General features: G+C 61.5%; 51 protein-coding genes, 1 tRNA gene and 5 pseudogenes (2 of these 57 running past the window's edge). 25 read left to right on the forward strand and 32 right to left on the reverse strand.

The window, feature by feature from the left end:
- The 4 genes from pheT to K8374_RS09970 form a co-directional block, all read left to right on the forward strand.
- Positions 1-1,715, forward strand: the 3' portion of a protein-coding gene (pheT, locus tag K8374_RS09955) for a phenylalanine--tRNA ligase subunit beta (RefSeq protein ID WP_224458880.1). The gene continues 667 nt to the left of window position 1, outside the view; the window shows 1,715 of its 2,382 coding nt (coding positions 668-2,382); its start codon lies off the left edge, out of view; the stop codon is at positions 1,713-1,715.
- 3 nt (positions 1,716-1,718) lie between these two features.
- Positions 1,719-2,021 carry an integration host factor subunit alpha gene (ihfA, locus tag K8374_RS09960; protein WP_003250679.1) on the forward strand — a complete coding sequence of 101 codons (303 nt, stop codon included), beginning with the start codon at positions 1,719-1,721 and terminating at the stop codon, positions 2,019-2,021.
- Positions 2,002-2,358, forward strand: coding sequence for a MerR family transcriptional regulator (locus K8374_RS09965; RefSeq protein WP_043213594.1), 357 nt, complete (start codon positions 2,002-2,004; stop codon positions 2,356-2,358). The genes ihfA and K8374_RS09965 overlap by 20 nt, the downstream gene beginning before the upstream one ends.
- A gap of 99 nt (positions 2,359-2,457) precedes the next feature.
- A tRNA-Pro gene (locus tag K8374_RS09970) sits at positions 2,458-2,534 on the forward strand.
- Positions 2,535-2,614: 80 nt separating this feature from the next.
- Here K8374_RS09970 and K8374_RS09975 read toward each other — a convergent pair.
- Together K8374_RS09975 and K8374_RS09980 are read right to left on the reverse strand one after the other, a co-directional pair.
- On the reverse strand, positions 2,615-3,793 hold the full coding sequence (locus K8374_RS09975; RefSeq protein WP_411969620.1) for a tyrosine-type recombinase/integrase: 1,179 nt from the start codon (positions 3,791-3,793) through the stop codon (positions 2,615-2,617).
- A gap of 38 nt (positions 3,794-3,831) precedes the next feature.
- Positions 3,832-5,172: pseudogene (locus K8374_RS09980) on the reverse strand (DNA cytosine methyltransferase); the annotation flags it as partial.
- A gap of 87 nt (positions 5,173-5,259) precedes the next feature.
- Here K8374_RS09980 and K8374_RS09985 point away from each other — a divergent pair.
- Positions 5,260-5,508 (forward strand): hypothetical protein, encoded by a 249-nt coding sequence (locus tag K8374_RS09985; protein WP_224458882.1) that lies wholly within the window; start codon positions 5,260-5,262, stop codon positions 5,506-5,508.
- Positions 5,509-5,822: 314 nt separating this feature from the next.
- Here the strand turns inward: K8374_RS09985 and K8374_RS09990 are convergent, their stop codons facing one another.
- On the reverse strand, positions 5,823-6,452 hold the full coding sequence (locus tag K8374_RS09990) for a hypothetical protein (protein WP_224458883.1): 630 nt from the start codon (positions 6,450-6,452) through the stop codon (positions 5,823-5,825).
- Positions 6,453-6,565: 113 nt separating this feature from the next.
- Between K8374_RS09990 and K8374_RS09995 the strand changes: the two genes are divergently transcribed.
- A complete protein-coding gene (locus tag K8374_RS09995) occupies positions 6,566-6,811 on the forward strand; it encodes a hypothetical protein (RefSeq protein ID WP_224458884.1) in 246 nt (81 codons plus the stop codon).
- On the opposite strand, the gene K8374_RS10000 is transcribed toward K8374_RS09995, so the two are convergent.
- The 5 genes and pseudogenes from K8374_RS10000 to K8374_RS10020 all read right to left on the reverse strand — a co-directional run bounded on the left by K8374_RS10000 (position 6,801) and on the right by K8374_RS10020 (position 8,442).
- Positions 6,801-7,379, reverse strand: coding sequence for a hypothetical protein (locus tag K8374_RS10000; RefSeq protein ID WP_224458885.1), 579 nt, complete (start codon positions 7,377-7,379; stop codon positions 6,801-6,803). The genes K8374_RS09995 and K8374_RS10000 overlap by 11 nt on opposite strands.
- 20 nt (positions 7,380-7,399) lie before the next feature.
- Positions 7,400-7,693: pseudogene (gene ssb, locus K8374_RS10005) on the reverse strand (single-stranded DNA-binding protein); the annotation flags it as partial.
- Positions 7,694-7,724: 31 nt separating this feature from the next.
- Positions 7,725-7,976: a hypothetical protein gene (locus tag K8374_RS10010; protein ID WP_224458886.1), complete on the reverse strand. Its 252-nt coding sequence runs from the start codon at positions 7,974-7,976 to the stop codon at positions 7,725-7,727.
- Positions 7,973-8,221 carry a hypothetical protein gene (locus K8374_RS10015; RefSeq protein WP_224458887.1) on the reverse strand — a complete coding sequence of 83 codons (249 nt, stop codon included), beginning with the start codon at positions 8,219-8,221 and terminating at the stop codon, positions 7,973-7,975. The genes K8374_RS10010 and K8374_RS10015 overlap by 4 nt, the downstream gene beginning before the upstream one ends.
- Entirely contained in the window at positions 8,218-8,442 is a 225-nt protein-coding gene (locus tag K8374_RS10020; protein ID WP_224458888.1) for a hypothetical protein, read from the reverse strand. Before K8374_RS10020 ends, K8374_RS10015 begins: the two co-directional genes overlap by 4 nt.
- A 52-nt stretch (positions 8,443-8,494) precedes the next feature.
- Between K8374_RS10020 and K8374_RS10025 the strand changes: the two are divergent.
- Positions 8,495-8,851, forward strand: a pseudogene (locus K8374_RS10025) (phage tail protein); the annotation flags it as partial.
- Positions 8,852-9,066: 215 nt separating this feature from the next.
- On the opposite strand, the gene K8374_RS10030 reads toward K8374_RS10025, so the two are convergent.
- The gene (locus tag K8374_RS10030) at positions 9,067-9,564 is read right to left on the reverse strand and encodes a hypothetical protein (RefSeq protein ID WP_224458889.1); all 498 of its coding nucleotides are present in this window, start codon (positions 9,562-9,564) and stop codon (positions 9,067-9,069) included.
- Positions 9,565-10,008: 444 nt separating this feature from the next.
- On the opposite strand from K8374_RS10030, the gene K8374_RS10035 reads away from it, so the two are divergent.
- Positions 10,009-10,437 carry a GIY-YIG nuclease family protein gene (locus K8374_RS10035; RefSeq protein ID WP_224458890.1) on the forward strand — a complete coding sequence of 143 codons (429 nt, stop codon included), beginning with the start codon at positions 10,009-10,011 and terminating at the stop codon, positions 10,435-10,437.
- Between the two features lie 78 nt (positions 10,438-10,515).
- Here K8374_RS10035 and K8374_RS10040 read toward each other — a convergent pair whose 3' ends face one another.
- Entirely contained in the window at positions 10,516-10,797 is a 282-nt protein-coding gene (locus tag K8374_RS10040) for a hypothetical protein (protein ID WP_224458891.1), read from the reverse strand.
- Between the two features lie 103 nt (positions 10,798-10,900).
- Between K8374_RS10040 and K8374_RS10045 the strand changes: the two genes are divergently transcribed.
- Both K8374_RS10045 and K8374_RS10050 read left to right on the forward strand, forming a co-directional pair.
- Positions 10,901-11,275, forward strand: a complete 375-nt coding sequence (locus K8374_RS10045) for a DUF2513 domain-containing protein (protein ID WP_224458892.1) — start codon at positions 10,901-10,903, stop codon at positions 11,273-11,275.
- A 154-nt stretch (positions 11,276-11,429) separates the two neighbouring features.
- A pseudogene (locus K8374_RS10050) lies at positions 11,430-12,283 on the forward strand (IS5 family transposase).
- Between the two features lie 614 nt (positions 12,284-12,897).
- On the opposite strand, the gene K8374_RS10055 reads toward K8374_RS10050, so the two are convergent.
- The 4 genes from K8374_RS10055 to tnpA all read right to left on the reverse strand — a co-directional run bounded on the left by K8374_RS10055 (position 12,898) and on the right by tnpA (position 15,572).
- Positions 12,898-13,224 carry a hypothetical protein gene (locus tag K8374_RS10055; RefSeq protein WP_224458893.1) on the reverse strand — a complete coding sequence of 109 codons (327 nt, stop codon included), beginning with the start codon at positions 13,222-13,224 and terminating at the stop codon, positions 12,898-12,900.
- Between the two features lie 95 nt (positions 13,225-13,319).
- Entirely contained in the window at positions 13,320-14,855 is a 1,536-nt protein-coding gene (gene tnpC, locus K8374_RS10060) for an IS66 family transposase (RefSeq protein WP_224458894.1), read from the reverse strand.
- Positions 14,856-14,916: 61 nt separating this feature from the next.
- Positions 14,917-15,252 (reverse strand): IS66 family insertion sequence element accessory protein TnpB, encoded by a 336-nt coding sequence (gene tnpB / locus K8374_RS10065; protein WP_224457468.1) that lies wholly within the window; start codon positions 15,250-15,252, stop codon positions 14,917-14,919.
- The gene (gene tnpA, locus K8374_RS10070; RefSeq protein ID WP_224457469.1) at positions 15,249-15,572 is read right to left on the reverse strand and encodes an IS66-like element accessory protein TnpA; all 324 of its coding nucleotides are present in this window, start codon (positions 15,570-15,572) and stop codon (positions 15,249-15,251) included. Before tnpA ends, tnpB begins: the two co-directional genes overlap by 4 nt.
- Positions 15,573-16,623: 1,051 nt before the next feature.
- Between tnpA and K8374_RS10075 the strand changes: the two are divergent.
- From K8374_RS10075 to glsB, 6 genes and pseudogenes are all read left to right on the forward strand, one after another.
- Positions 16,624-16,740: pseudogene (locus tag K8374_RS10075) on the forward strand (IS5/IS1182 family transposase); the annotation flags it as partial.
- 323 nt (positions 16,741-17,063) lie between these two features.
- Complete coding sequence (locus K8374_RS10080; protein WP_224458895.1) at positions 17,064-17,726, forward strand: HD domain-containing protein; 663 nt, start codon at positions 17,064-17,066, stop codon at positions 17,724-17,726.
- Positions 17,727-17,868: 142 nt separating this feature from the next.
- Positions 17,869-18,225 (forward strand): hypothetical protein, encoded by a 357-nt coding sequence (locus K8374_RS10085; protein WP_224458896.1) that lies wholly within the window; start codon positions 17,869-17,871, stop codon positions 18,223-18,225.
- Positions 18,226-18,273: 48 nt separating this feature from the next.
- Complete coding sequence (locus K8374_RS10090; protein WP_224458897.1) at positions 18,274-18,483, forward strand: hypothetical protein; 210 nt, start codon at positions 18,274-18,276, stop codon at positions 18,481-18,483.
- Between the two features lie 552 nt (positions 18,484-19,035).
- Positions 19,036-24,165, forward strand: coding sequence for a RecQ family ATP-dependent DNA helicase (locus tag K8374_RS10095; protein WP_224458898.1), 5,130 nt, complete (start codon positions 19,036-19,038; stop codon positions 24,163-24,165).
- Between the two features lie 244 nt (positions 24,166-24,409).
- The gene (gene glsB, locus K8374_RS10100) at positions 24,410-25,318 is read left to right on the forward strand and encodes a glutaminase B (RefSeq protein ID WP_224458899.1); all 909 of its coding nucleotides are present in this window, start codon (positions 24,410-24,412) and stop codon (positions 25,316-25,318) included.
- Here the strand turns inward: glsB and K8374_RS10105 are convergent, their stop codons facing one another.
- From K8374_RS10105 to K8374_RS10150, 10 genes are all read right to left on the reverse strand, one after another.
- The gene (locus tag K8374_RS10105; RefSeq protein ID WP_224458900.1) at positions 25,319-26,086 is read right to left on the reverse strand and encodes a hypothetical protein; all 768 of its coding nucleotides are present in this window, start codon (positions 26,084-26,086) and stop codon (positions 25,319-25,321) included. It abuts the gene before it with no gap.
- Positions 26,087-26,289: 203 nt separating this feature from the next.
- On the reverse strand, positions 26,290-26,427 hold the full coding sequence (locus tag K8374_RS10110) for a hypothetical protein (protein WP_224458901.1): 138 nt from the start codon (positions 26,425-26,427) through the stop codon (positions 26,290-26,292).
- A complete protein-coding gene (locus tag K8374_RS10115; protein ID WP_224458902.1) occupies positions 26,427-26,603 on the reverse strand; it encodes a hypothetical protein in 177 nt (58 codons plus the stop codon). Before K8374_RS10115 ends, K8374_RS10110 begins: the two co-directional genes overlap by 1 nt.
- Positions 26,593-26,934, reverse strand: coding sequence for a hypothetical protein (locus K8374_RS10120; protein ID WP_224458903.1), 342 nt, complete (start codon positions 26,932-26,934; stop codon positions 26,593-26,595). The genes K8374_RS10115 and K8374_RS10120 overlap by 11 nt, the downstream gene beginning before the upstream one ends.
- On the reverse strand, positions 26,925-28,025 hold the full coding sequence (locus K8374_RS10125) for a hypothetical protein (RefSeq protein WP_224458904.1): 1,101 nt from the start codon (positions 28,023-28,025) through the stop codon (positions 26,925-26,927). Before K8374_RS10125 ends, K8374_RS10120 begins: the two co-directional genes overlap by 10 nt.
- A gap of 109 nt (positions 28,026-28,134) precedes the next feature.
- On the reverse strand, positions 28,135-29,043 hold the full coding sequence (locus tag K8374_RS10130) for a hypothetical protein (protein ID WP_224458905.1): 909 nt from the start codon (positions 29,041-29,043) through the stop codon (positions 28,135-28,137).
- A gap of 299 nt (positions 29,044-29,342) precedes the next feature.
- Entirely contained in the window at positions 29,343-30,491 is a 1,149-nt protein-coding gene (locus K8374_RS10135) for a helix-turn-helix transcriptional regulator (protein ID WP_224458906.1), read from the reverse strand.
- 166 nt (positions 30,492-30,657) lie between these two features.
- Positions 30,658-32,550, reverse strand: a complete 1,893-nt coding sequence (gene cysN / locus K8374_RS10140; RefSeq protein WP_224458907.1) for a sulfate adenylyltransferase subunit CysN — start codon at positions 32,548-32,550, stop codon at positions 30,658-30,660.
- Positions 32,550-33,446 (reverse strand): sulfate adenylyltransferase subunit CysD, encoded by an 897-nt coding sequence (gene cysD, locus K8374_RS10145; RefSeq protein ID WP_263498526.1) that lies wholly within the window; start codon positions 33,444-33,446, stop codon positions 32,550-32,552. The genes cysN and cysD overlap by 1 nt, the downstream gene beginning before the upstream one ends.
- A gap of 111 nt (positions 33,447-33,557) precedes the next feature.
- Positions 33,558-34,028: an SRPBCC domain-containing protein gene (locus K8374_RS10150; RefSeq protein WP_224458908.1), complete on the reverse strand. Its 471-nt coding sequence runs from the start codon at positions 34,026-34,028 to the stop codon at positions 33,558-33,560.
- A gap of 341 nt (positions 34,029-34,369) precedes the next feature.
- Between K8374_RS10150 and K8374_RS10155 the strand changes: the two genes are divergently transcribed.
- The 5 genes from K8374_RS10155 (at position 34,370) to K8374_RS10175 (ending at position 41,325) form a co-directional block, all read left to right on the forward strand.
- On the forward strand, positions 34,370-37,165 hold the full coding sequence (locus K8374_RS10155; protein ID WP_224458909.1) for an RHS repeat protein: 2,796 nt from the start codon (positions 34,370-34,372) through the stop codon (positions 37,163-37,165).
- Positions 37,166-37,254: 89 nt separating this feature from the next.
- Positions 37,255-38,364, forward strand: coding sequence for a DUF1214 domain-containing protein (locus K8374_RS10160; protein WP_224458910.1), 1,110 nt, complete (start codon positions 37,255-37,257; stop codon positions 38,362-38,364).
- On the forward strand, positions 38,364-39,536 hold the full coding sequence (locus tag K8374_RS10165; RefSeq protein ID WP_224458911.1) for a sulfotransferase family protein: 1,173 nt from the start codon (positions 38,364-38,366) through the stop codon (positions 39,534-39,536). The genes K8374_RS10160 and K8374_RS10165 overlap by 1 nt, the downstream gene beginning before the upstream one ends.
- Before the next feature lie 24 nt (positions 39,537-39,560).
- On the forward strand, positions 39,561-40,349 hold the full coding sequence (locus K8374_RS10170; RefSeq protein ID WP_224458912.1) for an SDR family oxidoreductase: 789 nt from the start codon (positions 39,561-39,563) through the stop codon (positions 40,347-40,349).
- A gap of 10 nt (positions 40,350-40,359) precedes the next feature.
- A complete protein-coding gene (locus tag K8374_RS10175) occupies positions 40,360-41,325 on the forward strand; it encodes an acetyltransferase (protein WP_224458913.1) in 966 nt (321 codons plus the stop codon).
- Positions 41,326-41,500: 175 nt separating this feature from the next.
- On the opposite strand, the gene K8374_RS10180 is transcribed toward K8374_RS10175, so the two are convergent.
- Both K8374_RS10180 and K8374_RS10185 read right to left on the reverse strand, forming a co-directional pair.
- Positions 41,501-42,883, reverse strand: coding sequence for a DUF1329 domain-containing protein (locus K8374_RS10180; protein WP_224458914.1), 1,383 nt, complete (start codon positions 42,881-42,883; stop codon positions 41,501-41,503).
- A gap of 24 nt (positions 42,884-42,907) precedes the next feature.
- A complete protein-coding gene (locus tag K8374_RS10185) occupies positions 42,908-44,485 on the reverse strand; it encodes a DUF1302 domain-containing protein (RefSeq protein ID WP_224458915.1) in 1,578 nt (525 codons plus the stop codon).
- A gap of 246 nt (positions 44,486-44,731) precedes the next feature.
- Between K8374_RS10185 and K8374_RS10190 the strand changes: the two genes are divergently transcribed.
- Positions 44,732-46,465 carry an FAD-binding protein gene (locus K8374_RS10190; RefSeq protein WP_224458916.1) on the forward strand — a complete coding sequence of 578 codons (1,734 nt, stop codon included), beginning with the start codon at positions 44,732-44,734 and terminating at the stop codon, positions 46,463-46,465.
- Positions 46,466-46,467: 2 nt separating this feature from the next.
- Positions 46,468-47,346: an SDR family NAD(P)-dependent oxidoreductase gene (locus K8374_RS10195; RefSeq protein WP_224458917.1), complete on the forward strand. Its 879-nt coding sequence runs from the start codon at positions 46,468-46,470 to the stop codon at positions 47,344-47,346.
- A 127-nt stretch (positions 47,347-47,473) separates the two neighbouring features.
- Here the strand turns inward: K8374_RS10195 and K8374_RS10200 are convergent, their stop codons facing one another.
- From K8374_RS10200 to K8374_RS10225, 6 genes are all read right to left on the reverse strand, one after another.
- Positions 47,474-49,057 carry a FadD3 family acyl-CoA ligase gene (locus K8374_RS10200; RefSeq protein ID WP_224458918.1) on the reverse strand — a complete coding sequence of 528 codons (1,584 nt, stop codon included), beginning with the start codon at positions 49,055-49,057 and terminating at the stop codon, positions 47,474-47,476.
- A 67-nt stretch (positions 49,058-49,124) separates the two neighbouring features.
- On the reverse strand, positions 49,125-49,871 hold the full coding sequence (locus K8374_RS10205; RefSeq protein WP_224458919.1) for an SDR family NAD(P)-dependent oxidoreductase: 747 nt from the start codon (positions 49,869-49,871) through the stop codon (positions 49,125-49,127).
- A gap of 198 nt (positions 49,872-50,069) precedes the next feature.
- Entirely contained in the window at positions 50,070-51,155 is a 1,086-nt protein-coding gene (locus K8374_RS10210) for a ferredoxin--NADP reductase (protein WP_224458920.1), read from the reverse strand.
- 1 nt (position 51,156) lies between these two features.
- Positions 51,157-51,912, reverse strand: a complete 756-nt coding sequence (locus K8374_RS10215; RefSeq protein ID WP_224458921.1) for a glucose 1-dehydrogenase — start codon at positions 51,910-51,912, stop codon at positions 51,157-51,159.
- Positions 51,900-53,579, reverse strand: coding sequence for an FAD-binding protein (locus tag K8374_RS10220; RefSeq protein ID WP_224458922.1), 1,680 nt, complete (start codon positions 53,577-53,579; stop codon positions 51,900-51,902). Before K8374_RS10220 ends, K8374_RS10215 begins: the two co-directional genes overlap by 13 nt.
- Before the next feature lie 9 nt (positions 53,580-53,588).
- Complete coding sequence (locus tag K8374_RS10225; RefSeq protein WP_224458923.1) at positions 53,589-54,107, reverse strand: flavin reductase family protein; 519 nt, start codon at positions 54,105-54,107, stop codon at positions 53,589-53,591.
- Positions 54,108-54,318: 211 nt separating this feature from the next.
- Between K8374_RS10225 and K8374_RS10230 the strand changes: the two genes are divergently transcribed.
- The gene (locus K8374_RS10230) at positions 54,319-55,500 is read left to right on the forward strand and encodes a flavin-dependent monooxygenase (RefSeq protein WP_224458924.1); all 1,182 of its coding nucleotides are present in this window, start codon (positions 54,319-54,321) and stop codon (positions 55,498-55,500) included.
- A gap of 124 nt (positions 55,501-55,624) precedes the next feature.
- On the forward strand, positions 55,625-55,748 hold the 5' end (the start) of the coding sequence (locus K8374_RS10235) for an LLM class flavin-dependent oxidoreductase (RefSeq protein ID WP_084857938.1). The gene runs 1,001 nt beyond the window's last position; the window shows 124 of its 1,125 coding nt (coding positions 1-124); it begins with the start codon at positions 55,625-55,627; the stop codon falls past the right edge of the window.

Consider the following 55,748-nt stretch of genomic DNA (forward strand, 5'->3'; position numbering starts at 1 on the left):
TCGACCTGAGCAAGCCGACCCCGCTGTGGATGGTCGAGCGCTTGCGCCGCAGCGACGTGCGCAGCATCGACGCCGCCGTCGACATCACCAACTACGTGATGCTCGAGCTCGGCCAACCGATGCACGCCTTTGACCTTGCCGAAATCAACGGCGGCATCCGCGTGCGCATGGCCGAGGAGGGCGAGAAGCTCGTCCTGCTGGATGGCCAGGAAGTCGCCCTGCGTGCCGACACCCTGGTCATCGCCGACCACACCCGTGCCCTGGCCATCGCCGGCGTCATGGGGGGCGAGCACAGCGGTGTGAACACCGAGAAGACCCGCGACCTGTTCCTGGAAAGCGCCTTCTTCGAGCCGATTTCCGTGGCTGGCAAGGCCCGTTCCTACGGCCTGCACACCGATGCCTCGCACCGCTACGAGCGCGGCGTCGACTCGCAGCTGGCCCGTGAAGCCATGGAGCGCGCCACCGCGCTGGTACTGGAAATCGTCGGCGGCGAAGCCGGCCCCATCGTCGAGGCCGTGAGCGAGCAGCACCTGCCCAAGGTCGCGCCGGTCACTCTGCGCGCCGAACGCATCAACCAGATGCTCGGCATGGATATGGACGCTGCCCAGGTCGAGCAGCTGCTCAACGCCCTGGAGCTGAAAACCAGCGCCAGCGGAGCAGGGCAGTGGACCGTCGAAGTCCCCAGCCACCGCTTCGACATCAGCCTGGAAGTCGACCTGATCGAAGAACTGGCCCGCCTGTACGGCTACAACAACCTGCCGGTACGCTACCCGCAGGCCCGCCTGGCTCCCCAGGCCCGCCCGGAGTCCCGTGGCGAGCTGCCGACTCTGCGCCGCCTGCTGGTCGCCCGTGGTTACCAGGAAGCCATCACCTACAGCTTCATCGACCCGAAACTGTTCGAGCTGTTCACCCCAGGCGTCGAGCCGCTGCTGCTGGCCAACCCCATCTCCAGCGACATGGCCGCCATGCGCGCGTCCCTGTGGCCGGGCCTGGTCAAGGCGCTGCAGCACAACCTCAACCGCCAGCAAGACCGCGTGCGCCTGTTCGAAAGCGGCCTGCGCTTCGTCGGCCAGCTGGGCGACCTCAAGCAGCAGCCGATGATCGCTGGCGTCGCCACCGGCAGCCGCCTGCCGGAAGGCTGGGCCAACGGCCGTGACAGCATCGATTTCTTCGATGTGAAGGCCGATGTCGAAGCCCTGCTGGGCTACTCCGGCGCCCTGGGTGACTTCACCTTCGTCGCCGGCAAGCACCCAGCCCTGCACCCCGGCCAGACCGCCCGCATCGAGCGCGACGGTAAGGAAGTCGGCTACCTCGGCGCCATCCACCCAGAGCTGGCCAAGACCCTGGGCCTGGAGCGCCCAGTGTTCGTCTTCGAGCTGGTACTGGGCGACGTGGTCGAAGGCCGACTGCCGAAATTCAGCGAACTGTCCAAGTTCCCGGAAGTGAGGCGTGACCTGGCGTTGATCGCAGGACGTGATGTAGCTTCTAGCTCGGTGCTTGAAGTAATTCGTGACAATGCGGGCGAATGGCTCACAGACCTCAGGCTGTTTGACGTCTACCAGGGTAAAGGCATTGATCCTGATAGAAAAAGCCTGGCCGTCGGCTTGACCTGGCAGCATCCATCGCGCACTCTTAACGACGATGAGGTGAACACTACCCTGCAAAACATCCTCACCTCGCTCGAACAAAGGTTGAACACCACGTTAAGGAAATAGCGTATGGGTGCTCTGACGAAAGCTGAGATGGCCGAAAGGCTGTACGAGGAGCTGGGGCTCAACAAGAGAGAGGCCAAGGAGCTGGTCGAGCTGTTTTTCGAAGAAATTCGGCACGCACTTGAAGAGAACGAGCAGGTCAAGCTGTCCGGTTTCGGCAACTTCGACCTTCGCGACAAACGCCAGCGGCCGGGCCGCAACCCCAAGACAGGGGAAGAGATCCCGATCACCGCTCGCCGTGTCGTCACCTTTCGTCCAGGGCAGAAACTGAAAGCCCGGGTTGAGGCCTATGCTGGAACCAAGCCATAACGACGAGCTGCCCCCCATTCCGGGCAAGCGCTACTTCACCATCGGTGAGGTCAGTGAGCTCTGTGCGGTAAAACCGCACGTGCTGCGTTATTGGGAACAGGAGTTCCCGCAACTCAACCCGGTCAAGCGCCGCGGCAACCGGCGGTATTACCAGCGCCAAGACGTGCTGATGATCCGCCAGATCCGCGCGCTGCTGTATGACCAGGGCTTCACCATCGGCGGGGCGCGATTGCGCCTCTCCAGTGATGAAGCCAAGGATGACACTACCCAGTACAAGCAACTGATTCGGCAGATGATTGCGGAGTTGGAGGATGTGCTGGTGGTGTTGAAGAAGTGACCTGAAGCCTGATGGGTGGATTTTTTTGAAAAAAAGCTTCCATTATTCAAAAGGTTAGGGTAAATTCTTCACCATTCTCAGCAACATCGAGAATGATGTCGGGGCGTAGCGCAGCCCGGTAGCGCACTTGCATGGGGTGCAAGGGGTCGAGTGTTCGAATCACTCCGTCCCGACCATATACCTCAATGACTTAGGCCATTTCCGAAAGGGGTGGCCTTTTTCATTTGCGTGACTTTTTGCGTGACTTCTCAGGTTTTTACGCCTGCCTCCTCTTCAGAATTGTCAGCACCGGCCCACGCGAGTCCGTCGCTGAAACTTTGTTTGTCGCCTCTATCAACTGTCCCAGCTCCGCGCCAGAATAGTGGCTGGTCACGCTGCCGTTCTTGTGACCAAGAAGCGACTTCCGATCTTCCTCTGTTACACCAGCTGCTTTCAGGCGCCTGCCGAAAGTGTGCTTCAAGTCGTGAACCCTGATAGAAGCGAACCCAGGGTGTGCCGGCCGTAAGTGTTGCTCCTGCCAGAGCTTTGCCGCGCGCACCCTCGCTTTCTTCCAGGCCGAGTCGTTCATCCTGTGCATGCCGGTGCCGTTGTATGGGAAAACCCATTCCCGGCTTATCCCCCGCTGCCCGTCTATGATCGACTTGGCCACGCTGTTCAGCACTACCAGGCGCTCGTCCCGGTTCTTCACTCCAGAGTTCTCGTGCCGGCCGCCGAAGTCCGCAGGTATCAGGAACACGCTAGTGCCCAACTCGGGTACCGAGATCTCCCAGTCCCACCTCAGTTTGCAAACCTCCTGCTCGCGGCAGCCTGTGTTCACCTTGAACAGGGCCATTCGCTGCAGGTGGTCCGGCAACTCCCCGAAGAGAATCGACTGCTCATCCCAAGACATCGGGTAGGGCTTTCGACTGGATCTCTTCTCCTCCAGCTTGGTCAGCAGCGGAACGCTGTCGAGCCAAGGCCTGCGCTCCTCATCCCGCCATTTCCGGCAAGCCAGCGACAGCACGCGAATCACTCGCTCGATCGCGATGTTCACCGTCCGGTTGCTGACCGCCTTCCTCACTTTCCCATTCGGCAAATCTTCGTCCGTCTGCCGATCCCGAATGAACGGGGCCAGTGCCTGGTCGTCGATGTGCGTGAGCGGCAGGTCGCCCAGGTATGGATCAAGTTGCTGGAGGCACAGGGCAGTCAGCTTGATTGACGGCTGATCCTTGTGCTCGAGCAGGTACCTGGTAGCCGCTTCCCGGAACGTCCGAACCTGCCGAACACCATATACTTTGCGTTGGCGGATCTGCTCAAGGCGGTGGATCAGGTACTTTTCTGCTTCCGCCCGGTCACAAGTTCCAGTGCTTTCGTAAAGTCTCTCGCCGTTGATCCTCTTGTCGATGTGCCAGATGCCGTTCCTTTGGGAAAGGCCTGTGATTGTCTTTCGCGCCATCCCTTATCTCCTGATGGGCGCTCGCTGCCAGGTGATTGTCGTCCCTGAGCGCCTTCTTTCGCAATTGCCATGGCCTGGATGTAGTCGTTCATGCCGCGGGCCGTGGTGGTGTTGAACCCGCCGTTGGCCTGCTCGATGAAGGCTGTGCACATGCCCATGGCATGGGCAGCACCCGCCGGCCGCTTGTAGTTGCCGCCGCTGGTGATGGTCGGTACCGGTTCGGTGACGGGTGATCCCTCGCTGTTGAACCTGAACTTGACCAGGTGGGCCACTGCCAGCGCGTGCTTCACCCCGCCGGCGACGACGGTACCTAATGGCTGATCCAGGCCAGGCACACGAGGCTGTTGGCCTTCGCGCTCACCGTAACTGGTTTGGACTAGGGTTGGACTGGCCATGGCGAAGGATCCACCGCGCGGCCAAGAGGTAACGGTACGTAGCGGCTCGTCGGCAGACTGGGCGAGCTCGCCCGACCAATTCGCGATCGGCACGATGAAGGGCTGCGGGTTGTCCAGCACGAACTTCTTCATGCCCTTGGCCACCCGGCGCAGAGTTGCGGCTGCAAGCTCCTTCTTGCGCCCGAAGATGCTCTTGCTGATGCAGTCAGCAGCGGTGCGCCACTTCTGCTGACCCTTGGCTGGGTTCTTTGCGTGGGTCGGCTCGGGCCACACGATTGGCTGGCCGTCGCAACGGGCGATCATGAACAGACGTTCCCGGCTGGTCGGCGCGCCAAAGTCGCAGGCCTTGATGATTCGCCATTCCACCTGGTAGCCCATGCCTTCGAGCAACTGCACGAACCGCCGCCAGGTAATGCCGCGGCGTTTTGGATCGGGAACCAGGAACTGCTGCTGCACCGGCACGTGCTCGCCGATGGCAGCTACTGTGCCGTCCAGCTTCATCACCCGGCCGGTGGCCTTGTCGCGCTTGGCGATCAGCTGCCCCCACTGCAGGATCTGTTTCACGTTCTCCAGGCTGATCACACGCGGCTTCTTCTTGCCGGCCCACTTCAGGCCAATCCACGACAGGTTGCGGATCTCGCGTTTTCGCGGCTGGCCGCCGGCGGCCTGGCTGTGGTGGGTGCAGTCGGGGCTCATGTGGAACCAGCCCACGGCGCGGCCCTGGCATTCTTCGTCCGGGTCGCCCTCGAAAACGTCGGTGGTGAAGTGGCGAGCCGCCGAGTGGTTGGCGGTATGCATGCTGATGGCCGCTGGACTGTGGTTCTTGGCCACTGTCACCGGCCGACCCAGGCCCATCTCCAGACCGGTACCGGCACCGCCGCCACCGCAGAAAAAGTCGACTACGATCTCATCGTCCTGAGGTTCGAAGCCAAGGCCGTACTGGGTTTTGAAGTCGAGATGGTTCTTTTTCTGAAATGCAGACATGGGCGATCCTCGCCTGGGTGGCGTGATTGGTTGAAGTGGGGTATCAATTCAAGGGGGGAGACCGACAGATTTCGGAGGGAAATATCCGTGAGCAACTATGAATCATTGGATATTGAGATCTTCTTCGATCCTCGGCGAGGCGAGAACAGAGTTCGACCCCTACCGGGGCAAAAGTACCCGCCTTCTATGGTGGTTGAATGTGCCAAGGACTTCAGGAAATCAAACCCTGTTGGTTCAAAGTTTCGTCTTTTCGTTAAGCAGAAAGAGAAAAAATCTGATGACTGCCGGGTGCACCTCTACTCCTACTACGACTGGCCTGTAGAGCCACTTGATTGAGTCTGTTTTTTTGGCGCTGGCGGGCAGCGCCGTGAAGTGTTCGTGGTGATATGCTTCGCCGCTTGCCAAACAAGGAGAGTGGAATGGGATTGCGGGAGAGGCATAAGGCGTTTAAGGAGTGGTTCACGCCGAAGCGTAAGCGGCGAGCGGGGTTAACCTTGCTCGTGATATGGGGTGTCGGTATTTGTGTCTATCCAGGTCAGTATTGGGTCTACGTGTTGATCCCCGGAATCATCTGGTTCATGAGCGCTTGGCCGCCTGGGCTGTACGAAAATAATTGATGTGCTGGCGGGCAGCGCAGGAGGGTCAGGCGGCTATGGACGGTTGTCCTGCCCGCAGTTACGGCAGTTGTGTTCGAAGCGCTGGCGATCGCTGACGAACCGGCCGCAGCCGGCACAGTTAAACATCATCATCCGCGGCTTCTGTTGCTTGGGTAGCACGATGCTGGTGCCGCGCAGGGCCTCCTTGATATCGACGTCGTCGCGCTCGACCAGGCGGCGACTGTGCGCGTCGATGTAGGCGCAGGGCCAGGCGATGCCACCGGTTTGGCCGCAACGTCCGATCATGTTGATGGTGTCTGCCCGGGCGACGCGTACCGCCTTGCTGAGGTCACTCGTGAAGCCACCGTCGGCCTTCAGCCAGATCAAGTTGTTGCCGTTCCAGGCCTTCGGCTTCTGCATGTAGAACTCAGCAGCTTCGGGGTGCTGGTCCAGCGCCTCGCGGATCTCGACATACTGGCAATCGACGCCGATCCGCGCCCTGGCGTCGATGTAGCTCTTCGGCCATGGGATGTCGGTTTCGCGATGATCCAGGGCTTCGTCCCGTGTGAACAGCTGGGCCTTTGCCAGGTCGGTGACATACCCTGAGCCACCGAGACCCCAAAATGACAGACCGTCGCCGACGTAGGCGTGTGGGCGGCTGTCCTGCAGGTAGAACTGGGTCATGGCTTTCTCCATACGCGCGCCGCCCTCCGTGGCCGGATGCGGCATGGTGGCAATTTGGTTTGGGATGGGGTATTACGGGTGACCGGCATGGAGCCGGACACAAGGAGCAAAACATGCGCTACCAGGTGGGCACGCACGGTGTCGGCGGCCGCAATGAATCGTGGTATTACGCTGAGTATGACAAGGCCACTGGCAAGGCCTATTGGGTTCACGAATGGAGCAACATGAACTCGGGTCTTCAAGTCACCGATGGAGAGAAAAAGATTCCGCTGGAGGAGGCGGGAAGCCAGAGTTTCTACGAGAAAGCCGTGGAGGTGATCCAGGCCAATCACCCAGAGTGGCAGCCTCTTAAGGGTTGACGATTTCGTCGCCTGGGTTTCGCTTCAATTCAGTCATGGTAGCCACTTCGAACTGGCGCGCTAGTTTCGGCGAGATGTAAAAAGCTGGCGCGCCAGGCCGTTCAAGCCTGCGCGCCCGCTCTTCAGGATCCTGCGCGATCCATGAAAGGGCCAGGTCCTGCCAGAGTTCTTGCACCTGCTCGTAACCATGCGCCTCGATCTCTGCAGCTATGGCCTTCTTGATCCCAGCAGGCATGTTGAAGAACATCTTCTCGATGCCCAGGCGCTGGGCTTCTGCCTTCTTCCTGTCGCGGTAGTTCGCCGAATGCTTGGCGGCTCCCGTCTTCTGTTCGGCCATCGCCGATACCTCCCAAGCCGCTGGGCGGCAGATTGATGTGTTGCTGGCGACGGCCGTGCCGGGCGCGGGCGTTGATGCGTTTCTTGGCCGGCATATCTCCACCAAATCTGTCTTTCTGCCGCGGTAGGGATTGGCCACCAGCTTCTTGCCGTTCTGCATGTAGACTGCCCAGGGCTGCTTACTGCAGGCGGCCATCATCGCGGCATACTTGATGACGGTCAGTGGGTTCATCGACTCTCGGCGGTGCACGGTCACGCCCCCGCGATGTGGTGGAGCGGCGCGAACGGTATATCGTCGTCGAATGCGTCAGGCGGCACGCCTTGTTGGCTTGGCTGCGGGGCAGGGCGCTGCTGGCGATGTTGCTGCCCATCGTGCTGACCTTGCGGGCGCCCACCCAGGAGCTGCAAGGGGCCCTGCATGTCGACGATGACTTCGGTGGAGTAGCGCTTAATGCCGTCCTTCTCCCACTCGCGGGTCTGCAGCTTGCCCTCAATGTAGATCTGTGAGCCCTTGCTGGCATACTCCCCGGCTATCTCGGCGATCCGTCAAGGTTCTGCTTTACATCGATAGGTGAGCTCATGGCTCTTCTCCACGGCGGCGGCGCTCTGTTGCCATTTCCATATCCAAATCGTGCCGCTCCTCGCTGATGATCTCGGCTACGGCCTTTTCGATTTGGTCCATTGCCTGCTGCTCGTCAGCTGCGCGGCGAATCATCACGCGCAGCAGCTGAATGGCCGCATCAAGGCGTGTCGGGTAGACCTGTGCCGAGAATCCGCCGGCTTCAAGTTCTTGAATCATGATCTGGCCGGAAACGCTCATTCCGCTCATGGCTTCACCCGGGCGGCGAGCATTGACTCGGCGTAGGCGTAACGCCAGCGCGTCATGCGCTGGACAAGATCGGTTTCGCCGAACGCCCAGCCAAAGTCATCTGGTACGCAAGGTGCGTGGGCCGCGAAGTAGTAGCGGAGGGTCATGCCTGACATGAGACGCTTGGCCTCGTCGACATGAGATGGCTGGAATGTGTCGTGGTCATACGAAACCGGGAACGCTGGTCCGCCTGTGTTTTTGCTCATGCTGCCTCCGGGTGCTTTTCGCCGCAGAACATGCAGTAGTTGCCAAGCACGTTGATGGTTGCCTTGGCCTTGATCTCTTTGCCCTTGGCGGTAGTGCGGGTTCCGACGACCTCGCATTTCGTATACTGGCGCCCAGCCGGAATGAGCATGTAGCCCTGCAATGTAGCCTTGGCGCCGGTGATTCGCCGGTCGCCGGTAGAGGCAAGTGCGGTTTTGTTCATCGGTTTACTGACCTCCCACCGATGTAGCCGGGAGTGACCTATCGACTGGGCATACCAGCGCGAGTGGGGGCTTGAGTTCCCGGCCTATGCCCGGGAGGACGGGTGGTGGGAGAAGGCCGATGGCCTGAGCCTGTACGAGCAGGCCTATGAGGCCGCTGGCTTCTACCAGGTCAGCCAGCCGGAGCGCGGCGACATGATCGTCATGGCCGTGGGACGCACTATGCACCCCGAACATGCCGGCATCTTCCTGGGTAGTGACGCCCGGCTGCCTGGTGAGCAGTCCCAGGTGTTCGGCCCTGGCCCGTTCCTGCTGCACCACCTGTACGGTAGGCCATCAGAAATCATCGTATTCGGCGGGCCCTGGCTCGACCGGACGCGCCTTGTATTGCGTCATCGGGACGCGAAGTGACGCATAGAGATCGCGGAGAGAAACATGCAGAACTGCTACACGCTCTCGCTCGCCGCTGCCTATGTCTTGGATAAGACGAGATACTCTGTCCAAGCAAGTCGATGCGGCGACGAGGAGCACAAGCGCGGTTTACTTTCGGAGCAAGTGGAGCATGAATGCAGTAGTAGGGATTTAAACTCATCCGTTATGGATTCTGCGCTTGCGCAGAGGATAGGTTAATCATTGAATTCGAATAGGTACTCATGTGTCTTTGAGTCCATGATTAGTCGACCCTTCTGCATGAACGACATGCCAAGTAGGACCTGATATTTGCGTCCCGTGTCGGTCAAAGAGGGCGCCGCAAAGTTGCCATTAAGATACTTGGTGTCTCCATTGGTTTTTACTCTGTAGTTAAGGTTGTAGTAGTTAATGTCTTTTGCAAATCCGCCTATGCCAGAACTGGTTGTGATGCCACTAGATTCAAAGCCTAAATTCTCAGCGAAATACTTGTCGATAGCCCGGTGATCAGCTCCAGTGTCCATAAGGGCTAGGGCTTTAGAAGCTCTGATTCCACCACTTGTATGTTGCTCAACCTCTATTTCGATGACGGGGATTACATCTAGTTCTTTAGGGGCTTCTGATAGCGATCCATCCTTATTAAGGAACTTGATTTGGACCGCGTTCTCGTCAATTACTGCTCTAGGGCGCATTGCCTCGTCCTTGTTGGTGGCCATTGGTTTTTTGGCGTAACGCTACTACGCAGCTGCTATTCCATGGTATTGGCATTTCATCCACGCTGGATGCCTGGCCAGGGCAGCGTGAAGGCCTGTTGTCTAAGGCGCTCAAACGGTGATAGCGTGTTGCCTCCATGCATCGATGAGGTTTTTATGGCTACGCGATTCAAATCCAACAGTGAGCTTGAAGCTTGGGACCGTTATTTCGCAGCCGCACTGAGCACCTCAGTTGCCCCAGGCGCTCTGAAAAACACCTCATCCAGTGCTCTGACTGAGGCTCTTGAGCATGCGGCGGCAACCGCAGATGCGATGATGGTCATTCGGGCGCGAAGAGAGCCGAAGCTTTGAAACTGTAAGCCCAGCCCCGCGCTGGGCTTTTTGTATCTGACACCGCGCGGTTGGTGCTTGTGATATCGTTTTGCCTCTAAGCAGTGGAGGCGTTCGATGAAAGTCAAAAATTGGGATGGCTGGGAGCCCGAGTGGCTGAAGCTCGTAGATCATTATCGAAGCGCACCGGCAGTGCCTGGCGTGTACATCATTTGTGCAGACCGTTCTATCGCGCGAGCGGTGGGCATTGACGATAACGGTATTTTGACTGTCGGAGAGTCGGATAACCTCAAGCGCCGTCTTGCGGCATTTATTCGATGCGCGCGTACGAAAGGTGCTACCGGCCACATGGCAGGATGGCGGTTCAGCTTCGCGTCGTTCGAAAAGATGTTCCCACTGGACACGCTTTGGGTGAGCTGGTATCCCACCGCCGATAAAGCAGCGGCATACGCGAAGGAAGGCGAGATGCTGGGCCTGTATCTGGCAGAGCACTACGAACTACCTCCGTTGAACTACAAGTTCAACTGGTCTCCCCAAGAGCTGTGATCGGTTAGCCAGCCCCGCGCTGGGCTTTTTGCGTCTAACTCCGGTCTGCGCCTAGCTGTCGCCGCGCCACGAGATGGCTTAGTCGAGGCTGTTCTCTTCTCGCTCTGCTTCAGCGTCCTGCGCAACGAACATCGCAGCTATGGTCTCGGTGTGCTTCTTCTGAGTGGTCGAGTAGAACATGCATCGGTTTAAGAGAAATCTTTTCATGCTTCGGGCCGAGATGAGGTGATTGGGCTCTACCTCCAGTACCTCAACTCGACCATTACTCGAGCTGGTCACCTCAATTGAGTAGTTTGCGATCGTGCCGTCGACGCGTTCAGTGTGGCCGAGGCATTTGAAGGAGAGGGTGGGTTCGGGCACGTCGGGCTCCAGTGGTTGTCGTAGGGCTGACCGTGTATACACATAGACCCCATTCTATAAGTTATAGAATGGGGTCTATGTGTATGGACAGGTGGAGGGAATAATGAGGTTGGACAAAGAGCTTGTACGGGACATTCTCCTTGCCGTCGAGGCCCACGATGACCCGCAAGGATGGATGGAGCTGAGTATCGAGGGGCGCTCAAGCGAAGAGGTATCCTATCACGTCATGCTGCTCGACGAAGCTGGTTTGGTTTCAGGTATCGATCTCGGATCTATTGGCCATTTTGAATGGCAGCCAAGACGGCTGACCTACAAGGGCCATGAGTTCCTTGACTCGGTTCGAGATCCAGAGATCTGGCGCAGAACAAAGGAAGGGGCGGAGACGGCTGGTGTCGCGGGCCTGGGCTTCCTGGTTGAGCTTGGGAAGGCGTATTGCAAGCAGATGCTCCAAGACAAGCTTGGTTTGAGCTTGTCCTGATCTGGCGTCTAACAACCTGCTATGTGCCTATGACTTCCTCACATTCCGAATCTCTCCCTAGGCTCTGTCTGAAATGCCAAGAAACTGAAAATGTGGCGCCGGAACGGCCTTGGTTTTGTACAGTCACCGACCATCTACGGAAAGGAATTCTGTGATGGCAAAGCGTTATGAACTCTCGGACGAAGCGTGGGCAGTGGTCGCTGATCTGTTTACAGCAGCGCACGTCAGGGGCAGGCCCCGCAATAGTGATCGCTTGATGCTCGATGGTGTGCTCTGGGTTCTCTGCTCTGGAGCAGCCTGGCGAGATATGCCTGAGCGCTTCGGGTCTTGGGCTACGGTCTATCACCGCTTCCGAGTCTGGCGAAACAGCGGAATATTCGATCAGATGCTAAGACGATTGCACCTCAAACTCAATGACAAAGGCTTGATCGACCCCACACCTGGATGATCGACTCCACTGCTGTTCGAGCAACCCGTGCTTCATCTGGAGCGCGAAAAAAAGGGGGCCTGACGAGCCTGCCGATCACGCTATAGGCCGCAGTCGCGGCGGTCTGACAACCAAATCCATATGCTATGCGACGCCAACGGGATACCGTTGCGCTTCCTTCTCTCTGGTGGCCAAGCCAGTGACATTAGCTACGCCCAGCCACTGCTGGACGACGTCAGCATTCCATCAAGCCAACGAGGTCGTCCGCGCAGCGCTGCAAATGGCTGCTTGCCGACAAGGGCTACGACGCCGAGGCCTTGCGCCATTACTGCGACCGATATCGGATGCAGCCGGTCATACCGCTGCGCTCAATGAAGCGCAAGCCCAAGCCCGGCTTGCCGAGGCTGTTTGATCGCCCCAAATATCGACAGCGCAGCATCATCGAGCGCATGTTCGGCTGGCTAAAAGAGAACCGCCGAATCGTCACGCGCTTCGACAAGCTCGCAAAAAGTTATGCCGCAATGGTCTCGCTGGCCTGTGTCATGCGGTGTATGCGACGGTATTTTTCAGACAGAGCCTAGCAAACCATACACCCACCGCAATCACCATCAGGCATATGAACACAACATCCCATGCTCTATGCTCAACGGCCGCCAGGATTGCGAAAAATTGAAGGGCACCAGCCCACCATAGAAACGGTTTGATTTTCGAGTAGCGCATAGCTCACCTCGCCACACCCAACTATCAGAACGTTAGTCTAGTCTCGACTCCGATGCGGAGCTTGATCAACTGACCAAGGCGGCAAACAAGGCTTCGCCAGCCGATTAGCGTGGACCGGTGCTGGCGATTTTGAAGAGGAGGCAGGCGTGAAAATGGGAGAAGTCACGCAAAAGTCACGCAAATGAAAAAGGCCACTCCTTTCGGAAATGGCCTAAGTCATTGAGGTATATGGTCGGGACGGAGTGATTCGAACACTCGACCCCTTGCACCATGGCGAGAACTCTACGAAAAATCAGGCTTTCAGCGGCTCTGATGGCGTTTCAAAGGTTTTCATACAGAACCTAGGGATGCACAGCGTTTAGAGCTTCATAAGCAACCAAGTACGAAATAGACAGCACCTGAACGATGCCGCGTTCCCTGGTGTGCACGGCATACCCTACGCAAGAATGCCTCGACTGCTGACGTCTATGCAGCCTCACAGCTCTTTGGCCAGACATGAGCGTTCGAACGTCTGCCGTTGCTCCACGGAAAGGCCGGCCACCTTGTCCGAAGCCATCATTCGGGCACAGACAGTCTCCCATTGCAACTCCAGCTTGATCATGGATGGCTGCCAAACATTGAACGTAAAAGCCAGTTGTGTGACAAGCAAGACAGCCACGAAAGAAACGAAGCCGTTCTTGCTGGGCGCCCAGAATCGCTTCATCGGTAAGAGGCAACAGTGCAGGTACAACGCCAGAGGCGGCACTATGAAATAAAGCGCATGGATAGGTTCGGCTCGGAAGTATTCGTCTATCGTGAGCATTCTTTGTAGCAACCGATCGACCAGGAAAAGCAGCAGGGGAACTATCAGCAACAGTAACAGGGAAGTAAGCGAGCCGCGAACACACCTTGCGCTCGTTAAGCAGGCGTCCACTGATGCGGCAACAAGGCCTCGATCTCGCTCGCCCGTTGAGTAGGCAGTCGTGTCAGCACGTCCTTGAGGTAGGCATACGGATCATGTCCATTCATACGCGCCGACTGGATCAAGCTCATGATCGCAGCCGCGCGTTTGCCACTGCGCAGTGATCCAGCAAACAACCAATTGGCACGTCCAAGTGCCCACGGTCGTATTTGGTTCTCGACGTGGTTGTTATCGATGGGCAACGCGCCGTCGTCCAGGTAGCGCGTCAGCGCTACCCAACGTTTCAAGCTGTAATCGAGAGCCTTGGCGATGGCCGAGCCTTCTGGCACCAGCTCGCGCTGGGTCAGCATCCAGTCATGCAGTTTTTCAGCGATGGGAACCGCATCCTGCTGACGTATTCGTCGGCGGTCTTCTTCGCTCATGTCCTTGGCCTGTCGTTCGACCTCGTAGAGCGCACCAATCGTTAGAAGCGCCTGCTCGGCCAACTGACTCTTGTTCGCCGCATGCAAGTCAAAGAACTTGCGGCGCGCATGGGCCATGCAGCCAACCTCGACGATGCCTTGTTCGAAACTGGCCTTGTAGCCGGCAAAGTCATCGCACACCAACTTGCCGCGCCAGTCGTCCAGGAAGTTACGCGCATGCTCGCCGGCACGGCTCGGGCTGAAGTCGTAGACCACGGATTTCAGCTCTGCGTAAGCAGTGCTGCTGTAGGCCCACACATAACTTCGATGGGTTTTCTTTTCACCTGGTGCCAGCATCTGAACCGGTGTTTCATCGGCATGGATGACCGGTTGCGCCAGCACCGCTTCACGCAGTGCATCGACCAATGGTTGAAGCTGAACACCTGTTTGCCCAACCCAGCGGGCCAGTGTCGAACGGGGAATGGCCAAGCCGGCGCGGCCAAAGATCTTTTCCTGCCGGTACAGCGGCAGATGGTCAGCGAACTTGGCCACCATCACATGGGCCAACAGGCCTGCGGTGGGGATGCCTTTGTCGATGACTTGTGCCGGAACCGGCGCCTGGATCAGGGTTTCGCAAGCTCGGCAGGCCCATTTGCCACGTACATGCTGCTCGACCGTGAACACACCTGGCGTGTAATCGAGCTTTTCGCTGACATCTTCACCGATGCGTTGAAGCTCGCAGCCACACGCGCATTGGGTGTTGTCGGGTTCATGGCGGATAACCGTACGCGGAAGCTGTGCTGGCAGTGGTGCGCGCTTGGGCTTCTGGCTTGGCTCTTTTGGGGCCGGGTCGGGATGAAGTGCGTTCAGCTCAGCTTCGATGGCCTCAAGGTCGACGTTGAGCAAATCATCGAGCAGACGGCCTTGCTCTGGGCTGATTTGTTCGCTGCGCTTGGCGTACTTATGGCGTTTGAGAACGGCAATCTCGTGCGTGAGTTGCTCGATGATGATTTTGTCGTTTTGGATCTTGCGACTCATCGCCTCGACTTGAGACTGCAATGTCAGCGTCTGCGCGAGCAGCGCACGCAGCTCTGCTGGAGTCAGTTGGTCGAGGTCGGGTAAGGAAGTCATGCCGCCAATTGTGCCAGAGCACCGCACTGGCGGCGATTGGCGGTTATGCCAATGGCAAGCACTAAAGCCGTGTGATGGTGCTGTTGGCCCCCATGCGCTGCCAAGGTAACCCCATGATGAGCGCCTGAAGTTGCTCGCTGTCCAGTTCCACTTGAGCGCCGTGACGAATACCCGGCCAGTGGAATTTACCCTGGTTGAGTCGGCGTGCTGCCAGCCACACGCCAACGCCGTCATGTACCAGCACCTTTATCCGGTTGGCGCGACGGTTGGCGAAGAGATAAGCGCAGTGCGGCTTCGCCGCACCGAAGACCGCGACAACACGGGCCAAGGCCGTTTCGGTGCCGGCGCGCATGTCCATGGGCTCGGTGGCCAGCCAGATGGTATCGATACGGATCATTTGACGAGGCCGCGAATGAAGCGGGCGCAGCCATCGGGATCGACAGTGGGCCAGATCACTGTGAGTGTGTGTTGTTTGAACGGAATTTCGATACGCGCCAACGTTGGTTGCGCAGGCGCAGATTCAGTCTTCATCGTCAGCGGCACGAATGCAGGTAACGCGTCAGGTTGGCGGTCACGATAGAGCGGAATCCATTTGCGCACTAGGTTGGCATTGATGCCATGGCGCAGCGCGATGCTGGCTATCGACACGTCAGGTTGAAGACATTCCTGGACGACTTGGGCTTTGAACGGTTTTGGATAAGAGGTGCGCTGGCGCATGGTGATCCTTGCGATAAGGGCGATGGTGTCCACGTATTTTTAGGTGGACACCATCGCCCTTAATGCTGGGATTCTGAAGGTGTGTTGGCTGGCCGCTTACACAGGGAATAGCAGCGCGCATAATGCAAGGTCAGCAGGTACGCTCCCTGAATACACGTGTGGCCTGCAGGCCTGCGAAAGGCCATGCATGTAAGGACCAGCAGAAAGAAGCAGCCCGTCGAAAAATAGGCATAGTAGGCAAATCCCAGGAACAGGGCCTGGATGTTCGAAAACACTGATGCGGCGCTGGACAGGTCCACCCCTACCACGAAAGCGGAACTGTAGGCGACGATAAGCGCCACCACAGACAGGCTTAGAAGTATGTCATACAAGGCATACCTCATCTGGCCTTGCCCCAACTCTGCCAGTGTTTCCACTCTGGGGCGAAGCAAGAGTCCAGCTACTCTACACACATACTCTACGAAGGGTACCTTCTCCCTCATTATCCTGAACGGTTCAAGCAGCAAGTAACGACCCAAGATTTTTCTCCCATTGCTTACAGCGGTGTACTACCTTAGCGGAATGGCCAAGACGTTGGTCCAGGATATTTCCTATGGCGTGATGCTTTATTCCCAGGGTAGCTAGGCGTTTGAAGCCAATTCCAGTGGTGGTAGGCCATAGCGCTAAGGCGAAATCATGAAAGTGGCGTGCGGCTTTTCTTCTGCGTGCGTAGGACGTTTCCGAAAGGCGGTATTTCCTTCGAATCGGTATTGAGGTGGGCTGAACGGCCTTCTAGGCTCCATCTGGTTCGTCGTTCTTCATCGATGAGGGCTGGCCAGGCTACGGGCAGAGATCTGCGTAGGGTTGCGTAGGTCGGTTTGGTTGCCCTGGTTGGTGTTGAACGGCGAACACTTAGGTTTTCAAGCGCCTCCGGCTGATGCTGGGACGTTCGTTTTTGTAGTGAAGGTATTTCGGGGGCAGGCTGGATGGCCGGGATGGGGTATGCATCGCGAGGCCGCTTTGCGGCCTTTTCGCGGCACGAGGGAGATGTGCTTGGGGGCGTGAGGGTGTTATCGGGCGACTGTTCGGCTAGCTGAAGGAGCATCGCCGCTTGGCGACACGCTATTGCAAGCTCGCGAAAAGTTATGCCGCCATGGTCACGTTGGCCTGCTGGCGGCAGTGTCTATGACAGTACTTTCCGCACACTGCCTAGTGTGGTGTTTCATAAATAACGACCATGCTCATGCGGCGTTGTCGCTCCTCGCCGTAGCTGGGCTACGACTCGTCGCGACGCCTTGCCTGAGCGCAAAAATCGCTCGCGAGTTATTGGTCGTATTTGCAAAACACCACACTAGAATTCACGTTGACCATGTGCAACGAAAAACAGGCACAGGGAGTATCTTTGGGAAATGGCCTACATGGAAGAGCCTTTTTCTGATTTCTCGCACGTTATCCTTCACAGCTTGTAGCGCTTGCTGCAGCGCATTCAAGCCGAAATGGAACGCACCACCGATGACCAGCGAAGCTTTTGCCCCTTTTCAACACCTCGCCGCTCAACTGCTGAAACATCTACCACCAGACCACCACGATGGTTCCCACGACCTAGCTCACATCCATCGCGTATGGGTAAACGCGCAGCGCATCCAGCGGGCAGAGGGTGGCGATCTGGAAGTGCTGCTCGCGGCAACAGTGCTGCACGACTGTGTCGCGGTCGAGAAGAACTCTCCGTTGCGTGGCCAGGCGTCGAGCTTGTCGGCGGACAAGGCCGCATCCGTCCTCACTGTCATGGGCTGGCCAGAGCCACGTGTTGCGCAGGTGGCACACGCGGTGAAAACCCACAGCTATTCCGCTGGCTTCGAACCACTGAGCCTTGAAGCCCGGATACTTCAAGACAGCGATCGCCTGGACGCTATCGGTGCGCTGGGTATCGCCCGATGTTTCTACGTGTCCGGGCGGATGGGATCGGCGCTCTATGACTTCGCGAATCCTGTGGCGCGGGGGAGGGAATACCAGGACGCGCGATATGCCATCGAACACTTTCATACCAAGCTGCTCAGGCTTGCGTCGGGCTTCAAAACACCTGAAGGGGCTCGCCTCGCCGCCATACGCCACGCCCGGCTCGAAGCGTACCTGGCGGATTTCATGGACGAGATCGGGGCTGTCAGCGCTGATTGATGTCAGGGCAACCACGAATTGCCAGCCTACTCAACCGCCGCGCCAGCCTTTTGCGCCACCGGTCGCACCCAAGGCACTACCGCCAGCCGTTCCCGTCCGACGTTCAAGCGCACCTTCATTGCACCAACCGAGGAGAACGCCCATGGCAATCGAGCAGAACGGCCCCGAAGCACCGTCCCCAGGCCCTGCGCCAACCCCGCCCGGCACAGGCCATGGCTCTGGCCTTGAGCAGACCGAATCCGAGCCCAAGCAAGGTATCGACGAGGCATGGTCCAAAAATCGCCCCGTCGATTGGGCCCCGCCGCCTGGCAAACCCGGCTCGGACCAGGACGGGCAGCTGGAGCGGGACAATGGCAGCGCAACGACCAAAGACGAGCAGGTCGGCAGTGGTGATGGGGAAGCCTCGCTACCTACGGATGACGAGGGCCCTATCAAGGAAGAGATGCAGGACGTGGAGGCCAACAATTCGGTTTCTGCCGAGCATCCACAACCGCGCTGATGGACGGCCCGAAAATGGTTCACACAGTTTCTTGAGAGGTATGCAGCGATGAGCCTCGATCCGAGTGCACAAGGCGGTACGAACCCTTCACCCGATCCGGCAGTTGACCCCGACCGTCCGACCATCCCCGACCCTGACGACGACCCACTGATGAACGAAGAGGAAGGCGGTGATTGGCAGGAGGATGACAGCCTGGCTGATGATGGCAGGCAGAGCGTGGAGCAGCCTGCGGTAGATCTCGATCAGCGCCGGAAGTAATCATTGCCAAAGCAGGCCAGGCGCCACAGAGCTTGCCCGTGGACGCGGGTAAGCCTGCTTTCATGAGCGGCACATCGGCGGGGACCTGTGGGAGATAACCCAGCCCTTTGGGCTGCGCTGTCGAGCAGAGAACAAGCGGCTAGTGCTGCCCCTGTGGGGGCTTAATCCGCGATCAAGGGCGACGGTGATATCGGGCCGGGCCTAATCGCGGGACAAGCCCGTACACATTGGATTGCAAAATCAAATGGACCATGTATAGAAGAGTGAACATTTCGTCGCCATTGCCCCCGCGCACCTGTTTTTTCTTTCAGGAAAAACAGTGAGTTACCTTTTGTTTGATAAAAGCGGCTTCAACCGCGAACACTGGCGCAGCTAGCGCCATGCCCCGCGTTGGATTCTTCGCGGGCGAGCGAGATCTCATGAGTTCTTCGATAACGTGAAGTAGGAACAATGACTGCCGCGATCTTGTAAGTACGGCGTCACGCTTTCGTTGCTGTCGTTTTGCCTTTAGAATGCGACCAGGTATTTGCAGTAGCAGGGATCGCATCAGGGATGTCGTCACCTCCCCAACCCAAGAGTTTGGTTATCGACCTAGAAGTTGCTCCAAGTAAGGCCGGGCAGCCAGATCATATCTTTAAGGTTGGAGCGACGCGACCTGACCTGGGGGTGGAGCTTGATCGTAAGGTCTCGAAAAATCTCCCTGAGATTCTCGCTGAAGTCGATGCATTGTCCGATGGGGCAGGCTTCCTTCTGGGGCATAACGTCATCGAGCATGACTTGCCGATCCTCAAGCAGCAGGCGCCGGAGCTAGCGCTGCATTCACTGCCAGTCATCGACACCTTAAGGCTGTCTCCGCTGGCTTTTCCGCAGAACCCGTATCACCGGCTGGTCAAGGATTACAAACTAATTCGGGACAGCCTCAACTCGCCGCTTGCAGACTGTCGTTCAACGCTGGTGCTGTTCAGAGATCAGCAAGATGCATTCGCGCAGTTGAATGAGACCAATCGTGCTGAGCTGCTCTGCTACCAAGCATTGCTTGCCCCAAGCATAAAGAGCGATCTGGGATCATTTTTCGCTTCGCTAACGGGGCAGACTGCAATTTCGATTCCGGATCTTCAGCGGCTCATTCCGAGTCTATTGGCGGAAGCCGATCCATCACTGGATCGTGATCTTAAGGTATGTAGAACTCGACTGGACGCTCTCCTGGCTGAGGACCTTGCGCAGAAGGATTTACATCTGCCCTTGGCCTATGCCCTTGCGTGGTTAAGGGTGTCGGGGGGCAATTCAGTCCTTGCTCCTTGGGTGCGGCATCAGTTCTCTGCTGTTGGGCGATTGATTGCTGAGCTCCGGGACGTTCCCTGCGGCCGTTCAGACTGCCGCTACTGCTGCACGACCCATGATCCGCGCCATGAGTTGAAGCGCTACTTCGGCTTTGCTGATTTCCGCTACGAACGACCCGGTGAGAGCCTGCAACACGATGTAGTGCTTGCTGGCATGCAGGGCAGGCATGTGCTCGCGATCCTGGCAACCGGTGGTGGCAAATCACTGTGCTATCAGCTGCCGGCGCTGAATCGCTTTTATCGAAATGGCAGCCTGACCATCATTATTTCTCCCTTGCAGTCGCTGATGAAGGACCAGGTCGACGGGCTTCTTGAGCGAAATGTGCAGTGTGCCGCGACGCTCAATGGCTTATTGACCATGCCTGAGCGTGCTGACGTGCTGGAGAAGATCCAGATGGGCGACGTCGGCATTTTGCTGGTGTCGCCTGAACAGTTTCGAAACAAGGCTTTCCGGCGTGCGATACGCCAGCGCCAGATCGGAGCTTGGATTTTTGATGAGGCCCACTGCTTGTCGAAATGGGGAAATGATTTCCGCCCGGATTACATGTACGCCTCGCGCTTCATTCGCGAGCATACAGGCGACCACCCCCTGGCCCCCATTGGCTGCTTCACTGCAACGGCTAAGCCGGATGTGTTGGCTGACATCCGTGCGCATTTCAAGGAAAGTCTCGGGATTGAGTTTGATCAGTTCCTGGGGACCCATGAGCGAACGAATCTTAGCTTTGAAGTACTGCCCTGCAGTCGAGGCGAGAAATGGCCAAGAACCCATCAGCTGCTTGAGGATCACCTCGGAAGCCAGGACGGTGGTGCGGTTGTTTTCGTTGCAAGCCGCAAGGGTGCTGAAGAGCTTTCAGCGTTTCTGGTCGGGCAAGGATGGCCGTGCCGCCATTTTCACGCCGGGCTTGAGCCCAATGACAAGAAAGATATTCAGGACGACTTCAAGGCCGGGCGGCTCCGCATCATCGTCGCCACCAATGCCTTTGGCATGGGCGTCGACAAATCCGATATCCGCTTGGTAGTTCACGCAGACATTCCTGGTTCGCTGGAAAACTACCTTCAAGAGGCAGGCAGGGCAGGGCGCGACCAGGATGCAGCACGCTGTGTGCTGCTTTATGACTCGCAGGATATTGAGACCCAGTTTGGGTTATGCGAGCGCTCTAAGCTCAGCCTCCGTGACATCCAACAAATTCTCCGCAAGCTGCGTTTCGAGTATGCCAGGCGTAAGGGCGGCGAGCTGGTCATCACCGCCGGCGAGATTCTCATGGATGAGACCGTCGAGACCTCGTTCGACGCTGCTGACAGTGATGCCGAAACCAAAGTGGTCACCGCAGTTGCTTGGCTGGAACGAGGGCAATACCTCAAACGGGAGGAAAACAGCACACAGATTTTTCCGGCACGTCTGAGCCTGAGCGAATCGGAGGCCGAGCAGCGTTTGCTCAAGGCCAATCTCTCGGAGCGGCGCCGTGAGGAGTTTGGCGCAATTTTGAAATATCTCTACCAAGCCGACGCAGATGAGCGGGTGAATACAGACAACCTGATGTCGCTCACCAGCCTAACGTCTGAGGAAGTCATTAGTACCCTAAAGCAGATGGAAGAACTGGGGTTGCTCGTCAACGACACACAATTGACCGTATTGCTGCGTCACGGCGTGGTGGGGGCTTCCATTCAGCGCTTGGAGCAGACCTTGGCATTAGAGGAGGCGCTGTTCGAAGTACTCAGCGAACTGGCGCCGGATGCCGAGGATGGTACTTGGCAGGATCTCAACCTCGCCGCTCTCACGGCGGGACTTAAAGCCAGACTAGAGCAGGAGGAAGTCATTCCGTTGCAGGTGCTTCGCCTGCTGCGTAGCCTCTCTCAAGATCGTGAAAGCAACAGCCAGCCGCGTAGCAGTTTTGAGCTCAAACAGGTCAATCACGATTACATCAAGCTGAAGATTCAAGGTAAGTACAGCTGGTCACAGATTGAGCGTTTTGGTGAAAAGCGCCGAATCATTGCCAGCAAGCTGCTTCAGTTCTTGATTGGAAAGCTGGCGCCGGCCTCCAAGGGCAAGGATCTGATGGTGCAGTCCACCTTCGGTGAGTTGGTCGGTGTGATCGAGTCGGACCTGGAGCTATCACAGGTCATCCCCCCGAACCAACGTCACAGAGCAATTGAGCATGTGCTGTTGTACCTGCACAAGCAGGATGTGTTGACGCTCAATCACGGGATGACGGTGATGCGTCGGGCAATGACCATTGAGGTAAACGCAGACAAGAAGGGCAGCTACCTCAAAGACGATTATCTGCGTCTCGATGAGCATTACAGCGAGAAGCGTATCCAGGTCCATGTGATGCGTGAGTATGCCGAGGTCGCACTCGGCGCCATGGCGAGTGCGCTGGAGCTGGTGCTGCACTATTTCACGGACTCAAAAGATGCCTTTTTGCAGCGCTATTTCGCTGGCCGCGAAGAGGTGCTTAAGCATGCCACCAGTGAAGAGTCCTGGAGATCCATTGTTGAGGATCTAAGCACTCAACAGCGACTCATTGTGATCGATGACGACGACGTTAATCGCTTGGTGTTGGCAGGGCCAGGATCTGGCAAAACTCGCGTAATCGTTCACCGTATCGCTTATTTGCTGCGTGTCCGGCGGATTCCAGCCAATGCCATTGTGGCGTTGACCTTCAATCGGCATGCGGCCAATGAAATTCGTAAGCGTCTTTTGAGTCTGGTTGGAGCTGATGCCTACGGTGTCAGCGTCATGACCTATCACAGTATGGCCATGCGCCTGACGGGCACTCGCTTTGAGCGTAGGGATGTTGTTGACGAAAGGGCTCTGAAACAGGTCCTGGAGGACGCTGTTGAGCTTTTGGAGGGTAAGGGAACTGCCGATGGCGAGGATGACCTGCGTGAGCAGTTGTTACGTGGCTACCGCTACATCCTGGTTGATGAATACCAAGACATCGATGCCCTGCAATACCGTTTGGTGAGTGCGCTTGCAGGTAGGCAGTCCAGTGAGGAAGGGCGTTTGTGCATTTTGGCGGTGGGGGACGATGATCAGAATATCTACGCTTGGCGCGACACCAACAACCGATACATCGAACGCTTTCGCGAGGATTACTCCGCCGCTACCAGCTATCTTGTCGAGAACTATCGCTCGACTCAACGCATTATTGCCGCCGCAAATCAGCTGGTCGGCAACAACCCTGGGCGCCTGAAAGCGTCCTATCCCATCCGAATCAACCGGGAGCGCCAGTCGAATCCTCTCGGTGGTCAGTGGCAGACGCTCGATTCAGGTCGATCTGGGCGGGTTACGCGACTGGCCGTTGAATCCAGCGATAGAGCTGTTGGCAACCTTCAGGCGCAGGCTGCTATACGCGAACTCAAGCGACTGCTGGCACTGGAAGAGGGTAGCTGGAGTGGATGCGCTATTCTTGCCCGTACCCATCAGTATCTGTGGCCAGTCCAGGCGCTTTGCGAGCTTGCCGGAGTTCCGTACTTTCTGGCCTCGGATAAAGACAGTGCGCTGCCCATCACTCGGCAGCGTGATTTCGTGGCGGTTGTTGATCGACTTCGAGAAGTCAACGAGGCGCTTTCGGCTGCTATGGCATGGCAGCAGGTGTCTGCTGGGGTGAGTGAGAGCTGGCGTAGCTTTTTCCAGGAGGCTTTCACCCAATTGCAGGTCGAGCTGGGTGAGTGCCAGCTCAACAGTGCTGCAATCGTGGACTGGCTCTATGACTACGCTCGGGAGATGCGGCAGCAGGCCAGGAGTGGCCTGTATCTGGGCACGGTACATTCAGCGAAAGGCCTAGAGTTCAGGCATGTCGTTCTGCTTGATGGTGGCTGGAATGTTCAGACTGAGGGGCTTAACGATGAACGCCGGTTGTACTACGTGGGTATGACGCGCGCAGAGCAGACGCTGACGCTGTGTGAGTTCAGTGCAGCGAATCCTTTCAGTGGGAGTCTGTCGGCTGACATCGCGCAGCAGACCTTTACCGGCGATTACAGTGCAGCCTTGGAGCGGCGTTACCTGCAGCTCAGTCTGAAAGACATCGATATCGGCTTTGCCGGACGTAGCTCTGCAACAGACCCCATCCATGAGGCACTGAGGTGCTTGGAGCCGGGAGCGGAGCTGAAGCTTGAAAAACAGGGCGACCGCTACCTGATATGGGATGGTCAGGGGCGAGTTGTCGGGCGGACTTCTCAGTCTTTTAAGCTGGATCTTGAGGTTGAGCGATGCGAGGTTGCGGGTGTGGTAGTTCGGTTCCTGGAGGACAGCGAGGAACAGTATCGGTCTCTGCAGAAATGCGAGCGCTGGGCGATCGTTGTTCCAAGGGTTTGTGGACTGCCCCTGCCTGCGCTGTAGTGCCAGGGAATGTGCCGCCTATCTGCATAATGAGCGTCCGTCTAATTTCATGATGTAGCGTCGTCCAAAATGATCGTCAAACCAAACACAGCATAGGTTATGGTTTCCAGACTACGACAGTACGGGCACGTCCCTGAACGCCCCGTCAGCCATTTCTTCGCAAACATGTGATTTCTCCCCCACAGCCTGCGTCAAGAATGCCACCCCTTGCTGTCGTCTGGGGGACTGATACATAAGGCCTTCCATGCAAACGCTGTTGAACGAAATTCTCGACGAAGTGCGTCCCTTGATCGGCAAGGGCAAAGTGGCTGACTACATCCCCGCGCTGGCCGATGTCCCGGCGAACCGGCTGGGCATCGCGGTCTATGGCAACGATGGCAGCTATTACTGCGCAGGCGACGCGCGGGTGTCGTTTTCGGTGCAGAGCATTTCCAAGGTGTTCAGCCTGGTTCAGGCGATTGGCCACTCGGGGGAGGCGATCTGGGAACGGTTGGGTCATGAGCCCTCGGGCCAGCCGTTCAACTCACTGGTGCAGCTGGAATTCGAGCGCGGGCGTCCGCGTAATCCCTTCATCAACGCGGGGGCACTGGTGATTTGCGATATCAACCAATCGCGCTTCGCGGCACCTACGTTGTCGATGCGCGATTTCGTACGTCGGTTGTCGGGCAACCCGCATATTTCAATCGATACCCGTGTGGCTGAATCGGAGTATCAGTTCCGCGCACGCAACGCGGCCATGGCCTATCTGATGCAATCGTTCGGTAACTTCCATAACGAAGTCGAGGCGGTGCTGCGCAGTTATTTCAGCTATTGCGCGCTGCAGATGAATTGCCTGGATCTAGCCCGGGCATTCTGTTTCCTGGCCAATGATGGGTACTGCAAGCACAGTGGTAACCAGATCTTGACCCAACGCCAAACTCAGCAGGTGAATTCGATCATGGCCACCAGCGGGCTCTATGACGAAGCCGGCAACTTCGCTTATCGGGTAGGGTTGCCTGGCAAGAGTGGTGTAGGTGGCGGGATCGTGGCGATCGTACCGGGCCAATTCACCGTTTGCGTGTGGTCGCCGGAGTTGAATGCTGCTGGTAACTCCCTTGCCGGGATGGCCGCGCTCGAGTTGCTCAGCTCACGGATTGGGTGGTCGGTGTTCTGATCATCTACGTGAACGCAATGCCGCCGCCAGGCCTACGGTCAGTACCACCGCCAACACAACCGCAAGGGCAAACGTCGCCGCGATCCCCAGCGTTTCAAGCAAACCCGCCACCGCCAAGTAGAACGCAATAACCCCCACGGCCCCGATGGCATTCCCGCGCACCATCGCTGCCATCCCTGCGCGCCCGCTCTGCACATGGGCGAACACCACCAATGGCCAGGCAATCACCGGAATCGGCGCCAGCATGCCGCTGGCCGCTGGCCCCAGCCAGCTGGCGAAGCCGGTGGTGACCATCAGCAGGGTAGTGGCGGCCACCATGCGCAGGGGGATTTCCCAGTAGCGGTGGCGAGGTTTGGCGAGAATGTCGGGTTTGGGCTCGTGGGCGGTGGCGCGGATCAACCAGGCGATCAGTGCCAGGGAGGCGGCAATCGACAGGTACAGGCTGCCCCCATGGGTGAAGGCGTAGGCGGCCAGGGCGTAGAACACCAGTGCCAGCAGTACGGCCAGGCCGATTTCGACGCGTCGGGTGGCGTACAGGTAGCAGGTGTAGGTGGCCTGTACCGCGGCCAGGCCGCCCAGGGCGCCGGGGACTGCGTTCAGGGTGAACGCGGTGCCTTGTTCCAGGCTCAGGAAAGTCATCACCAGCGCCGAGGTGATCGGCAGGCCTGAAAGCAGGCCGCCCAGCAGCCCGCCCCAGCGCCGGGAGGCGAGCGAGACGGCCCACATCAGCAGCGGTGTGACGATGAGTTTGAGGTAGAAGAGGGTCATTATGGTTGGGGGCCGTCCTTGGTTACCGATGGCCTCTATTGAGCTGGGCTGCCACTGACACCGCCAGTAGGAGCCCCAGAATGACGAACAGTCGTTTCCATAGCGTGTTCAGCGCAGCTTGGCGGTTCATGGGCCTTCTCGTGTTTGTCGGGACCCCCTTCACTGACTGACGATAGACCATTGGACAGGCACTGGGCGGTGCCCTAGGTACCTTTTTTGAACACCTTCGACTTGGCCTGTTTCATCTTCCGATGCCTGGCGGCACGCCGGCTTTCAAAAAGGCTGAACGACAGCACGAAGAAGAGAATTGCCAGCACCACCAGCCCAATCAGAATCGCCATTATTGATTTCGCCCTTTCAGTTTTTTCTCGAGCATTGCATGTTCCTCGTCCAACTTTTTCTGCCGCTTCCTTTCCTGTCGGTCGGAAGCGAACTTGCCTGCCAATGTGCCACCGAGTGACGCGGCGATAACGCCGGTCACCACCGCGAAGGCTTTGATGATCTTGTCAGCCGACATAGCCGTACGCCTGGTTCAATGCTTTATAAAAGGCCTTTTCGACCGCTCCGTTATCGAAGGGCTCCCGTCCATGTGCCTGGATCAAAGTATTCCTGATCGCCTGGATCTGTTGGCCATGGGCCTTGAGGTCGGCATCGCCTGTGGCGAATGCGTACCGCAGTTTTTCCAGCTCGACGATCGCCTGCAGTTGGGCCTGGCCCGCGGCATCCAGGCGGATGGTCGTGGCGACAGCCTTTGCTGCGCGCTCGACCAGCGCGGGGGCACAGTACTCGTCGGAGGACTCGAAGTGATATTCATTGCCGGGGGCAAGTGCATGGTCGGTCAGGCGCATTGGCATTTCACCCAGTCATCGAAAGTAATGGATTCGTTTTCAAGCAATGCGAGCGACCGGTCGTAGCTCTGGACGATCTCGCGGTGCTGGCGGTTGCAGATCAACACGACCTTGCCGGCGTTCCACAGGAACGGGCCGGCAATCAGGTAGTTGAGTTTTCCAGTACGCCCGGCCGTGCCGGAGGCCAGCAGCATCATCTGGATGACCACGGCGGTGCCATAGGCAATGGTGCTCATCTGCGCAAGGTGCAGCGCCTTCTCATCATCACTGGCGCAAACCTTGTAGAAGGCGATGCCATGGTGTCCTTTCAACAGCATCTTGATGATGGCGTACGAGGCGATGTCTGCGGCGTTGATGGTTCCGTACTCTTTACCCAGCGCATCCATCAACGGGTTTTCAGCGCTGTAGCCAGAGACCTTGGTTTCGTCTTTCACCCATTGGGTGAACAGCGAGCTGAAGGGCAGGGGCAGCCCATCGGTGGTGGGAAGATCGCTCAGGTAATGGGTCAGGATGTGCAGGATGGCCTTGACATGCCCGCCAATGAAACCTGCATCGGGAAAGCCAAGCTGCATCTGCTCCAGGATCAGGCTGTAGAGCGTTCTGCCGCCGACCGAGGCGCCCCCGATCGTGTAGTCCTCGGGTAGCTTCTGCCATAGGTTGAAGTCGTGTCCGAAGATATAACGATGCTTGGCGCCGGTCCTGTAGTCGATGGGGCTGGGCCCGCTTCCCGCTTTGTAGGGTTCATGCAGCCGCTTGAAGAACGCCTCGAGGGCCTCGCCATTGCTGTTGGTGAAATGAGCAAGGAGTACGCCGATGATGCCCATCCCGACAGCGGTACCCATCTGCGTTTTCGTCAGTGCAGGGTAGGAGGTATCGATTTCGAGCTGCTCGAGCAGGCCCTCGAACGTGATTGAGCCGACCACCGCGGCTGCTCTTTCGGACAACGTCAGTGGCTCAAGGGCAGGGGAGGGATCGGCTGTGCCTGTTTGCAGGGCGCTGAGGTAGGTGACTTCGGTTGCCTTTTCGTTCCAGTAGGCATCGTCGGAGGAGGTGCTGAGGTAAGACCTCAATCCCCTGAGCAGCGTACGCATGTGGTTTCCCTGCCAATCAAATGCTTGTGTCGATGGAAAGAGCGTATCAGGGGTAATGTCTTAATGCCATTATCTATGGCTGGGACGTGTCAGTGATCGGGCGGTGGCTTCATTCCCGCAACAACGCGATCACCGCTGCCTGGCTTTTCTTCTGCGGCGTACAGGCGATCGTCTCGAAACGGTACCCCAATACCTCGTCGGGAATGGCAATGGCCGCCGTGTCGTTGGATAGTGGCGCCACCGTAACGCCCTCAAGGTCCGAAAGGCCACAGTACGATGCCGGCAAGTTGAACGTGGCAAACGCGATCGCCTGGCGTGCCCAGGTTTCGTAGTTCTTGCGGGTGAACAGCTCCTCCATCATCGGGCCGAAGATGAACACGCACATGAACATGGCGACGATGGCGGTCATGTCCGGCTTGACGTCGTATTTGCGTTTTTCCTTCATGCTGAAGTAGTCACGGACCATGCTGCGCAGCATCAGGAAGCCAGAGAGGAACATCACCGAGAAGCTCAACAGCAGCGTCAGGCCTGCGAACCACAGGGCAGGGTTCATGGCGGCACTCAACAATACCTGGGCGTTGGGCAGATCGCGGGCGGGCAGGTGGGTCAGCTCGGCGATCAGTTGGTCGGTATAGACTTTCGAAAGCGTCGCCACCGCCACCGCCGCAACTGCCAGCACTGGTTTCCATGGTAGCTTCTCCTGTAGCCACTTGATCCGAGGTTCGAAATAACAACGCAGGTACCACAGCCCGGACACGCCGGTAAGCAGCAGAAGGGTAAGCCCTATCGGCTGGTCAATGGCCAGGCCGCTCATTTTCAACCCGGCGACGGCGTACAGCAGCAGTGTGCAGACGAAGAACAGCAGCATCGAGTAATGCAGGCGTGTCCAGCCCAGGACAATCAGGTAGTTGCGGTAATACCAGACCCGTTTGCGAGGTGATTGGCGGACGTTGGCCACGTAGCCTTTCAACGCGGGCGCGAATACGAAGACGAGAAGCAGTAGAAGGACCTCGGACATAGCTGTTCCTTTTTGAAACCTGTGACAGCAGTGGCATTCATTTGCCGTTGAGGCTGATTGTGCCCGGCGGGTGGAAAGGATTCACCCCGGGTTGGTGGATTTCGGATGCGTCCGACAAGACTTTTTAGCCGGCAGTGAAACCTGTAGGAGCGGGCTTGCCCCGCGATCAAGGGCGTAGCCCTTGCCATGCAGCCGCGATGGCAGGTTAGGCCCAATCGCGGGGCAAGCCCGCTCCTACGAGGTCTGTGCTATCCGTCTGTGCTCTGCATGACAGCGCCCAGGCGCTGGTCGTAGAAGGCTCAGCCCAGCGAGGCCACGCTGTTGAGCAATGTCTTCACCAACTGCGCCTGCCGCGTGGCGCCGGTCTTGGCGAACACCCCGCGCAAGTGCGCCCGTACGGTATTGCGCGACACGTTCAGCGCTTCGGCCGTCTCGTCCAGGGTCTGCCCATCCATCACCAGCATCGCCACCTCCGTCTCGGTGGGCGTCAGCTGGAACAGGCTGCGCAGCAGGTGGCGCGAGGCCTGGGGCGAGTCCGCCGGGTCGCGGATGAACAGCGCCACCGCTGGCCGTCGTGCGCCTTTGCGGGCTTGGTAGTTCAGGGGGATGGGGCGTAGCAGCAGGTTCAACGGCATTTCCCCGCTCGGGCGGGACAAGGTGAGCACTTCCAGCTCGTCCAACCCGCGCTGGCGGTGCCTCAGGACGGTCTGGATGGATTGCTGCAACGCGCGGTTCTCATGGTTGACGAAGGCGCACAGTTTCTCCTGCTTGCACACCAGCCCGTCGCCACTGGCGAACAGGCGCTGTGCCGCGCTGTTGCAGCGCAGGGTGCGGCCGTTCTCGTCGAGGATCACCGTGCCGACCATCAGCCGGTCGATGGTCGCGGCATACAGCTGGCGTTCAGAGTCGAGCTGGTCGACCGCCGAATGCAGGTCCACGGCCTGTTGCAGATGCGGCAGCAGCAGGCGGACCAGGGCGATTTCGTCGACCTCGAAGTCGTGGCTGGTGTGGCCGCGGCTGGCGAACAGAGCGCAGTGCATGCCGGCGGTGGTGACCATGTTGGCAACCAGCACATGGCGCAGGTCCAGCGGTTGCAGGTAATTGCGATAGAAGTCGTGGGCCAGCCAGGGCTCGGTGCCGAGCATCTGGTCGGCGGTGGCCACCTTGTCGGCGGGCCATTCGAGGAACGGGCAGATCGAATAGTAGTACTCGCTGTAGGACGGCTCGCCGGGCAGCAGCGCGCCGTGTACCGAGGCGTTGACGATCAAGCCGGGGCGTTCGTGTTCCGGGTTGCGCAGCACCAGGGTGATGAAGCTCGCGTCCAGGCGTTGGCGCAGCTGCTCCAGGAAGCTGGCCCAGGGCGTGGCTTCCAGCGGGCCCTGGTAGGCCAGGGCGAGCAGGGCGCTGAGGGCTTCGGTGGCGATGGGGGCCGAGTGGTGGGCGGTCATGCTGCGCCTCGTGGATGAGGGGGTGGGGGCAGTATTGATGTGAGAAGGGGTGGGTAAATCGTCTGTTCGGACTAGCAAGAGCCTGGTTAGCGCTTTGTCATGCAGCATGAAACCTGCGTTGATCCAATCGCCGGCTTGCCGGCGATTGGGCCTGTCCTGGCGTTGCTCAAAGGCGCAGCAAGGCCTCGACGATCCGCTCGGCCGCCGCCTGCGCCGTCTCTCTCTGGGTATCGATATGCAGCTCTGGATTCACCGGCGGCTCGTACGGCGAGTCGATCCCGGTGAAGTTCTTCAGCTCACCCCGGCGGGCCTTCTGGTAGAGCCCCTTGGGGTCGCGCTGCTCGGCCAGGGCCAACGGCGCGTCGATGAAGATCTCCAGGAAGTTGCCTTCCCCGGCCAGGCCCCGGGCCATGTCGCGCTCGGCGCGGAACGGCGAGATGAACGAGACCAGGGTGATCAAGCCGGCATCGAGCATCAGCCTGGCCACTTCGGCCACGCGGCGGATGTTCTCCACGCGGTCGGCCTCGGTGAAGCCCAGGTCGCGGTTCAGGCCGTGGCGCACGTTGTCGCCATCGAGCAGGTAGGTGTGCTTGCCCAGGGCATGCAGCTTGCGCTCCACCAGGTTGGCGATGGTCGACTTGCCGGCGCCCGAGAGGCCGGTGAACCACAGCACCCGTGGCGTCTGGCCCTTGAGCGCGGCGTGGGCCTCGCGGTTGACGTCGATGGCCTGCCAATGCACGTTCTGCGCCCGGCGCAGGGCGAAGTGCAGCATGCCAGCGCCGACGGTGCGGTTGCTCAGGCGGTCGATGACGATGAAGCCGCCGGTGTCGCGGTTGTCAGCATAGGCATCGAAGGCGATCGGGCGGTCCAGGTTCAGGTTGCATACGCCGATGCCGTTGAGCTCGAGGGTCTTGGCGGCGAGCTGCTCGAGGTTGTTCACGTCCACCCGGTGCTTGAGGTTGGCGCAGCTCATGCCCACGGTGCGGCAGCCGATCTTCATCAGGTACGGGCGCCCGGGTAGCAACGGCTCTTCGTCCATCCACACCAGGGTGGCTTCGAACTGGTCGGCCACCGCGGGCGGGGCGTCGGCCAGGGCGATCAGGTCGCCGCGGCTGATGTCGATCTCGTCCTTGAGCACCAAGGTCACCGCCTGGCCGCACTCGGCGCGCTGCTGCGGGCCGCTGGCGCCGAGAATCTCGGAGACTTCGCTCTGCTGGCCCGAGGGCAGTACACGGATGCGTTCACCGACGCTGATGCTGCCGGCGGCGATGTTGCCCGAGTAGCCACGGAAGTCCAGATTGGGGCGGTTGACCCATTGCACCGGCAGGCGGAACGCCGCCTGGCTGGCGTGGGCCTGCTCCAGCGGCACGTCTTCCAGGTAGGCAAGCAGGCTCGGGCCTGTGTACCAAGGGGTGTTGGGGCTGGCACTGAGCATGTTGTCGCCGCGCAGCGCAGAGAGTGGAATGCACTGGATGTCATCCAGGCCGATCTGCGCGGCGAAGGCACGATAGTCGGCCTCGATGCGCTGGAACACCTCCTGCGAGTAGCCCATCAGGTCGAGCTTGTTGACCGCCAGCACCACCTTGCCGATCCCCAGCAGCGACACCAGGTAACTGTGCCGGCGGGTCTGGGTCAGCAGGCCTTGGCGGGCGTCTACCAGGATCACCGCCAAGTCGGCGGTGGAGGCGCCGGTGACCATGTTGCGGGTGTACTGTTCGTGGCCGGGCGTATCGGCAACGATGAACTTGCGTTTCTCCGTGGCGAAGAAACGGTATGCCACATCGATGGTGATGCCTTGCTCGCGCTCGGCGGCCAAGCCGTCCACCAAGAGGGCGAAGTCCAGGTCCTCGCCTTGGGTGCCGAGTTTTTTCGAGTCGGCTTCGAGCTGGCCGAGCTGGTCTTCGAACAGCACCTTGGACTCGTACAGCAGGCGCCCGATCAAGGTGCTCTTGCCGTCGTCGACGCTGCCGCAAGTGATGAAGCGCAGCAGTTGCTTGTGCTGCTGTGCCTGCAGGTACGTGGTGAGGTCGTCGTGCCGGGCGTGGGTGATCGCGTTCATCAGAAGTATCCCTCTTGTTTCTTCTTCTCCATGGAGCCGGCCGAGTCGCTGTCGATCAGCCGGCCCTGGCGTTCCGATGTGCGGCTGACCAGCATCTCGCCGATGATCGCCGGCAGGTCGTCGGCGTCGCTGTCGATGGCGCCGGTGAGCGGGTAGCAGCCCAGGGTGCGGAAGCGCACCTTGCGCATTTCGGGGGTTTCGCCGTCACGCAGCGGCAGGCGCTGGTCGTCGACCATGATCAGGGTGCCGTTGCGCTCCACCACCGGGCGCTCCTTGGCGAAGTACAGGGGCACGATGGGGATCTGCTCCAGGTAGATGTATTGCCAGATGTCCAACTCGGTCCAGTTCGACAGCGGGAACACCCGCAGGCTTTCGCCCTTGCGCTTGCGCGTGTTGTACAGACGCCACAGCTCCGGGCGCTGTTGCTTGGGGTCCCAGCGGTGCTGCTCGGAACGCAGGGAGAACACGCGCTCCTTGGCACGGGATTTTTCCTCGTCGCGGCGGGCACCGCCGAAGGCGGCATCGAAGCCGTATTGGTCCAGCGCTTGCTTCAGGCCCTGTGTCTTCCACACGTCGGTGTGCAGGGCCGAACCGTGGGTGAAGGGGTCGATGGCTTTTTCCACGCCTTCGGGGTTGATGTGCACCAGCAGCTCCAGGCCCAGGCGCTCGGCGGTCTGGTCGCGGAAGGCGATCATCTCGCGGAATTTCCAGGTGGTGTCCACGTGCAGCAGGGGGAAGGGCGGCTTGCCCGGGGCGAAGGCCTTCATCGCCAGGTGCAGCATCACCGCGCTGTCCTTGCCGATGGAATAGAGCATCACCGGGTGCTCACACTCGGCCACCACTTCGCGGATGATCTGGATGCTCTCGGCCTCCAGCCATTGCAGATGAGTCAACATCGGATACCTCCTCGTGATCTTCCGGGTACGGGCCCGGTTGACGCCAAGGTAGGCAATGCACCACCAGCGCCTCTTCGTCTGCTCGGACGAAGTGAAGCGGTGGTGCCAACATCAGGCCGCGGTGGCGTGCAGCGACTCGGCACGGGCCTTCACGGCCAGGGCCACGGCATCGAAGCCCTGCTTGACCCATGGCCCATGGTTGGCCATGACCGCGTCGGCGGTGGGGCCGAGGAACTGGTCGGTGGTGTGGTAGCGGCAGCTGTTCGGGCCGGTGCGCTCGATCAGTTGTTCGCGGCGGGCCGCGTCAGGGTTGCTGGCGCTCGAGCGCATTTCCCAGGCGAGCAGGCGGTGTGGCTCGAAGTCCACCAGGTACTCGACCACATGCAGCAGCTCACCGGGCGCGGCCGGGTTGGGCAGGAACAGGTTGACCGGCTCGCCCAGGCGCAGGGTGGATTCGACCTTGACCGTGTAGGGGTTCCACTGCGGGTAGCTGGGCAGGTCGACCAGGATCGACCAGACCAGCTCGGCGGGGGCGGCGATGTCCACGGTGACGGAGCGAACCAGGTTCTTGTCGGTTGTCATCGATGATTCCTCGTAGAGTGGCCCCACGCCTAGGCGTGGCGCAGGGGAGCCGTGTGGCCCAACGAGGCATCGTGGTCGGTTGGCGTTTCGGGTTCTTCGTCCGTTTGGATAAGGGGCAGTATTGGGTTGGTCGTTTGGGTGTTAGTGCTTTTTACTTTCTGCTTGTAAGTGTGTGGCAGATTTTTTTACTTGAGGTGTGAGAAGTTTTTTTTGGCGATAATTATCGCTGTTTGATTTATATGCTTCTTACGCGGCTCGCTGTTTTTGGCGTGCTGCGCCGGCTTTGTTGTTTGTGAATTACTAGCGGCGCAGGAAATAGTCATTAACAGGAGTTGCTTTCCATGTTGTCTTTTCGTAATACCCCGTCCGTCGCGGTTGTCGATAATCGTGGCTTGGTTGTACGCACTATCGACTATTACCGTCAGCCAGATAAACCTGAGGTGACGGACGAACGCGTCACCCATCACCAACACGACGCCCGAGGCGTCCTGGCGCGCAGTGCCGACCCTCGGCTGGCCGCGGCGGGCCGGGCAAACTTCACCTACCTGACGGACCTTGCCGGTACGGCCCTGCACACCCGCAGCGTCGATGCGGGCACCTCGATCACCCTCAGGGATGCCGCCGGGCGCCCTTTCGTGGAGGTGGCCCAGGTTGCTACCGACGAAGGCGGTAACGACGACCTGAGCCAGGCGGTTACCCGTACCTGGCAGTACGAGGCCCCGTCCCAGGCCGGCCGACCGCTGAGCGTGACGGAGCAAGTGGCCGACAGCGAGGTACGGATTGCCGAGCGGTTCGTCTGGGCACAGGTTACGCAACAGGCACGGGACCATAATTTGCTCGGGCAGGCGACCCGCCATTACGACCCGGCGGGTCTGGCGCAGGCGAACAGCTTTGCCCTGACGGGTGTGCCGATCTCAACGACCCGGCAGCTGCTCAAGGATGCCGAAAATCCTGATATCGCCGCTGACTGGCAGGGTGAAGAGGTGGTGGAATGGGACACCCGTCTGGCCCCTGAGACCTATACGACCCAGACCACGGCAGACGCCACGGGCGCGTTGCTGACGACCCTGGATGCCGCAGGCAACCTGCAACGGGTGGCCTATGACGTGGCCGGCCAACTCAGGGGCAGCTGGCTGACGATCGCGGGCAAGGCCGAGCAGGCCATCGTCCAGTCCGTCAGTTATTCCGCCGCCGGGCAGAAACTGCGCGAGGTGCATGGCAACGGTGTGGTGACCACCTACACCTACGAGCCCGACACCCAGCGCCTGTCCTCCATCAAGACCGAGCGCCAGGGCACTGGCGCGAAGGTGCTGCAAGACCTGCGCTATGCCTACGACCCGGTGGGCAATGTGCTCAAGATCCGCAACGACGCCGAGGCCACCCGGTTCTGGCGCAACCAGAAAGTGGTGCCGGAAAACACCTACAGCTACGACAGCCTCTACCAGCTGGCCAGTGCCACGGGCCGCGAAATGGCCAACGCCGGCCAACAAGGCCGACACCTTCCGCATGTCACCCCCTTCGACAGCACCACCTACACCTCGTACATGCGCACGTACCGCTACGACACCGCAGGCAACCTGCTCCAGATCCGTCACAGCGCCCCCGCCACGAACCACAACTACACCACCGACATCACCGTCAGCGACCGCAGCAACCGGGCCGTGTTGAGCTCGATGACGAAGGCCTCGTCGGCTGTCGAGGCGCTGTTCACTCCGGGCGGGCAGCAGGCCGTGCTGTTGCCGGGGCAACCACTGGCCTGGAGCTCGCGAGCCGAGCTCGAGCAGGTCGTGTCGGTGAAGCGCGAAGGAGGTACGGACGACTGCGAAAGCTACCGCTATGACAACCATAGCCAGCGTGTGCTGAAAGCCAGTACCCAGCGAACGGCCCGCAGCACTCAGTCCCAGCGAGTGATCTACCTGCCAGGGCTGGAGCTGCGTACCCACACCAATGGCGACACGCTCACGCAAGACCTGCAGGTGATGACGGTCGGGGAGGCCGGTCGTGCGCAAGTGCGGGTACTGCACTGGCAGGCAGGAAAACCCGACGATCTCGCGAACGATCAACTGCGCTACAGCTACGACAACCTGCTGGGCAGCAGCGCGCTGGAGGTCGATGGCGCCGGCAACCTGATCAGCCAGGAAGAGTACTACCCCTTTGGCGGCACGGCGGTATGGGTTGCACGCAACGAAGTCGAGGCGAGCTACAAGACCGTGCGCTATTCAGGCAAAGAGCGCGATGCCACAGGCCTGTATTACTACGGCTACCGCTATTACCAGCCTTGGGCGGGGCGCTGGTTGAGTGCAGACCCGGCCGGTACGGTGGACGGGTTGAACCTGTTCAGCATGGTTGGAAACAATCCCGTGACACGGGTCGATGTTCTAGGGTTGGCGGGTGACGACCCCAATGATCCAACTCAGGGATTGACCAAAAATCAAAAAAAGCTGGCGAAGCGGAAGGAAAGGGAAAGACAAAAAAAAGAAGGCGATCGGTTAGAGGCTGAATTGGCCCGTCAGGAGAGCGCACGTTTGGCAGAGAAGCAAGCCGCGCGTGAACTGTCGAAATTGACGCTGAGTCAGGAGAATAATCAATTTGTCGTAGTCACTGCCGCGCAGCGTAACGAGCCTTTAATACCCAGAAACGGAAAACTGATGCCGAATCCACATTATGTGGAAAACAGAAAATATGAATCTTTGCTTGCTCGGCTGAAAAGGGTCTCTTCCGTGGGCAGCGATCGACCCTGGGCAATAGGGGTGCGAGAGAAAATTGTAGGGGAAAAAAAGGTTTCCCAGTTTATATACTTGTTAGACGGTAATGCGAACGAAGGATGGGTGCATCTTTGGAGCGGGCATAAATCGGATTTTGAACAGGAGGCCAGACAGGCCAGCAACAGTAGTCTGAAAATAGGGCCGGCTGACGTCAAAAAATTGATCGTGGAATCGTTCGTTTCCGGAGAGCTAAAAGAAGGTGGAACAGGTTCGAAGGGGCGTAGTTCAACCAATGAGCGCTACGAGCTCAACACTAAATATGGAAAGCTGTCCACACTGGTGGTGTTTGCCGAAGATGGGAAGGTCATCACGGCCTACCCTAAAAAACCGTCTACCTGCGCAGGGGCCTCGTCTAATGCAAGGGTGAAGTAGTGGGTTAGTCTGCTCGGACGTAGTGCCCGTGTGTCTTGCTTTTTATGGTCTCCAGCAATGGCGGCATTCCGCCCCCCACGGAGACCATCATGGCCATCGACCCCACCGAGCAGGTATGCAGCGGCGCAACCTGGAACCATTTCTGCGAGCAATTAAGGCGCAGCGGCGAGCAGATCCTGCGCGCCGAGGCGCCTGCCGATGCGCAGACCCGCGCCGAGGGCTTTCGCTACCTCACGCGCCTGCTGCGTATCGCCCTGGAAATGCATCTGGAGTTCGCCGACCCGGACTTCCCGGGCTTCATCACCCCCTCACACGAAACCGCCAAGATCGGCGCCGACAACCCGGATAACTTGTACCGCTATGCTCGCCTGAACGGCGCCCAGCGCTATCGGGTCAGCGGACAGCGCGGCAGCGTCGCCTATTTGAGCTTCGGGACCCAGAAGGGCGGCTACGAAACCAACGGCAAGATGATCCAGACCGGCTTCATCGATGCCAGCCAGTTGCAGCTGGACGCCGATGGCAACTTCGAGATCATCCTCAGCCAGCACCCGCAGGGCAGCGGCAATTGGTTGCGCCTGGAGCCGGAAAGCAACGCCCTGATCGTGCGCCAGACCTTCCTCGATCGCACCACCGAGCAACCGGCACAGCTGCGTATCGAACGCCTGGATGCCGACCAGGCTCCACCGCCCCTGGACCCGGCCTTCCTGCAGCAAGGCCTGCAACGCGCCGCCTCGTTCGTCGAGAACACCGCGCGCCTGTTCGCTGACTGGGCCCAGGGCTATCAGGCCCATGCCAACCAGCTGCCGCCGGCTGACCAGCCGTTGTGCCAGTCGGTGGGCGGCGACCCGAACATCTTCTACTACCACTCCTACTGGGCCCTGGCCGACGACGAAGCCTTGCTGATCGAGGTGGAGCAGGTACCCGATTGCGATTTCTGGAACCTGCAAATCAATAACTACTGGATGGAGTCGCTGGACTACCGCTATCACCGCATCTGCCTGAACAAGCATTCAGCGCAACTGGACGCCGACGGCGGCTTGCGCATGGTGCTCAGCGCCCGCGACCCGGGCCTTGCGAACTGGCTGGAAACCGCCGGCCACCCCCACGGCACCCTGTGCCTGCGCTGGGTCGGCGCGAAAACCCCGGTACATCCCACCACCCGTGTCGTGAAGCTGCATGCACTCGAGGAGCTTGCCTGATGATCAGTGAATTCGCCCCAGAACGCCTGATGGCCGAGGCCAGTACCCGTGCCGGTGGCCTGCAGGACTTTGGCCCGGGCAACTTCCGTGAGGGCCTGGCGGTGCTGGCCGAGGCGCTGGAGCACGAGGCCCGGTTGTCCGTGGCCGGGCGCGGGATGCTGCGCGAAAAGTTGCTGGCGCAACTGGTCAACCGCCTGGTCATTGAAGACCATTGCACGCGTTACCCGCAGATCCTCGAGCAGCCCATCGACGACCCCTTGGTGATCGTCGGCCTGCCGCGCACCGGCACCACCTTGTTGCAACGTACCCTGGCGGTCGACCCGCAGTTCGACAAGGCCATGTGGTGGGAGACCCGCTACCCGGCGCCGCTGCCCGGCGAAGACCCCGCCCGCCCCGAGGCGCGCATTCTGAAGGCGCGTGCCGAAGTGGCATCGATGGTCGAGTTCCTGCCGCAGCTGCTGGCCATCCACCCGCTGGACGCCGAGCAGGCCGACGAAGAGTTCATGCTGATGGAGCACAGCTTCCTTTGCGCCATGGACTCCTACGTCAACGTGCCCAGCTACACCGCCTGGCTCGACCGCCAGGACCAGACCCAGGTCTACCAGTACCTCAAACGCTGCCTGCAGTTCCTGCAATGGCAGCAGCGGCTGCGGAGCGTCGCCCCAGGCCGGCGCTGGTTGCTCAAGAGCCCGCAGCACCTGCATACCCTGGAGCTTTTGTTCAAGGTGTTCCCCGGCGCCCAGGTGATCCTCACCCACCGCGAGCCGGCCAGCACCATCCCCTCGTTGGCCAGTTTCATCCATACCCTGTGGCAGCTGTACAGCGACCATGCCGACGCCGAGGCCGTGGGCGAGCAGTGGAACCGCCGCATGGCGCGTGCCATGCGCCATGCCATGGCCGTGCGCGAAACCCTGCCCGAAGGGCGGGTGCTGGATATCCATTTCGAGGACACCGTGAGCCAGCCGTTGGCGGTGGTCGAGCGCATCTACCGGTTCGCCGGCCTGCAGCTGAGCGCCACGGTACGTGACGCGATCGTTCGTTGGCTGGCCGACAATGGCCGCGAAAAGCGCGCCAGCCACCAGTACAGCCCTGAGTGCTTTGGCCTGAGCGAGGCCATGCTGCAGCGCGACTACGCCGAGTACCGTTCCCGTCACCTGCGGGCCAATGCCTGACACAACAACAAGAAGGAACCCACCATGCTATTGAAAGACAAGGTCGTGATGATCTCCGGGATAGGCCCGGGCCTGGGTATCAAGCTGGCCCTGGAGGCGGCGCGCCAAGGCGCCCGGGCCCTGGCCATCGGCGCCCGCAGCGCCGAGCGGTTGGAGCAGGCCCGCGCCCGTATTCTCGCCTTGGGCCATGAGTGCCAGGTGCTGTGCGTGCCGACCGACATCACCGACAGCGAGGCCTGTGCGCAGTTCGCCAAGGCTACCGTGGAGGCGTTCGGGCGCATCGATGCACTGGTCAACAGCGCCTTTTCCCATGGCGGCTTCCAGGCTGTGGATGAGGCCGACAATGGGCCGCTGCGCGAGGCCCTGGAGGTCAACCTGCTGGGTTCGCTGAACATGTCGCGGGCGGTATTGCCGGCCATGCGCGAACAGGGCGAGGGCGCCATCGTCATGATCAACACCCTGGGCGTGCGCAAGCCCTACCAGGGGGGCGCCGCTTATTCGGCATCCAAGGCTGCGCTGGCTGCCAGCGTGCGCTACCTGGCCAGCGAACAGGCGGTGCACGGCATCCGCGTCAACGCCCTGGCCTGTGGCTGGATGTGGGGCGAGCCGGTACAGGCCGTGGTGCGCCAGAGCGCCGAAGCCCGGGGTATCAGCGAGGCGCAGGCCAAGGCCGAATTCAGCGCGGGCATCCCCGGTGGGCGCATGCGTACCGACGATGAATGCGCCCGTGCGGCGCTGTTCCTGGCGTCGGATTACGCCAGCGCGATCAACGGTGCGCAGCTCGATGCCAATGGCGGCGAACTGATGAACTGAGGGCAACGCCATGATCGATCATTGTGCTTTCAATGGCGACGCCGACGGCCTGTGCGCCCTGCAGCAACTGCGCCTGAGCGGTGAGCTCGACCCGGCGGTACGTCTGGTCAGCGGGGTCAAGCGCGACATCGCACTGCTGCGACGGGTCCAGGCCGGGCCTGGCGACCGAGTGACCGTACTGGACATTGCCCACGAACAGAACCGCGAAGATGTCCAGCGCCTGCTCGCCGACGGTGCGCAGGTGCGCTACTTCGATCACCACTTCCCGGGCGAACTGCCCCAGCATCCAGCCTTCGAGGCGCATATCGATACTGCCGCGCACGTGTGCACCAGCCTGCTGGTCGATGCCTGGTTGCAGGGCTGGGCACACCGTTGGGCGGTGGCCGCGGCGTTTGGCGATGGCATGCCGGGGCCGGCCAGGGCCCTGGCCGAGCGCCACGGCTTGGTCGAGGCGGATGTGGCGGCCCTGGCCGAGTTGGGCCAATTGCTCAACTACAACGCCTATGGCGATAGCCTTGCCGACCTGCATTTCGAGCCGCTGGCCTTGGCCGAGCAACTGCGGCCCTATGCCGACCCATTGGACTTCGTGCGTGATAGCGAGTGTTTTACAGTGCTGCGTGCGGGGTACGCAGCCGACATGGCCGCCGCCGAGGGTTTGTCGCCTTGGCGCGAGGGAGCGGGCATGCGCCTGTTCCGCCTGCCGGCACAGGCGTGGGCCCGTCGGGTCAGCGGCGTGTTGGCCAACAGCCTTGCCGCTGCCGCGCCAGGGCGTGCGCTGGGGTTGCTGAGTGCCAAGCCCGATGGCGACTGGATGTTCAGCCTGCGGGTGCCGGAAGGTGCGGTGTGGTCGGCCGATGCATTCTGCCGGCAGTTCCCTGGCGGTGGTGGGCGGGTTCGTGCCGCTGGCATCAATCGGCTGGGCGTGGAGCAACTGCCTGAGCTGGCGGATCGGTTGGTGGCGTGTTACCCCGGTTGAGCCAGGTTTGGGCGTAAAACCCTTGGAACAAGAACGCCCCGGGCCGGCAAGCCTGGGGCGTTTTTTTCGGTTGGGCGATCGCTTGGAAATTGCCGGAGGCTGCAACGCTGCCCGAGGCGCTCAAGATAAAAGAAAGCCCCCGGCTTTTCGGGCCGGGGGCTTGGCGTGGGAAGGCTTAGCGCGTACCCAGCTTACGCAGGTTGCCTGGGGTGAACTCGTCAGGCCCGAAATTGCTGGCATTGAGCTTGGCCGGCTTCTGGTCGTCGAGCAGGCGGTCGACCATGTACGACCCTGCGATCAGGTCGTGGTACAGCCCCAGGCGTGCATGGAAGCGCTGGATGTCATAGGCATACACCGAAGTCTGCATGTTGGTGCGCCACAGCTGACCACGGGAGTCGTAGTTGTCCGCCAGGGTCGCCGCCCAGCTGTCCTCGTCGAGGTAGAACATGCGCTTGGCATAGATATGCCGGGCGCTCGGCTTGAGGGTTGCCTGCAGCACCCAGACACGGTGCTTCTCGTAGCGCATCAGGTCCGGGTTGATGTGGCCGGCGGCATTGATGATCTCGGCCTGGGTCACGTTCGGGCTGTCGATCTTGTAGTTGTTGTAGGGAATGTAGACCTCTTTCTTGCCGACGATCTTCCAGTCGTAGCGGTCGGTCGCACCGTTGAACAGGCGGTCTTCGTCATAGACGCGGAAACCACCGGCCCCGGTCGGGGAGTCATAGCCCACCGTCGGCGCGCGGCGCACACGGCGCTGGCCAGGGGTGTACTGCCAGGCCTGGCGCGGCTGGGCGGCTGCGTTGATGAACTCATGGCCGACCACGATCTCGCCTTTCTTGCGCACCGGCTCCAGGGTGGTGAGCAGGAAGTCGGTGAACACGCCGTTGGTGCTCTGCGCGTTCTGCTTGGGGTCCGACCACAGCGAGTAGATCTTGTAGTTGACCTTCTCCAGCACACGGTTGTTGTCGGCGTATACCACCACCTGGTTGTAGTTGGCCTCCTCGGTGACCGCGCGCGCCTGCATGGTGTGGTTGAGGATCAGTTCGTTGCCGTTCTTGGGTACCGGGAACGGCGAAGCGCCGAAGGCATCCAGGGCATCGTTGCCATCGCTGCTGAGCTTGGCGGTCTGGGCGTTGCGGGCAATGGCCGCCTCGGTCTGTGGGTCGACGCGGAAATCCCGGTGGCTGGGGTAGACCGGCATCTTGAACGAGTTCGGGTAGCGCTTGAACAGCGCCTTCTGGCCATCGGTGAGGTTGGCGGCGTACTGCTCCATGTTCTGGGCGGTGATGACGAACAGTGGCTTTTCGTCGGCATACGGGTCCGGGTAGGGCGTGCCGGGGCCGGCGAACTTCACCTGGGGCGGGGTGTCGCGCCATTTGCCGGTCCAGGCCGGGATGCTGCCGTCGGCGTTGCCGGCACGCTCGGCGCCCATCGGAGTCAGGTCCGGACCCAGGGTCGTGGCGTCAGTGCCACTGACATTGGCCTGCAGGGCCAGGCTGCTGCCGAGCAGGGCGATCGCCAGCGTGGTACGCAACCAGGGGTGCTTGAGATCAGACATTTCGGTGATCCTCCGTCAGGGCTTTTAGAAGCGGTACTTGAAGTTGAGCGCGATGTTGTCGCGGTCGGCCCAGGGCGAGTTGTTGGCATTGCCCAGGTACGCGCTGTACAGCGCCTCGACCGTGAAGTTGCCGAGGTAGCGCCAGGTGGTGCCGATGCTGGCGCGGTCGTCGCCCTGGCCGTAGTTGATCGAGCCGGTCAGGGCGCTGTCGTGCTGGGCGGCGGTGCTGAAGTTGATCGGCACCGACATGTCCCAGCCACTGAACACGTCGTTGTAGTCAAGGTTGACCTGCACCGTGTAGCCCCAGGCGTCACGGTCGCCGACCAGCGAGTCGGTGCCGGGCAGGGAGAAGCCGGGCGCCAGGGTCAGCGGGTCGGAGGTGTCGTTGTCGAGCACGGTGTTGTAGATCAGCTCGCCGGTCAGGGTGGTGTTGTCGGCGAAGGCGCTGGGGCCGAACACGTGGATCGCCGACACCTGCGCCTGCAAGGTCTCGGCCCTGACGGCGCTGGAGAAGCCGTTGTCGACCATCACCGGCTGGCCATCGCGGTAGCTCACTTCCCCGGCCAGGCTGGTGTCGCCCAGCACGGTGGCGAAGCTCAGGCCGTACAGGTCGATGTTGTCGAAATAGCGGGCGCGGTAGAAGCCCAGGTCGCTCTGGAAGTCCAGGGTCGGGGTCTTGTCGTGGTAGCGCACGTAGTACAGGCCGAACTCGGTGTTGTTCAGCGAGGCCGCGCTGTAGCGCAGCGCCAGGCCGTACTGGCCGCTGTCGCTGGGCTCATCGTCCTTCAGGCGCTTGACGAAGCCGCTGGCGTCGCTGTAGCCGCCGCGGTCGATGAAGTCGGTGGTGGAGAAGTAGCTGCCTACGCCGAACAGGTCGGTCTTCTCCCACTTGTACTGGTAGTAGGCCTCCACATCCAGCTCGTCGGTGAGGCTCAGCTGGCCGAAGACCTGGCCTACCGGCAGCAGCACTTCCTTGACCTCCACTCCCGGGGTGGTCGCCTTGGTCGCGTCCACCGGGCTCTGCGCGCCGGAGACGCCGGGGTAGAACAGGCTTTCACCCCAGCTCACCACCTGGTCGCCCACGCGCAGGTTCAGGTTGTGTCCGGCCATGTCCCAGGTGCCGTAGGCATAGGCATCGAGCAGGCGCAGGTCGTCGCGATGCTGGTCGATGGTGTCCTTGGAGAAGCGGTCGGGGCGGCTGCACACGCCGCTGGCGAAGCAGTTGGAGGTACCGGTGTCGTTGTCGTTGCCACGGTCATAGACGCGGTCATAGAAGCCCGAGGCGCGCATGAACAGGCCATAGTTCTCGCGCCAGTGCAGGTTGGCCTCGGTAAGGAAACCCACCCGGTCGGTGATCAGGCTGCCCCGGTCGAATGCGTTGTCGCCGTCGTTGCCATCGGCGTTGGCCACCAGCTTGTGGTCGCGCTTCTCGGTACGCCAGGCAAGGCTGTAGGTCAGGGTGGTATCCCAGTCCACGCTCAGGTCGTCGCTGGGCTGGAAGGACAAGGCACTGGCCTGCTGGCTGAGGCCGCCGGCCAACAGCAACAGGGAAAGGCGCACGTACGTGTTAAGGGGTTGGGGGGCGATTTTTGTTTTTATCATTGTCGTCCTCATGCGCGGGCATTACCTGCCCGACCGACGTTCCGGTTTTGGGAGGTGGAGCAGGGCCGACTATGGGACGCCGCCCAGGCAGCAACATCGTCCAAGTGGACTACGCGTAGCAGCCCCTGACCCGGTAGTCCCATTGGACGATGCCGGGTCACAGGGGGGCGCCGGACAATCCCCAGGCCCATGCCCCGGCCGCCTTTTCGGCGTGGGCCGTGGTTGTCTGCCCCGAGGGAGGTCCGCATGATCAGGTGGGACGAATGTTGCGATGTGCTGGTGATTGGGTCGGGGGCCGGCGGCATGACCGCCGCCTTACGTGCCCATGACCTGGGCCTCGATACGCTGCTGATCGAGAAGAGCGAGCAGTACGGTGGTACGTCGGCCGTGTCCGGCGGCGGTATCTGGATTCCCGACAACCACCGCATCCGCGCCCTGGGCGGTGAAGACTGCCCGGCCGAGGCGATGGCCTACCTCAAGGCGGTCACTCACGGTGAGATCGACGATGGGCGGATCGAGGCCTATGTCGAGCATGCCAGGCACATGGTCGAGTACCTCGAACGCGACACCCGAGTGCGCTTCGAAGCCCAGGCCCAGTACACCGACTACTACCCCCACCTGCCGGGCGGCAAGCCCGGCTACCGCTCCATGGACCCGCTGCCGTTCGACGCCGCCGCCCTGGGCGAGGAGTTTCTGCGCATGCGCGCGCCATCGCCCGGCACCCTGATGATGGGCCGCATGGCCATGACCATGAAGGAAGCTCGGGTGCTGCTGTGCCGCGGCAAGGGCTGGCTGGGCCTGACCGCCAAGGTGCTGTGGCGCTACTGGCGTGACCGCGAAGGGCGCAAGCTGTCGCAGCGTGACCGCTTCCTGACCCTGGGCAACGCCCTGGTCGGTGCCCTGCGCTGCTCCTTGCTCGACCGTGGCGTGCCGCTGTGGCTGAACTGCCCGCTCGAGCAATTGCTGATCATCGGTGACCGTATCGGCGGTGCCCGCGTGCTGCGTGACGGGCAATGGCTGAACATCAAGGCCCGCCAAGGCGTGATCATCGCCGCCGGCGGGTTCGAGCGTAACCAGGCGATGCGTACGCAGTACCACCCGCAACCCTCCCAGGCCCAGTGGAGCGCAACGCCACCGTGCAACACCGGCGATGGCATCCGCGCCGCCCAGGCCGTAGGGGCGGGTACGGCACTGATGGGGCACAGCTGGTGGGCGCCTACGGTGCAGGTGCCGGGTGAGGAAAAACAGCGCGCATTGTTCATCGAGCGCAACCTGCCTGGCTGCATTCTGGTCGATTCGGCCGGCGAGCGTTTCGTCAACGAAGGGGCGCCCTACAGCGACATCGTCTACGCCATGTACCGGCACAACCGCGAAGGCGCCACCAGCGTGCCGTGCTGGCTGGTGTTCGATGCCGACTACCGGCGCAAGTACCCCTGCGGCCCGTTGCTGCCAGGTTATGCCCAGCCCGACTGGCGCCTGCCCGAGCACCTGCGCAAGGTGTTGTACAAGGCCGACGACCTCGGGGCACTGGCGGCGCTGATCGGGGTCGACGGTGCAGGCCTTGGGCGTACCGTGGCGCGCTTCAACGCCATGGCCGCCTGTGGCCGCGACGATGACTTCGGCAAGGGCGAGTCGCTGTTCGACCGCTACTACGGCGACCCCGACGTGCAACCCAACCCGTGCCTGGCGCCGCTGCACAAGGCGCCGTTCTACGCGGTGCGGGTGGATGCCGGTGACATCGGCACCAAGGGCGGCCTGCTCACCAACGCCCATGCCCAGGTGCTGCACGAGGATGGCAAGCCGATCCTGGGCCTGTATGCCATTGGCAACAGCGCGGCCTCGATGATGGGCCGCACCTACCCCGGGGCCGGTGCCACCCTGGGCCCTGCCATGACCTTTGGTTACCTGGCGGCCGAGCATATCCGTGCCGACAGCCAACAACGCCAGGGTCCATCGGCCTTGGCCCTCACCGGGAGGTAAGCATGCAGACAGATACGCCACGGATTGCCCTGGTAACCGGCGCCAGCCGAGGGGTCGGGCGCGGTATCGCCCTGGCCCTGGGCGAGGCCGGCATGACCGTGTATGTCACCGGAAGGCTGCAAGGGCAGGGCGGTTCGACCCTCTATGGCCAGGCGCTGGAAGGCGACCTGCAGGGCACCGCCGCCGCCATCGACGCGGCCGGCGGGCGTGGTATCGCCGTGGCCTGCGATCACAGTGACGATGAGCAAGTCCGCGCGCTGTTCGCGCGCATCGACCGCGAATGCGGGAAGCTGGACCTGCTGGTGAACAACGTCGCCCATATCCACGACCAATTGATCGAGCCGGGCCCGTTCTGGGAAAAACCGCTGTCGCTGGTGCGCATCCTCGACGTCGGCCTGCGCTCGGCCTATGTCGCCAGCTACCACGCGGCGCCCCTGCTGCTGCGCAGCGGGCGTGCGCTGGTGTGCTTCACCTCGTCGTTCGGTGCTGGCTGCTACATGCATGGCCCGGCCTATGGTGCGCAGAAGGCCGGCAGCGACAAGCTGGCGGCGGACATGGCCATCGACTTCGAAGGACGAGGGGTCGCCGCGGTGTCGCTGTGGCTGGGCCCGCAACTGACTGAACGTACGCGCATCGCCGGGGAGCAGCATGGCGAGCAGTACCGGGCGTTCCTGGAAAATGCCGAGACGCCTCAGTTCAACGGGCGCGTGATCCATGCCTTGCTCAACGACCCGCAGTTGGCCGACTACAGCGGGCAGACGCTGATCACCGCCGAGATCGCCCCGCGTTATGGCATCACCGAGGCGGGCGGGCGTCAGCCGCCCTCGCACCGCGCCCTGTTGGGTGAGCCACGCCAGCAGCATCCGGCACGGGTCATCTGATCCATCCGCCTAACTGGGGCTGCTTTGCAGCCCAATCGCGGGACAAGCCCGCTCCCACAAGGGCTTGCATGAACCCTGTAGGAGCGGGCTTGTCCCGCGATTGGGGCGCAAAGCGCCCCCGAGGATCTCAAGCCGGCACCGCGGCACAGTCGCGCAACACCTGCTTGGCCACCTTCCCAGTGGCATTGAGCGGCATGCTGTCGAGCACCCGAACCCGCCGGGGCACTTTGTAGTTGGCCATCTGCTCGCGGCACCAGGCCAGGAATACCGACTCGTCGATACGCTGCCCCGGCACCGGCAACAGAAACGCCATGGCCACCTCGCCCAGGCGCTCGTCGGCAATCCCGATCACCGCCGCCTGGGCCACGCCCGGGTAGCGCACCAGCGTCTGCTCAATCTCCGCCGGGTACACATTGAACCCACCGGTGATGAACATGTCCTTCAGGCGATCGGTGATGCGCAGGTAGCCGTCTTCATCGAGCACGCCCACGTCCCCGGTATGCAACCACCCCTGGGCGTCGATCGCCTCGGCGGTGGCCTTCGGGTCGTCCAGGTAGCCGCGCATCAGGTTGTAGCCGCGTACCAGCACCTCGCCCGGCTGGTTGGCCGGCACCGGCTGCCCCTGCGAGTCGACGCAGCGCACTTCCACGTCCGGCATGGCTCGCCCGCAGGTGGTGGCCACTCGCTCGGCGCTGTCGCCGGCACGGCAGATGGTGACGAAGCCACAGGCCTCGGTCAGGCCATAGGCGGTGACGATGGTGGCGAAGCCCAGCTCGCTGCCCATGCGCCGGATCATCTCTACCGGGATCGATGCCGCGCCGGTCACGGCGATACGCAGGGAGCCCAGGTCATAGTCGCCGCGCCGGGGGTGGGCCAGCAGCGACTGGTACAAGGTAGGCGGACCGGGCAGCACGTTGATGCGTTCGCGCTGGATGCAGTCGAGCAGGGCCTGGGTGTCGAACACCTGCTGCGGCAGGATGGTGCACCCGCGCATCAGCGCTGCCACCCAGCCGGCCTTGTAGCCAAAGGAATGGAAGAACGGGTTGACGATCAGGTAGCGGTCGCCGGCCTGCAGCCCGACGATCGCGCTCCAGTCGCGCACCACCCGCAGGTTCTGGCCATGGCTGCTCATCACGCCCTTGGGCTTGCCCGAGGTGCCGGAGGTGAACAGCAGGTCCGACAGTGTGTCGCTGTTCACCTGCTGTTCACGCTCGGCCAGCTGGGTCTCGCTCACCGGCCCCGCGAGGGCGAGGAAGTCGTCCCAGGCCAGGCCGTCGGCTACCTCGCCCTGGGGGCGCAAATGGATCACCTGGCGCAGCGCGGGCAGCGTCTGGTCGGCGAGCGAGGCCGGGTAGTCGGTGTCGAGGAAACGGCTGATGCAGAACAGTACGCACGTGCCGCTGTCACGCAGCACCTGGGCCGCCTCGGCGCCTTTCATGCGAGTATTGAGCGGCACCAGGGTGGCGCCGACACTGTGCAGGGCACCGGCGGCGACGATCCACTCCCAGAGGTTGGGCGCCCACACCGCCACCCGCGCCGCCACCGGCACGTCCAGGGCCAGCAGGGCGCGCGCCGCCTGGCGGCGCAGCTGGTCCAGGCGCTGGTAGCTGATGGGCTGGCCGGCATCTTCGAGGGCCGGGCGCTCGCCATAGGCCTGGGCGGCCAGGGCGAACAGTTGCGGGAAGGTCTGGGCGTTTTCCACGGACGGCATGTGGCCTCCTCAGGCAGAGGATCGATGAACGAAGGGGAGGGCCGGGCGCCAGGCCCGGCCGAGTGGATCAGGCGCTGGGCGGGGCGAAGCGGCGGCCGGCGGAGAAGCCGCCATCCACGGCGATCATCTGCCCGCTGACGAACGAGGCTTCGTCCGAGGCCAGGAACAGCGCGACATTGGCCACTTCCTCAGGCTGGCCGGAGCGGCTGAGCATGTGCTGCGAGGCGAAGAAGTCATGGAATGCCTGCTGTTTGCGCACCATGCTGGTCATCGGCGTTTCGATCAGGCCGGGGCACAGGCCGTTGACGCGGATGTTGGCGTGGCCATAGTCGATGGCCATGCTGCGGGTCAGCTGGTTGATACCGCCCTTGGAGACGTTGTAGGCGACGTTGCCGTCGCAGCCCTGCAGGCCAAAGATCGAGCCGATATTGATGATCGAGCCGCTGCGTTGGGCCTGCATCTGCCCCAGCACATGCTTGCTGGTGAGCATGCTGCCGGTCAGGTTGATGTCCAGCACCCGCTGCCAGTCGGCGGTGCTGGCGCTGGTGACGCTGCCCTGGCTGGCGACGCCGGCGGCATTGACCAACACGTCGAGGCGGCCGAAGCGCTGGATGATTTCGCTCATCACCTGCTGTACCTGCTCTTCGTTGCGTACATCCAGGGTCATGAACAGGCCGGGGAAGTCCGCGGGCGGCTGGCCGACATCCAGCCCGACCACCTGGGCGCCTTCGGCGCTGAAACGACGCACGCAGGCCAGGCCGATGCCCGACGCACCGCCGGTGACCACCGCGACCTTGTTTTGCAAACGAGCCATATTCGAGCCTCTGTCTTTTATTGTTGTGGAGCTGTTGCTGTGGCGAGTCTACCTGTAATGCAGGACAGGCAGGATCGTCTGTAGGGACTAGGCCCGGCCGCACTGGTCCAATCGCGGGACAAGCCCCACAGTTTCAACGCGCCCTCTGTGGGAGCGGGCTTGCCCCGCGATTGGGCTGCAAAGCAGCCCCGCTCGACCTCAAGCCGGAAACTTCAACCGCACCCGCGCCCCTTGCGGATGCCCCTGGCACGCCAAGGTCCACCCGGCCTCCAACTCCGCCTTGCTGAGCACATCGTTACGCGCAAGCGGCGCCTGGCCTTCCTCCACGGTGCACATGCACGCCCCGCAAAAGCCTTCCTCGCAGGAAAACGGCACATCCAGCCCGGCCGCCTTGCAGCTTTGCAGCAGGGTATCCCCTGGGCGTGGCACGATCTCGTGGGTCACGCCATCGAGCTCTACCACCAGCAGCTCGCACCCTGCACCTTCGACCTGTACCGGCACGGCTTCCTGGCTGTCCGGGTCGGGCGGTGAGACGAAGCGCTCCACATGGATGGCGTCACGCGCTTCGCCCAAGGCCAGCAGGGTACCTTCCACGGTATCCATGAATGGCCCCGGCCCGCAGATGAAGTAGTCCGCGCCGCGCCAGTGGCGTACCAGCTGGCGCACCTGGGCGGCATCGACGAAGCCCTGCACCGAGTCCAGCACATGCACCACCTGCAACTGTTCCGGGTGCGCCTTGGCAAGCGCCCGCAGCTCGTCGCGGAAGATCACCGACGCTTCGTCGCGGTTGGCATACACCAGCAGCACGGGGCGCTGCCCGCTGTGCAGCACGGCCTTGAGCAAGGAGAACACCGGCGTGATGCCGGAGCCCCCGCCGAACAGCACCAGGGGCCGGCTGGCGTCGATGGCCTGGCGCTGGTCGATGCAGAAGTGCCCGGCCGGCGGCAGCACTTCAAGCCAGTCGCCGACTTGAACGTGCTGGTTCATCCAGTTGGACACCCGGCCACCCTCGACCCGCTTGATGGTCACCTTGGGCCGGGTGTCGGTCCAGGGCGAGCTGGACATCGAGTAGCAGCGGGTCAGGCGCTTGCCGTCCACCGTCACCCGAAAGCTCAGGAACTGCCCCGGTTTGTAGGCGAAGCGCCCACGCAGCGCCTCGGGTACGTCGAACACCAGCGAACGTGCGTCGGCGGTCTCGTCGATCACCGCGCACACCTGCAGGCGCAAGTCGCTGGCAGGGGATGCGCTGGCCTGGGCCTGGTCTGCAGCAGCCTGGATGCTCATGTCAGATGCCACTGATCAGTTGCGCGTTGTCCACCCGCAGTTCCGCGCCGTTGACGAAACGGGACTCGTCGCTGGCCAGGAACAGCACCACATTGGCGATGTCGCGCGGGGCGCACATACGGTTCATCGGGTCCTGGTCGAGCAACGCCTGAGGGATCGGCTGGCCGCCGGCCAGGGCCTGGGTCATCGGTGTGTTGACGCCATCGGGGTGCACGCTGTTGCAGCGGATGCGGTAGCCCTGCTGCTTGCAGTGCAAGGCGATGGAGCGGGTCATGGCCGCCACCGCGCCCTTGGAGGCAGAGTAGGCGCAGAACATCGGCATGGCGCCCAGGGCTGCGACCGACGACATGTTGATGATCGAGCCGCCACCGGTCTTCTTCATGGCCTCGATGGCGTACTTGCACCCCAGGAAATAGCCCTCGCCGTTGACCTTCTGCACCTTCTGCCACAGCTCCAGGCTGGTGTCCTCGATGGTGCCGGTGGCCAGGATGGCGGCGTTGTTGACCAACACATCGAGGCGGCCGAAATGCGCCAGGGTGGTGGCGATCACCTGCTGCCAATCGCTTTCGCTGGCGATGTCGTGGCGAATGAACAGCGCGTTCTCGCCGATCTCGGCAGCGGCCTGGCGGCCGGCTTGCTCGTTCAGGTCGGTGAGCACCACCCGGGCACCCTCGCTGGCCAGCAGCAGGGCATCTTCGCGACCGATGCCGCTGGCGGCGCCGGTGACCAGGCAGACCTTGCCTTCTACACGTTGCATGGTTGTTCTCCTTGGGGGGCTCGGTGGTCGGCGGCCAGGCCGGCCACGTGGGCCGCGGCGCGCCGGCCGGAAAAGACGCAATCGGCCAGGGACAGGCCGGAAACGTAGAGGTTGGAAGCCACGCCTACGGCGCAGCGGCCGGCCGCGTACAGGCCATCGATGGGTTGGCCTTGCGGGTCGAGTACCTGGCCGCTCTGCTCGCTCACCCGCAACCCGCCCAGGGTCAGGGTCGGGCAGGGGTACAGGCGGCTGTCGTAGGACAGGTCCAGGCAGTACCAGGGTCCTTGGCCCAGGTCATGGAGCATGGCCGGTGACTTGCCGTGCGGGTCGGCGATTTCGCCGCGCGCGGCGCGGTTGTAGACGTCGACGCTGCGGCGCAGGGCCTCGACCGGCAGCCGGCAGCGCTGGGCCAGCTGCTCGAGGGTGTTGCCACGGCGGCAGTTGAACAGCAGGTTGAGCAGCACCGGCAGGCGCTGGAAAGACCACACCTTGCCTGGCCCGACCTGCTGCAGCGCCTGGTTGCGCAAGCTGCGATCGAGGATCAGCAAGGCGCGGCCGTCCTGCTCCTCGACCATGGCGTGGCCCAGGGTGGCGCCGTACAGCTCTTCGTTGCAGTAGCGCTCGCCCCGGGCATTGACGATCAGGCCTTTGGCCCAGGCCAGCGGCGGATTGATGAAGCGCCAGGCACTGACCTTGTCCATGCGCCCCAGGCTGCCGCCGGCGCTGCGGCCCAGCTCGATGCCGCTGCCGTCGCAGCCACTGCTGCCCAGGGGCAGGCCGGCGAGGTAGCGCGGCGCATGCTCGCCGAGCAATTGGCGGTTGAACACGAAGCCGCCGCTGGCCAGCAGCACGCCGTGGTCGGCACGCACCAGCAGGGGCAGGGCATGTTGCTGTTCGATGCGGTGCATGCGTGCCCGCAACCGTGCGGAAACCGCCGGGGCGTACATGTGTATCGCCGCGGCCCAGCGCGTCAGGCGCGCATGCTGGCGCGCGGCGCGGCTGCCCGCTGGCAGTTGCCAGGCTTCGACGCCCAGCACTTGGCCTTCCTGGTCGATCGCCAGGCGCCGCACCTGGCACTGGGTACGCACACGTACGCCGCGGTGCCGCGCGCTGTCGGCCAAGGCACGGAACAGGGCCGAGCCGGACATGCCGGTGCCCTTGGTCCGATGGCCGCGTGGGGCCGGGGCGGCCTCTACGGCGTAGGCCGGTACTGCCTCGTTGCCTGAGTAGTACAGGTAGTAGCTGTCGCTGGGGTAGGAGGTCTTGTGCGGCGCCAGGCTGCCTTCGAACACCGCGCCCTGGCGCTCCAGCCAGGCCAACTGCTCCAGGCTGCCATCGCAGAACGCACGCAGGGTCTGTTCGCTCACCGCATCGCCGACTTCCCTGAGCAGGTAGTCGAACATTGCCTCGCTGCTGTCCGGGTAGCCGGCCTGCAGCTGTTGCGGTGTGCCACCGCCGGCATATACCACACCGCCGCTCAGGGCGGTGGCGCCACCGCCGGCGAAGCGCTCCAGGACCAGCACCGAAAGGCCACGGCTGGCAGCCTCGATGGCAGCGCTGGCCCCGGCCCCGCCGAAGCCCACCACCACCAGGTCGGCACGTTGCTGCCATTGCAACTGCTCGGCGTTGTCGACGCGAAGCGGTGCCTGCACCGCCTGCTCGCTCATGCTTGCGCCTCAGCTGGCACTGGCCGCGAGGGGCACAGGCTTGGCGGTGGTGGTGTAGTGCCCGTCCAGGTACACCAGCGGGGTGATGGTCGGCGTGGTGTGGATGCGCAGGATGCGGCCGATGAAGACGGTGTGGGTGCCGTAGGCGAACTGGCCGTCCTGGCGGCAGAGGATCGACGACTGGGCGTCGGCCAGGTAAGGAATGCCTTCGTCGCTGGTCAGCCACTGGCCTTGGCCGAAGCGGGCTTCACCCTTGATGCTGCCGCTGCACAGGTGCGCCAGGTGCTGTTGCTCCAGGCCCAGGATGTTCACGCAGAAGCTCGCGCCGGCGGCCAGCGCCGCGTGGGGCGATGCGCTCTGGTTGACGCAGATCAGCAATGACGGCGGCTCGGTGCTCAGCGAGTCCACCGCGGTGGCGGCCATGGCGAAACGCTGGCTGCCGTCGCTGGTGCTGATGATGGTCACCGACTTGGCCAGGCGGCGCATGGCCTGGAGCATGTCGGCTTTCAAATTATTGTTGTCGTTCATCGCACGCCCTCGGTTTGGCTGTTTCAGTGCGATGGATTCTTGCAAGGGGGGCAAGCCCCAACATCGTCCAACGGGACTAGTCGATGCAGGCCGTGCATGGTCCGTTTGAGGGATGCCGCGTCCGATTCACCTTGTTGCAATGCCTACGGTGGAGGCACAGCGCCTCTCTCGCACGCCCCGGGGAACGGGGCGACCAGAGGAGAACAAGAAGATGAATCAAGACCTCATGCGTCAACAGTTGTGCCAGCGCGCCCGTGAGCTGGTGCCCGTGCTGCGCGAGCGCGCCGAACAGGCCGCGCAGATGGGCCGCCTGCCGGAGGAGACCATCGCCGACTTCCACGAGGCGGGCTTCTTCCGCATCCTTCAACCGGCCCGTTGGCAGGGGCTGGAGCTCGAGCCGAAGGACTTCTTCGAGGTGCAGATGATCCTCGCCGAAGGCTGCATGTCGTCGGCTTGGGTGCTGGGCGTGGTGGCCATCCACAACTGGCAGCTGGCGCTATTCGACGACCGCGCCGCGCAGGATGTCTGGGGGCAGGACACCCGCGTGTTGATCTCCTCTTCCTATATGCCGGTGGGCAAGGTCGAGCGGGTGGAGGGCGGTTTCCGCCTGAGTGGGCGCTGGGGGTTCTCCTCCGGCAGCAAGCATTGCCAATGGGCCTTCCTCGGCGCCATGGTGCCGCCGGCCGAGCCGGGCGGTGCGCCAGACTACCGCACCTTCCTGGTGCCGCGTGCCGACTACCAGATCATCGACAACTGGAACGTGATGGGCCTGGAGGCCACCGGCTCCCATGACGTGCTGGTCGAGGACGCCTTCGTGCCCGAGTACCGCACCCACCGTGCCGTCGATGGCTTCATGCAGGACAGCCCGGGCAATGCGGTCAACACCTCGCCGCTGTATCGCCTGCCGTTCGGGCAGATCTTCGTGCGCGCGGTGTCGTCGTCGGCCATCGGCGCCCTGCAGGGGGCGGTGGACCACTTCATCGCCCACAACAAGGCGCGGGTGGCAGTCAATGATGGCCGCAAGATGCTCCAGGACCCGGCCGCGCAAAGCGCCCTGGCCAACGCCATGGTCTGTGTCGACGAATGCCGCACCGTGCTGCTGCGCAACTTCGAGCTGATGCTCGACAACGCCCGCAGCGGCACACCGCTGGACATGCAACTGCGGGTGAAGATGCGCTATGACTCGGCGCTGGTGGCCGACCGCTGCGCCAAGGCAGTGGCGGAGCTGATGTTCAACAGTGGCGCCTCGACCATCTTCCGTAGCCACCCGATCAACCGGGCGTTCCGCGACATCCATACCGGCCGTGCCCACGTGGCCAACAGCCCGGCCAAGTACGCCTGGAACCTCGGTGGCGTGAGCATGGGCCAGGACACCACGGACTTCTTCCTCTAGGCCGCAGCCTGCTCACCGAAACCGGCTAGTCCGTTTTAGGGATTCGAGCCCACCTGCGATGCCTGAGGATGTGACCAAGGCCGGCGCCTGCCGGCCAACGTCCATAGAACAACAAGGAACGCACATGAAATTCTCGCTGATTTACGAAGCCCAGACGATCGATGCCAGCCGCGAGGGTGACCGCAAGATTTTCGATGACACCGTCGAGCAGGCGGTGCTGGCCGACAAGCTGGGCTTCGACACCTTCT

The sequence above is a fragment of the Pseudomonas sp. p1(2021b) genome (genome assembly GCF_020151015.1).
Lineage (GTDB): Bacteria > Pseudomonadota > Gammaproteobacteria > Pseudomonadales > Pseudomonadaceae > Aquipseudomonas > Aquipseudomonas putida_K.

What these genes read in the sequence shown, in the direction of transcription:
- ihfA (WP_003250679.1), top strand. Translation starts at nt 1,719, where the DNA reads ATGGGTGCTCTGACGAAAGCTGAGATGGCCGAAAGGCTGTACGAGGAG.
- K8374_RS09965 (WP_043213594.1), top strand. Translation starts at nt 2,002, where the DNA reads ATGCTGGAACCAAGCCATAACGACGAGCTGCCCCCCATTCCGGGCAAG.
- K8374_RS09975 (WP_411969620.1), bottom strand. Translation starts at nt 3,793, where the DNA reads ATGGCGCGAAAGACAATCACAGGCCTTTCCCAAAGGAACGGCATCTGG.
- K8374_RS09990 (WP_224458883.1), bottom strand. Translation starts at nt 6,452, where the DNA reads ATGACCCAGTTCTACCTGCAGGACAGCCGCCCACACGCCTACGTCGGC.
- K8374_RS09995 (WP_224458884.1), top strand. Translation starts at nt 6,566, where the DNA reads ATGCGCTACCAGGTGGGCACGCACGGTGTCGGCGGCCGCAATGAATCG.
- K8374_RS10000 (WP_224458885.1), bottom strand. Translation starts at nt 7,379, where the DNA reads ATGAACCCACTGACCGTCATCAAGTATGCCGCGATGATGGCCGCCTGC.
- K8374_RS10010 (WP_224458886.1), bottom strand. Translation starts at nt 7,976, where the DNA reads ATGAGCGGAATGAGCGTTTCCGGCCAGATCATGATTCAAGAACTTGAA.
- K8374_RS10015 (WP_224458887.1), bottom strand. Translation starts at nt 8,221, where the DNA reads ATGAGCAAAAACACAGGCGGACCAGCGTTCCCGGTTTCGTATGACCAC.
- K8374_RS10020 (WP_224458888.1), bottom strand. Translation starts at nt 8,442, where the DNA reads ATGAACAAAACCGCACTTGCCTCTACCGGCGACCGGCGAATCACCGGC.
- K8374_RS10030 (WP_224458889.1), bottom strand. Translation starts at nt 9,564, where the DNA reads ATGGCCACCAACAAGGACGAGGCAATGCGCCCTAGAGCAGTAATTGAC.
- K8374_RS10035 (WP_224458890.1), top strand. Translation starts at nt 10,009, where the DNA reads ATGAAAGTCAAAAATTGGGATGGCTGGGAGCCCGAGTGGCTGAAGCTC.
- K8374_RS10045 (WP_224458892.1), top strand. Translation starts at nt 10,901, where the DNA reads ATGAGGTTGGACAAAGAGCTTGTACGGGACATTCTCCTTGCCGTCGAG.
- K8374_RS10055 (WP_224458893.1), bottom strand. Translation starts at nt 13,224, where the DNA reads ATGCTCACGATAGACGAATACTTCCGAGCCGAACCTATCCATGCGCTT.
- tnpC (WP_224458894.1), bottom strand. Translation starts at nt 14,855, where the DNA reads ATGACTTCCTTACCCGACCTCGACCAACTGACTCCAGCAGAGCTGCGT.
- tnpB (WP_224457468.1), bottom strand. Translation starts at nt 15,252, where the DNA reads ATGATCCGTATCGATACCATCTGGCTGGCCACCGAGCCCATGGACATG.
- tnpA (WP_224457469.1), bottom strand. Translation starts at nt 15,572, where the DNA reads ATGCGCCAGCGCACCTCTTATCCAAAACCGTTCAAAGCCCAAGTCGTC.
- K8374_RS10080 (WP_224458895.1), top strand. Translation starts at nt 17,064, where the DNA reads ATGACCAGCGAAGCTTTTGCCCCTTTTCAACACCTCGCCGCTCAACTG.
- K8374_RS10085 (WP_224458896.1), top strand. Translation starts at nt 17,869, where the DNA reads ATGGCAATCGAGCAGAACGGCCCCGAAGCACCGTCCCCAGGCCCTGCG.
- K8374_RS10090 (WP_224458897.1), top strand. Translation starts at nt 18,274, where the DNA reads ATGAGCCTCGATCCGAGTGCACAAGGCGGTACGAACCCTTCACCCGAT.
- K8374_RS10095 (WP_224458898.1), top strand. Translation starts at nt 19,036, where the DNA reads ATGTCGTCACCTCCCCAACCCAAGAGTTTGGTTATCGACCTAGAAGTT.
- glsB (WP_224458899.1), top strand. Translation starts at nt 24,410, where the DNA reads ATGCAAACGCTGTTGAACGAAATTCTCGACGAAGTGCGTCCCTTGATC.
- K8374_RS10105 (WP_224458900.1), bottom strand. Translation starts at nt 26,086, where the DNA reads ATGACCCTCTTCTACCTCAAACTCATCGTCACACCGCTGCTGATGTGG.
- K8374_RS10110 (WP_224458901.1), bottom strand. Translation starts at nt 26,427, where the DNA reads ATGGCGATTCTGATTGGGCTGGTGGTGCTGGCAATTCTCTTCTTCGTG.
- K8374_RS10115 (WP_224458902.1), bottom strand. Translation starts at nt 26,603, where the DNA reads ATGTCGGCTGACAAGATCATCAAAGCCTTCGCGGTGGTGACCGGCGTT.
- K8374_RS10120 (WP_224458903.1), bottom strand. Translation starts at nt 26,934, where the DNA reads ATGCGCCTGACCGACCATGCACTTGCCCCCGGCAATGAATATCACTTC.
- K8374_RS10125 (WP_224458904.1), bottom strand. Translation starts at nt 28,025, where the DNA reads ATGCGTACGCTGCTCAGGGGATTGAGGTCTTACCTCAGCACCTCCTCC.
- K8374_RS10130 (WP_224458905.1), bottom strand. Translation starts at nt 29,043, where the DNA reads ATGTCCGAGGTCCTTCTACTGCTTCTCGTCTTCGTATTCGCGCCCGCG.
- K8374_RS10135 (WP_224458906.1), bottom strand. Translation starts at nt 30,491, where the DNA reads ATGACCGCCCACCACTCGGCCCCCATCGCCACCGAAGCCCTCAGCGCC.
- cysN (WP_224458907.1), bottom strand. Translation starts at nt 32,550, where the DNA reads ATGAACGCGATCACCCACGCCCGGCACGACGACCTCACCACGTACCTG.
- cysD (WP_263498526.1), bottom strand. Translation starts at nt 33,446, where the DNA reads ATGTTGACTCATCTGCAATGGCTGGAGGCCGAGAGCATCCAGATCATC.
- K8374_RS10150 (WP_224458908.1), bottom strand. Translation starts at nt 34,028, where the DNA reads ATGACAACCGACAAGAACCTGGTTCGCTCCGTCACCGTGGACATCGCC.
- K8374_RS10155 (WP_224458909.1), top strand. Translation starts at nt 34,370, where the DNA reads ATGTTGTCTTTTCGTAATACCCCGTCCGTCGCGGTTGTCGATAATCGT.
- K8374_RS10160 (WP_224458910.1), top strand. Translation starts at nt 37,255, where the DNA reads ATGGCCATCGACCCCACCGAGCAGGTATGCAGCGGCGCAACCTGGAAC.
- K8374_RS10165 (WP_224458911.1), top strand. Translation starts at nt 38,364, where the DNA reads ATGATCAGTGAATTCGCCCCAGAACGCCTGATGGCCGAGGCCAGTACC.
- K8374_RS10170 (WP_224458912.1), top strand. Translation starts at nt 39,561, where the DNA reads ATGCTATTGAAAGACAAGGTCGTGATGATCTCCGGGATAGGCCCGGGC.
- K8374_RS10175 (WP_224458913.1), top strand. Translation starts at nt 40,360, where the DNA reads ATGATCGATCATTGTGCTTTCAATGGCGACGCCGACGGCCTGTGCGCC.
- K8374_RS10180 (WP_224458914.1), bottom strand. Translation starts at nt 42,883, where the DNA reads ATGTCTGATCTCAAGCACCCCTGGTTGCGTACCACGCTGGCGATCGCC.
- K8374_RS10185 (WP_224458915.1), bottom strand. Translation starts at nt 44,485, where the DNA reads ATGATAAAAACAAAAATCGCCCCCCAACCCCTTAACACGTACGTGCGC.
- K8374_RS10190 (WP_224458916.1), top strand. Translation starts at nt 44,732, where the DNA reads ATGATCAGGTGGGACGAATGTTGCGATGTGCTGGTGATTGGGTCGGGG.
- K8374_RS10195 (WP_224458917.1), top strand. Translation starts at nt 46,468, where the DNA reads ATGCAGACAGATACGCCACGGATTGCCCTGGTAACCGGCGCCAGCCGA.
- K8374_RS10200 (WP_224458918.1), bottom strand. Translation starts at nt 49,057, where the DNA reads ATGCCGTCCGTGGAAAACGCCCAGACCTTCCCGCAACTGTTCGCCCTG.
- K8374_RS10205 (WP_224458919.1), bottom strand. Translation starts at nt 49,871, where the DNA reads ATGGCTCGTTTGCAAAACAAGGTCGCGGTGGTCACCGGCGGTGCGTCG.
- K8374_RS10210 (WP_224458920.1), bottom strand. Translation starts at nt 51,155, where the DNA reads ATGAGCATCCAGGCTGCTGCAGACCAGGCCCAGGCCAGCGCATCCCCT.
- K8374_RS10215 (WP_224458921.1), bottom strand. Translation starts at nt 51,912, where the DNA reads ATGCAACGTGTAGAAGGCAAGGTCTGCCTGGTCACCGGCGCCGCCAGC.
- K8374_RS10220 (WP_224458922.1), bottom strand. Translation starts at nt 53,579, where the DNA reads ATGAGCGAGCAGGCGGTGCAGGCACCGCTTCGCGTCGACAACGCCGAG.
- K8374_RS10225 (WP_224458923.1), bottom strand. Translation starts at nt 54,107, where the DNA reads ATGAACGACAACAATAATTTGAAAGCCGACATGCTCCAGGCCATGCGC.
- K8374_RS10230 (WP_224458924.1), top strand. Translation starts at nt 54,319, where the DNA reads ATGAATCAAGACCTCATGCGTCAACAGTTGTGCCAGCGCGCCCGTGAG.